General features: G+C 62.8%; 53 protein-coding genes, 2 pseudogenes and 1 riboswitch (2 of these 56 cut by a window edge). Of the genes and pseudogenes, 39 read left to right on the top strand and 16 right to left on the bottom strand.

Translation table 11 applies throughout. From position 1 onward, the window contains the following. Positions 1-1005 carry the 3' portion of a murein transglycosylase A gene (locus ABRP30_RS02365; protein WP_267820542.1) on the top strand. It extends 147 nt beyond the left edge of the window, so 1005 of the gene's 1152 nt are visible here — the last part of the coding sequence; the start codon falls outside the window, past its left edge; it ends in the stop codon at positions 1003-1005. Between the two features lie 48 nt (positions 1006-1053). Here ABRP30_RS02365 and ABRP30_RS02360 read toward each other — a convergent pair whose 3' ends face one another. Together ABRP30_RS02360 and ABRP30_RS02355 are read right to left on the bottom strand one after the other, a co-directional pair. Beyond that, positions 1054-1440: an MAPEG family protein gene (locus tag ABRP30_RS02360; protein WP_241804049.1), complete on the bottom strand. Its 387-nt coding sequence runs from the start codon at positions 1438-1440 to the stop codon at positions 1054-1056. 25 nt (positions 1441-1465) lie between these two features. After that, positions 1466-2299 (bottom strand): EamA family transporter, encoded by an 834-nt coding sequence (locus ABRP30_RS02355; protein ID WP_267820538.1) that lies wholly within the window; start codon positions 2297-2299, stop codon positions 1466-1468. Between the two features lie 202 nt (positions 2300-2501). Between ABRP30_RS02355 and ABRP30_RS02350 the strand changes: the two genes are divergently transcribed. Next, positions 2502-3737, top strand: coding sequence for a sodium:proton antiporter (locus tag ABRP30_RS02350; protein ID WP_267820536.1), 1236 nt, complete (start codon positions 2502-2504; stop codon positions 3735-3737). Between the two features lie 173 nt (positions 3738-3910). Here ABRP30_RS02350 and ABRP30_RS02345 read toward each other — a convergent pair whose 3' ends face one another. Next, positions 3911-4312 carry an acyl-CoA thioesterase gene (locus ABRP30_RS02345; protein ID WP_012312432.1) on the bottom strand — a complete coding sequence of 134 codons (402 nt, stop codon included), beginning with the start codon at positions 4310-4312 and terminating at the stop codon, positions 3911-3913. A gap of 180 nt (positions 4313-4492) precedes the next feature. After that, a riboswitch (S-adenosyl-L-homocysteine riboswitch) is annotated at positions 4493-4589 on the top strand. 20 nt (positions 4590-4609) lie between these two features. Here ABRP30_RS02345 and ahcY point away from each other — a divergent pair. The 9 genes and pseudogenes from ahcY to ABRP30_RS02300 form a co-directional block, all read left to right on the top strand. After that, positions 4610-6019 carry an adenosylhomocysteinase gene (ahcY, locus tag ABRP30_RS02340; protein WP_349975197.1) on the top strand — a complete coding sequence of 470 codons (1410 nt, stop codon included), beginning with the start codon at positions 4610-4612 and terminating at the stop codon, positions 6017-6019. A 165-nt stretch (positions 6020-6184) separates the two neighbouring features. After that, on the top strand, positions 6185-7030 hold the full coding sequence (gene metF, locus ABRP30_RS02335) for a methylenetetrahydrofolate reductase [NAD(P)H] (RefSeq protein ID WP_349975196.1): 846 nt from the start codon (positions 6185-6187) through the stop codon (positions 7028-7030). Between the two features lie 93 nt (positions 7031-7123). Continuing rightward, positions 7124-8200: a hypothetical protein gene (locus ABRP30_RS02330; protein WP_349975195.1), complete on the top strand. Its 1077-nt coding sequence runs from the start codon at positions 7124-7126 to the stop codon at positions 8198-8200. Between the two features lie 76 nt (positions 8201-8276). Then, positions 8277-9065: an ABC transporter substrate-binding protein gene (locus ABRP30_RS02325; RefSeq protein ID WP_267820528.1), complete on the top strand. Its 789-nt coding sequence runs from the start codon at positions 8277-8279 to the stop codon at positions 9063-9065. A gap of 216 nt (positions 9066-9281) precedes the next feature. Beyond that, positions 9282-11162, top strand: coding sequence for a DEAD/DEAH box helicase (locus tag ABRP30_RS02320; protein WP_349975194.1), 1881 nt, complete (start codon positions 9282-9284; stop codon positions 11160-11162). A gap of 122 nt (positions 11163-11284) precedes the next feature. Then, positions 11285-11447, top strand: a pseudogene (locus ABRP30_RS02315) (IS4 family transposase); the annotation flags it as partial. 199 nt (positions 11448-11646) lie between these two features. Next, complete coding sequence (locus ABRP30_RS02310) at positions 11647-12000, top strand: type II toxin-antitoxin system HigB family toxin (protein WP_267820524.1); 354 nt, start codon at positions 11647-11649, stop codon at positions 11998-12000. A 41-nt stretch (positions 12001-12041) separates the two neighbouring features. Beyond that, a complete protein-coding gene (locus tag ABRP30_RS02305) occupies positions 12042-12515 on the top strand; it encodes a type II toxin-antitoxin system HigA family antitoxin (RefSeq protein WP_267820522.1) in 474 nt (157 codons plus the stop codon). A 73-nt stretch (positions 12516-12588) separates the two neighbouring features. Continuing rightward, positions 12589-12877, top strand: a pseudogene (locus ABRP30_RS02300) (IS4 family transposase); the annotation flags it as partial. Between the two features lie 48 nt (positions 12878-12925). On the opposite strand, the gene ABRP30_RS02295 reads toward ABRP30_RS02300, so the two are convergent. From ABRP30_RS02295 to ABRP30_RS02285, 3 genes are all read right to left on the bottom strand, one after another. Continuing rightward, positions 12926-13504, bottom strand: coding sequence for a YceI family protein (locus tag ABRP30_RS02295; RefSeq protein WP_267820520.1), 579 nt, complete (start codon positions 13502-13504; stop codon positions 12926-12928). 31 nt (positions 13505-13535) lie between these two features. Next, on the bottom strand, positions 13536-14087 hold the full coding sequence (locus tag ABRP30_RS02290; RefSeq protein ID WP_267820518.1) for a cytochrome b: 552 nt from the start codon (positions 14085-14087) through the stop codon (positions 13536-13538). 208 nt (positions 14088-14295) lie between these two features. Continuing rightward, on the bottom strand, positions 14296-15948 hold the full coding sequence (locus ABRP30_RS02285) for a flavin monoamine oxidase family protein (protein WP_267820516.1): 1653 nt from the start codon (positions 15946-15948) through the stop codon (positions 14296-14298). 206 nt (positions 15949-16154) lie between these two features. Here ABRP30_RS02285 and ABRP30_RS02280 point away from each other — a divergent pair, with 206 nt between their 5' ends. The 3 genes from ABRP30_RS02280 to ABRP30_RS02270 all read left to right on the top strand — a co-directional run bounded on the left by ABRP30_RS02280 (position 16155) and on the right by ABRP30_RS02270 (position 18936). Beyond that, positions 16155-16646: a hypothetical protein gene (locus tag ABRP30_RS02280; RefSeq protein WP_267820514.1), complete on the top strand. Its 492-nt coding sequence runs from the start codon at positions 16155-16157 to the stop codon at positions 16644-16646. A 78-nt stretch (positions 16647-16724) separates the two neighbouring features. Next, entirely contained in the window at positions 16725-18131 is a 1407-nt protein-coding gene (locus tag ABRP30_RS02275; RefSeq protein WP_267820512.1) for an adenosylmethionine--8-amino-7-oxononanoate transaminase, read from the top strand. Positions 18132-18216: 85 nt separating this feature from the next. Next, positions 18217-18936, top strand: coding sequence for a 16S rRNA (uracil(1498)-N(3))-methyltransferase (locus ABRP30_RS02270; RefSeq protein WP_267820510.1), 720 nt, complete (start codon positions 18217-18219; stop codon positions 18934-18936). On the opposite strand, the gene ABRP30_RS02265 is transcribed toward ABRP30_RS02270, so the two are convergent. From ABRP30_RS02265 to ABRP30_RS02235, 7 genes are all read right to left on the bottom strand, one after another. Next, positions 18933-19550, bottom strand: a complete 618-nt coding sequence (locus ABRP30_RS02265) for a hemolysin III family protein (RefSeq protein WP_267820508.1) — start codon at positions 19548-19550, stop codon at positions 18933-18935. The genes ABRP30_RS02270 and ABRP30_RS02265 overlap by 4 nt on opposite strands. A gap of 238 nt (positions 19551-19788) precedes the next feature. Further along, positions 19789-20250, bottom strand: a complete 462-nt coding sequence (locus ABRP30_RS02260) for a chemotaxis protein CheW (protein WP_267820504.1) — start codon at positions 20248-20250, stop codon at positions 19789-19791. Continuing rightward, positions 20243-25132 carry an Hpt domain-containing protein gene (locus ABRP30_RS02255; RefSeq protein ID WP_349975193.1) on the bottom strand — a complete coding sequence of 1630 codons (4890 nt, stop codon included), beginning with the start codon at positions 25130-25132 and terminating at the stop codon, positions 20243-20245. Before ABRP30_RS02255 ends, ABRP30_RS02260 begins: the two co-directional genes overlap by 8 nt. A 9-nt stretch (positions 25133-25141) precedes the next feature. Further along, complete coding sequence (locus ABRP30_RS02250; protein WP_349975278.1) at positions 25142-27166, bottom strand: methyl-accepting chemotaxis protein; 2025 nt, start codon at positions 27164-27166, stop codon at positions 25142-25144. A gap of 46 nt (positions 27167-27212) precedes the next feature. After that, positions 27213-27767, bottom strand: coding sequence for a chemotaxis protein CheW (locus ABRP30_RS02245; RefSeq protein WP_241804069.1), 555 nt, complete (start codon positions 27765-27767; stop codon positions 27213-27215). Continuing rightward, positions 27764-28129 (bottom strand): twitching motility response regulator PilH, encoded by a 366-nt coding sequence (gene pilH, locus ABRP30_RS02240; protein WP_241804070.1) that lies wholly within the window; start codon positions 28127-28129, stop codon positions 27764-27766. The genes ABRP30_RS02245 and pilH overlap by 4 nt, the downstream gene beginning before the upstream one ends. 47 nt (positions 28130-28176) lie before the next feature. Beyond that, complete coding sequence (locus ABRP30_RS02235; RefSeq protein ID WP_241804071.1) at positions 28177-28578, bottom strand: PleD family two-component system response regulator; 402 nt, start codon at positions 28576-28578, stop codon at positions 28177-28179. A gap of 242 nt (positions 28579-28820) precedes the next feature. Between ABRP30_RS02235 and gshB the strand changes: the two genes are divergently transcribed. From gshB to ABRP30_RS02165, 14 genes are all read left to right on the top strand, one after another. Then, positions 28821-29774 (top strand): glutathione synthase, encoded by a 954-nt coding sequence (gshB, locus tag ABRP30_RS02230; protein ID WP_349975192.1) that lies wholly within the window; start codon positions 28821-28823, stop codon positions 29772-29774. Positions 29775-29921: 147 nt separating this feature from the next. After that, entirely contained in the window at positions 29922-30824 is a 903-nt protein-coding gene (locus ABRP30_RS02225) for an energy transducer TonB (protein WP_267820496.1), read from the top strand. A 162-nt stretch (positions 30825-30986) separates the two neighbouring features. Beyond that, positions 30987-31556: a YqgE/AlgH family protein gene (locus ABRP30_RS02220; protein WP_241804074.1), complete on the top strand. Its 570-nt coding sequence runs from the start codon at positions 30987-30989 to the stop codon at positions 31554-31556. Further along, positions 31556-31981, top strand: a complete 426-nt coding sequence (gene ruvX, locus ABRP30_RS02215) for a Holliday junction resolvase RuvX (protein WP_012312410.1) — start codon at positions 31556-31558, stop codon at positions 31979-31981. Before ABRP30_RS02220 ends, ruvX begins: the two co-directional genes overlap by 1 nt. A gap of 49 nt (positions 31982-32030) precedes the next feature. Next, the gene (gene pyrR / locus ABRP30_RS02210; RefSeq protein WP_349975191.1) at positions 32031-32549 is read left to right on the top strand and encodes a bifunctional pyr operon transcriptional regulator/uracil phosphoribosyltransferase PyrR; all 519 of its coding nucleotides are present in this window, start codon (positions 32031-32033) and stop codon (positions 32547-32549) included. 13 nt (positions 32550-32562) lie between these two features. After that, positions 32563-33567: an aspartate carbamoyltransferase catalytic subunit gene (locus ABRP30_RS02205; RefSeq protein ID WP_012312408.1), complete on the top strand. Its 1005-nt coding sequence runs from the start codon at positions 32563-32565 to the stop codon at positions 33565-33567. Further along, positions 33564-34835, top strand: a complete 1272-nt coding sequence (locus ABRP30_RS02200) for a dihydroorotase (RefSeq protein ID WP_241804077.1) — start codon at positions 33564-33566, stop codon at positions 34833-34835. The genes ABRP30_RS02205 and ABRP30_RS02200 overlap by 4 nt, the downstream gene beginning before the upstream one ends. A gap of 164 nt (positions 34836-34999) precedes the next feature. Further along, a complete protein-coding gene (gene hslV, locus ABRP30_RS02195; RefSeq protein WP_012312406.1) occupies positions 35000-35530 on the top strand; it encodes an ATP-dependent protease subunit HslV in 531 nt (176 codons plus the stop codon). Between the two features lie 76 nt (positions 35531-35606). Beyond that, positions 35607-36950, top strand: coding sequence for an ATP-dependent protease ATPase subunit HslU (gene hslU / locus ABRP30_RS02190; protein WP_241804078.1), 1344 nt, complete (start codon positions 35607-35609; stop codon positions 36948-36950). Between the two features lie 387 nt (positions 36951-37337). Continuing rightward, on the top strand, positions 37338-37715 hold the full coding sequence (locus ABRP30_RS02185; RefSeq protein ID WP_267820491.1) for a DUF971 domain-containing protein: 378 nt from the start codon (positions 37338-37340) through the stop codon (positions 37713-37715). A 352-nt stretch (positions 37716-38067) separates the two neighbouring features. Further along, positions 38068-39747, top strand: a complete 1680-nt coding sequence (gene phaC / locus ABRP30_RS02180; RefSeq protein WP_241804080.1) for a class II poly(R)-hydroxyalkanoic acid synthase — start codon at positions 38068-38070, stop codon at positions 39745-39747. A 63-nt stretch (positions 39748-39810) separates the two neighbouring features. After that, the gene (gene phaZ / locus ABRP30_RS02175) at positions 39811-40662 is read left to right on the top strand and encodes a poly(3-hydroxyalkanoate) depolymerase (RefSeq protein WP_267820488.1); all 852 of its coding nucleotides are present in this window, start codon (positions 39811-39813) and stop codon (positions 40660-40662) included. Positions 40663-40716: 54 nt separating this feature from the next. After that, on the top strand, positions 40717-42399 hold the full coding sequence (gene phaC, locus ABRP30_RS02170) for a class II poly(R)-hydroxyalkanoic acid synthase (protein WP_267820487.1): 1683 nt from the start codon (positions 40717-40719) through the stop codon (positions 42397-42399). Between the two features lie 13 nt (positions 42400-42412). Beyond that, positions 42413-43027, top strand: coding sequence for a TetR/AcrR family transcriptional regulator (locus ABRP30_RS02165; RefSeq protein ID WP_267820484.1), 615 nt, complete (start codon positions 42413-42415; stop codon positions 43025-43027). 127 nt (positions 43028-43154) lie between these two features. Here the strand turns inward: ABRP30_RS02165 and ABRP30_RS02160 are convergent, their stop codons facing one another. Further along, positions 43155-43934 carry a phasin family protein gene (locus ABRP30_RS02160; RefSeq protein WP_349975190.1) on the bottom strand — a complete coding sequence of 260 codons (780 nt, stop codon included), beginning with the start codon at positions 43932-43934 and terminating at the stop codon, positions 43155-43157. Between the two features lie 10 nt (positions 43935-43944). After that, positions 43945-44364, bottom strand: a complete 420-nt coding sequence (locus tag ABRP30_RS02155; protein WP_349975189.1) for a phasin family protein — start codon at positions 44362-44364, stop codon at positions 43945-43947. 243 nt (positions 44365-44607) lie between these two features. Between ABRP30_RS02155 and ABRP30_RS02150 the strand changes: the two genes are divergently transcribed. Then, complete coding sequence (locus ABRP30_RS02150; protein ID WP_349975188.1) at positions 44608-49341, top strand: hypothetical protein; 4734 nt, start codon at positions 44608-44610, stop codon at positions 49339-49341. Between the two features lie 36 nt (positions 49342-49377). On the opposite strand, the gene ABRP30_RS02145 is transcribed toward ABRP30_RS02150, so the two are convergent. Further along, a complete protein-coding gene (locus tag ABRP30_RS02145; RefSeq protein WP_241804087.1) occupies positions 49378-49653 on the bottom strand; it encodes a polyhydroxyalkanoic acid system family protein in 276 nt (91 codons plus the stop codon). Positions 49654-49777: 124 nt separating this feature from the next. Here ABRP30_RS02145 and ubiE point away from each other — a divergent pair, with 124 nt between their 5' ends. The 10 genes from ubiE to ABRP30_RS02095 form a co-directional block, all read left to right on the top strand. After that, positions 49778-50548 (top strand): bifunctional demethylmenaquinone methyltransferase/2-methoxy-6-polyprenyl-1,4-benzoquinol methylase UbiE, encoded by a 771-nt coding sequence (ubiE, locus tag ABRP30_RS02140; protein WP_012312396.1) that lies wholly within the window; start codon positions 49778-49780, stop codon positions 50546-50548. Next, positions 50548-51171: an SCP2 domain-containing protein gene (locus ABRP30_RS02135; protein ID WP_267820475.1), complete on the top strand. Its 624-nt coding sequence runs from the start codon at positions 50548-50550 to the stop codon at positions 51169-51171. Before ubiE ends, ABRP30_RS02135 begins: the two co-directional genes overlap by 1 nt. Further along, positions 51168-52787: a ubiquinone biosynthesis regulatory protein kinase UbiB gene (gene ubiB, locus ABRP30_RS02130; RefSeq protein WP_241804089.1), complete on the top strand. Its 1620-nt coding sequence runs from the start codon at positions 51168-51170 to the stop codon at positions 52785-52787. Before ABRP30_RS02135 ends, ubiB begins: the two co-directional genes overlap by 4 nt. Positions 52788-52860: 73 nt before the next feature. After that, on the top strand, positions 52861-53253 hold the full coding sequence (hisI, locus tag ABRP30_RS02125; protein ID WP_012312393.1) for a phosphoribosyl-AMP cyclohydrolase: 393 nt from the start codon (positions 52861-52863) through the stop codon (positions 53251-53253). Between the two features lies 1 nt (position 53254). Further along, complete coding sequence (locus tag ABRP30_RS02120; RefSeq protein ID WP_241804091.1) at positions 53255-53590, top strand: phosphoribosyl-ATP diphosphatase; 336 nt, start codon at positions 53255-53257, stop codon at positions 53588-53590. A 25-nt stretch (positions 53591-53615) separates the two neighbouring features. Then, positions 53616-53888 (top strand): twin-arginine translocase TatA/TatE family subunit, encoded by a 273-nt coding sequence (locus ABRP30_RS02115; protein WP_241804092.1) that lies wholly within the window; start codon positions 53616-53618, stop codon positions 53886-53888. A gap of 3 nt (positions 53889-53891) precedes the next feature. Continuing rightward, positions 53892-54266, top strand: coding sequence for a Sec-independent protein translocase protein TatB (tatB, locus tag ABRP30_RS02110; RefSeq protein WP_267820469.1), 375 nt, complete (start codon positions 53892-53894; stop codon positions 54264-54266). Further along, on the top strand, positions 54263-55054 hold the full coding sequence (tatC, locus tag ABRP30_RS02105) for a twin-arginine translocase subunit TatC (RefSeq protein WP_267820467.1): 792 nt from the start codon (positions 54263-54265) through the stop codon (positions 55052-55054). Before tatB ends, tatC begins: the two co-directional genes overlap by 4 nt. Further along, on the top strand, positions 55051-55758 hold the full coding sequence (locus ABRP30_RS02100; protein WP_267820465.1) for a 16S rRNA (uracil(1498)-N(3))-methyltransferase: 708 nt from the start codon (positions 55051-55053) through the stop codon (positions 55756-55758). The genes tatC and ABRP30_RS02100 overlap by 4 nt, the downstream gene beginning before the upstream one ends. A 100-nt stretch (positions 55759-55858) precedes the next feature. Next, positions 55859-56438 carry the 5' portion of a methyl-accepting chemotaxis protein gene (locus tag ABRP30_RS02095; RefSeq protein ID WP_267820463.1) on the top strand. It continues 1337 nt past the right edge of the window, so only the first 580 of its 1917 coding nucleotides appear in the window; its start codon is at positions 55859-55861; its stop codon lies beyond the right edge, outside the window.

Raw genomic sequence — 56438 nt, 5'->3', positions numbered from 1 at the left:
GACAGCGACCTGCTCGCAGGTTTCAACGCCTGGCGCACTGGTTGTGAAAAACTCAAGCGGGACCCGGTATGGGCCGCCACGTGCGAGGCAGCACAGCCCATTGCCCTGGAGGCGACCCCAGTGCGCGCGTTCCTGCAGGCGCAATTGCAGGTCTATGGCCTGCGCTCGGCCGAGAACAATGCCAATGGCTTGATCACCGGTTACTACGAACCGGTCTACCCCGGCAGCCTGACGCGCACCGACGCGGCTCAGGTACCGGTGTACGGCATCCCGGATGACATGATCGTGGTCGACCTGGCCAGCATTTACCCGGAGCTGAAGGGCAAGCGCCTGCGAGGTCGCCTCGATGGCCGCGTGCTCAAGCCCTACGACACCGCTGAAGTGATCTACCGGGACGGCGTCAAGGCACCGGTACTGGCATGGCTGACCGACCCGATGGACCTGCAGTTTCTGCAGATCCAGGGTTCAGGCCGGGTACAGCTGGAAGATGGCAGTCAATTGCGCCTGGGCTACGCCGACCAGAACGGGCACCCGTACCGGCCGATCGGTCGCTGGCTGATCGAGCAAGGTCAATTGAAGAAGGAAGACGTGAGCATGGGCGCCATCCATGCCTGGGCTGAGGCCAATCCGCAGCGGGTGCCTGAATTGCTGGCGAGCAACCCCAGTTATGTGTTCTTCAGCACCCGCCCCGCCAGCAACGAAGGCCCGCGCGGTTCATTGAACGTACCCCTCACCGCGGGCTACAGCGTGGCCATCGATCGCAAGGTCATTCCACTGGGCAGCCTGCTTTGGCTGTCCACCACGCGCCCGGACGGCACACCGGTGGTTCGGCCGGTGGGCGCTCAGGATACGGGTGGCGCGATTACAGGCGAAGTTCGTGCGGATCTATTCTGGGGCACCGGGCCTGAGGCCGGCGAACTGGCAGGGAACATGAAGCAGCAGGGGCAGATATGGATGCTCTGGCCAAAAGGCAAGCCGCTGCCTGACGTGCCTAAAGTCCTTTGACCGATGGCTGCACTGCTCGCGGTTTAGCCGCGAGCAGTGCCGCCGGCTTCAGGCTGAGACAACGAAGAACGACACGATCAGCGCCACCCCGGTGAACCACACCAGCGAGCGCAATGCCGCCCAGTCGGCCAGATAGCAGATGATGTAGAGCAGCCGGCTGGTGATGTACAAGACCCCAAGCACGTCCTGCGTCACCTGCTCGGCATTGCCGACGATATCGGCCACCAGCACCGCCGCGGCAAACGCCGGGAACGCTTCATAGCTGTTCTGCTGCGCGGCATGGGCACGCCGTGGCAGGCCCGACAATGTGTCGAGGAAGGCGCGCGGGTCGTGATTGTCCTTCAAGCCGAAGCGGCCACTGCTCACCTTGGCGATCAAGGCGCAGAGCGGTGGTAGGAACAATGCGATCAGGATGCACCACAGGGCAACGGTCATGGACAGGACTCCTTCAGTCGTCAGGTTAGAGCTTCATCACCAGCATGCCTGCCAGTACCAGCCCGCAAGCTAGGAGTCTCGGGCCGCCAAAAGGTTCTTTCAGGTAGCGCATGCCCAGCAGCACCACCAAGATGACGCTCAGCTCGCGCAAGGCCGCCGCCTCGGCCACCGACCCCAGATGCATGGCCCACAAGACCAGCGCATAGCTGAACAGCACGCAAAAGCCCACGGCCAACCCCAAGCGCCACTGGGTGCGCCAGAACAGCACAAACGGCCCCCGCCGTGCCACACCGGCCAGCAGCGGAAACGGCCAGGCGCTGAGCAGGGTCAGCCATACCAGGTAGTCCCAGGGCTTGCCCCACAACCGCACGGCCTGCCCGTCGAACCAGGTGTAGCAACCGATGCACAGGCCGATCAGCGCCACTACCGGCAGCATCGACCAGGGCAGACGGTCCCCGCCACCTCCCTGCCACAGCAGGCACGCCATGCCACAGGGGATCAGCAATATGCCGATGATCTGCCGTTCGCTGAGCGACTCGCCGGCGAACGCCAGGGTCAGCCCCAGTACCACCAGCGGTGACAAGCCACGCATCAGAGGATAGACCAGCCCCAGATCGCCCACTCGATAAGCCTGAATCAACAGGAATCGGTACAACTGCTCTGCCAATGCCGAAGCGATCAGCCAAGGCCAGACCTGGGCAGGCGGCAGGTCGACGAAGGCCACTGCGAGCACGGCAAAGGCCAGGGCTACCGAGTCCATGCTGGCGATCACCAGCAAGCGCTCGCCACTGAATTTGATCAGGGTGTTCCAGGTCGCGTGCAGTAAGGCCGCGATCAATACCAGGGAAGTTGCCAGCACGCCTTCAGGTCCTTGTGACGTTATCAGCCTGTGAATATATAGCGTTGATGGGACCGTGGGGTGCGAAGCGATTCTGTATCGAAAGTGGAACGAATCCAGCCAATCAGGTCGAAAACTGTGTCCCGAGTCCCTCGCCAGGTCATCAAAGAACTGCCCGAGCCATTCGGGTTACGACTTGGAAGCCACTGTTACAGGATTTGGGATGCTTGAATTAGTCGCTGCGTTTATCTGCCTCACCACACTCCTCACCTACGTCAATTACCGCTTTATCGGCCTGCCACCTGCCATCGGCGTGATGGTCACGGCATTGCTGTTCTCGCTGATACTGCAGGGCCTGAGCCTGATCGGCTTCCCTGGCCTTGAAGAACGCGTCGAAGGGCTGATGAACCAGATCGACTTCAATGACCTGTTGATGCACTGGATGCTGGCGTTTCTGCTGTTCGCCGGTGCACTGCACGTCAACCTCACCGATTTGCGCAGCTACCGCTGGCCGATCGGGCTGCTGGCAACGCTCGGCGTACTGATCGCCACCGTGATGATCGGCTTTCTGGCGCACTGGGTGTTTGCGATGTTCGGCTGGCAGGTGCCACTGATCTACTGCCTGCTGTTCGGTGCACTGATCTCGCCCACCGACCCGATCGCGGTGCTGGGGGCCCTGCGCACCGCCAACGCCTCCAAACCACTGAAGACCACCATCGTCGGCGAATCACTGTTCAACGACGGCACCGCCGTGGTGGTGTTCACCGTGCTGCTGGGCATCATCGAACTGGGTGAAACGCCAGGCATGACGGACACAGCGATCCTGTTCGCCCGCGAGGCCATTGGCGGCGCGGTGTTTGGCGGGCTGCTCGGTTACGCCACCTACCGCATGATCAAGAGCGTCGAGCAGTACCAGGTCGAGGTCATGCTGACCCTGGCGCTGGTCATCGGTGGCTCGGCCATGTGCTACGAGCTGCATGTTTCGGCACCGATCGCGATGGTGGTGGCCGGGCTGATCATCGGCAACCTGGGGCGCAACCTGGCGATGAACGACATGACCCGTCGCTACATGGACGGTTTCTGGGAGTTGATCGACGACATGCTCAACGCCCTGCTCTTCGCCCTGATCGGCCTGGAGCTGTTGCTGCTGCCGTTCAACTGGCTACACCTGGCGGCTGGCGGTGTGCTGGCGCTGGCGGTGCTGCTGTCGCGGCTGCTGACCGTGGCCCCTGCGATCCTGTTGCTGCGCCGCTGGCGTAGTGTGCCCAAGGGCACCATACGGGTCCTGACCTGGGGCGGCTTGCGTGGGGGGGTATCGGTGGCGCTGGCATTGTCGCTGCCGTTGGGCGAGGAGCGTGACCTGCTGCTTTCGATCACCTACATCGTGGTGCTGTCGTCGATCCTGGTACAAGGCTTGAGCATCGGGCGGGTGGTGCGCAAGGTCAGCGCACAACCCTGAAAACCCGGGCTCGCCGTACGGCCCTTTCGCCGGCAAGCCCCACATGGGTTGCGCCGGCTATTAGAGGTTGGGCAAGACAGTTGCGGCCACAGGTAAAGCGCAGATCTGAAGACCTGCGCGGTCGCGGTGGGAGCCGGCTTGCCGGCGATGGGCTGCGCAGCAGCCCTAGCACGTCACTCTACGGCGCTGTCCGGAAACTGGTCCTGAACATACTTGATCTCGGTCCGCCCATGGGCCGCCGGCTGGCCATCCTCGCCCAGGTTGACGAAGACCATCTTGTCGACGGTCAGGATGCTCTTGCGGGTGATCTTGTTGCGTACTTCACACTTGAGGGTGATCGAGGTGCGGCCGAACTCGGTGGCAGTGATGCCCAACTCGATGATGTCGCCCTGGCGCGAGGCACTGACGAAGTTGATCTCCGACATGTACTTGGTCACCACGCGCTGGTTGCCCAATTGGACAATGGCATAGATCGCCGCCTCTTCGTCGATCCAGCGCAACAGGCTGCCGCCGAACAGCGTGCCGTTGGGGTTGAGGTCTTCGGGTTTTACCCATTTGCGGGTGTGAAAGTTCATCTGTACTCCTGACCTGCTTGGCTAACGTGCGGTAATGATGGCAGAGCGGCCCGCGCCGCTCCATTGATCATCGACTATCGTCGCGATTAATCGACAGAAAACCTTGGGCGAAGACTCCCGCCAAGGCTATAATCTGCGCCGAATTCACATGGCCACCCGCCGCGGTGCCATGCCCGCCACCTGTCCGAGGGGCGCTGCAGCAGGGTCATCCTGTCAGGCTCGGATGGGGCGTTGTCCGCTCCCGCGGACGCTGAACGCACAACGGCGCCCATTCGCACACTACGAATGGAGGCTCTCATGAGCGCTGTAAACACGCCTGCAGGTTTTACCGATTTCAAAGTCGCAGACATCTCCCTGGCCGCCTGGGGTCGTCGCGAAACCATCATCGCCGAATCGGAAATGCCTGCCCTGATGGGCCTGCGTCGCAAATACCTCGCTGAGCAGCCGCTCAAAGGTGCGAAGATTCTGGGCTGCATCCACATGACCATTCAGACTGCCGTGCTGATCGAAACCCTGGTTGCCCTGGGTGCCGAAGTGCGCTGGTCGTCGTGCAACATCTTCTCCACCCAGGACCAGGCCGCTGCCTCCATCGCTGCCGCCGGCATCCCGGTGTTCGCCTGGAAAGGTGAAACCGAGGAAGAGTACGAGTGGTGCCTGGAGCAGACCATCCTCAAGGATGGCCAGCCATGGGACGCCAACATGATCCTCGACGACGGTGGCGACCTGACCGAGCTGCTGCACAAGAAGTACCCGGCCGTGCTGGACCGCGTCCACGGTGTCACCGAAGAAACCACCACCGGCGTGCACCGCCTGCTGGACATGCTGGCCAAAGGCGAGCTGAAGGTCCCGGCCATCAACGTCAACGACTCGGTCACCAAGAGCAAGAACGACAACAAGTATGGCTGCCGTCACAGCCTGAACGATGCCATCAAGCGCGGTACCGACCACCTGCTGTCGGGCAAGCAGGCCCTGGTCATCGGCTACGGTGACGTGGGCAAAGGTTCTGCGCAGTCGCTGCGCCAGGAAGGCATGATCGTCAAGGTCACCGAAGTTGACCCGATCTGTGCCATGCAGGCATGCATGGACGGCTTCGAGCTGGTCTCGCCGTTCATCGACGGTATCAACGACGGCACCGAAGCCAGCATCGACAAGGCCCTGCTGGGCAAGATCGACCTGATCGTCACCACCACCGGTAACGTCAACGTCTGCGACGCCAACATGCTCAAGGCCCTGAAGAAGCGCGCCGTAGTCTGCAACATCGGCCACTTCGACAACGAGATCGACACCGCCTTCATGCGCAAGAACTGGGCATGGGAAGAGGTCAAACCGCAGGTCCACAAGATCCACCGCACCGGTGCTGGCGACTTCGACCCGCAGAACGATGACTACCTGATCCTGCTGGCCGAAGGCCGCCTGGTGAACCTGGGCAATGCCACCGGCCACCCAAGCCGCATCATGGACGGTTCGTTCGCCAACCAGGTACTGGCCCAGATCTTCCTGTTCGAGCAGAAGTTCGCTGACCTGTCGGCCGAGAAGAAAGCTGAGCGCCTGACCGTTGAAGTGCTGCCCAAGAAGCTCGACGAAGAAGTGGCCCTGGAAATGGTCCGCGGCTTCGGCGGCGTGGTCACCAAGCTGACCCAGCAGCAGGCCGACTACATCGGCGTGACTGTCGAAGGCCCGTTCAAGCCGCACGCTTACCGCTACTAAGCGGCAAGCTTGAAGCGGCAAGCGGCAAGAAAAGGCAGACAGTGCCATTGCCGCTTGCAGCTCCAGCACCCACGATCTTGAACGATGCCAAGCCAGATCGGCCATCACCGATCTGGCTTTTACTTGCAGCTTGCCGCTAGCAGCTTGCTGCTTGAGGAACGAGTGATGTCACAAGAACGCCGCTACAGTTTCGAATTTTTCCCGACCAAGACCGATGCCGGTCATGAAAAGCTGATGGGCGTGGCCCGCCAACTGGCCACCTACAATCCGGACTTCTTCTCCTGCACCTACGGTGCCGGGGGCTCGACGCGCGACCGCACGCTGAACACCGTGCTGCAGCTGGAGAACGAAGTGAAGGTGCCTGCCGCACCGCATCTGTCGTGCGTCGGCGATACCAAAGACGAGCTGCGCGCCCTGCTGGCCGAATACAAGACGGCAGGCATCAAGCGTATCGTCGCCCTGCGTGGTGACCTGCCCTCTGGCATGGGCATGGCCAGCGGCGAGCTGCGCTACGCCAGCGACCTCGTCGAGTTCATCCGCCAGGAAACCGGTGATCACTTCCACCTGGAAGTGGCTGCCTATCCGGAAATGCACCCGCAGGCACGCAACTTCGAAGCCGACCTTGCCAACTTCGTTCACAAGGTCAAGGCCGGTGCCGACAGCGCCATCACCCAGTACTTCTTCAATGCCGACAGCTATTTCTACTTTGTCGAGCGCGCACAGAAGCTGGGCGTGGATATTCCGGTAGTGCCCGGCATCATGCCGATCACCAACTACAGCAAGCTGGCGCGCTTCTCTGACGCTTGCGGCGCTGAAATCCCGCGCTGGATCCGCAAACAGCTGGAAGCCTATGCCGACGATGCCGCCAGCATTCAGGCCTTCGGTGAAGAAGTCATCAGCCACATGTGCGAACAACTGCTGCAAGGCGGTGCACCGGGCCTGCATTTCTACACCCTGAACCAGGCAGAGCCGAGCCTGGCGATCTGGAACAACCTGAAGCTGCCTCGCTGAAATTTTTTGGCAAGATCTCGTTCAGAAATGCTTAAGGCTCTAGTCATAGACTAAAGCCTTAACTTTTTCTGGTTCAATCGAGTCTTGCCAGCCATGCAACCTCTCACGCCCTCGCGCCCTCAGCTGGTCTATCTGGCCTTCGGCCCTGCCACCTATCACCAGGAAGCCTGCTTCAGCATCGTCAGCGCACTGGCCCACCTGGGCACGTCCGCAGGCCAAGCCATGGACATCCAGGTCTATACCGATAATCCGCAGCCCTATGCCCAGCTGCCGGTCACGGTCCATCTGCTCGATGAGGCAACCCGCAAGGCCTGGAACGAACCTCACGGGTACCATTTCCGCAGCAAGCACGTCGTGTTGCGCCAGGTACTCCAGCAACATCCGCGGGCCGTCCTGATCGACACCGACACATTTTTCCGCAAGTCGCCGCTGACACTGTTCCAGCGGGTCAAACCCGGCAGCTTGCTGTGCAACGCGATCGGCGGGCGCTACGGCGAGAATCGCACGTGCCTGCTCTATCAGAACCTGCAGCCCCTCCTTCAAGCGCGTGGCTTGGCAGACGGCCAGATGCCTATGGTCAACTCCGGCGTGATTGGCCTGACCGCCGAAGATGCGGGGATCCTGGACCACTCGATTGCGATGATGGACGAATTCCACCCCCTGGTTCCCACGGCCTATACGCTGGAAGAGTTCTGCCTGGCGGTTGCTGCCTACCGCACGTTGGCGCTGGCTGAATGCACCGATGTAATCCACCACTACTGGAGCCGCAAAGCCCAGTTCCGGGCCAAGATCCAGGCCTGGCTGCGCAAGCACGGAGCCCAGCCACTGAGCGCTGCCGCCTTGGCCGACGTGCTGTTGGTGAACGACCAGCTGCCGCGCCCGCCAACCTTGCAACGCCTGGGTTACAAGGCCATGAGCTTGACCCTGCCCAGCCGCGAGCGCCAGTTTGCCCGCGAACTGTTGTATGGCAGCTACGCCTACCCCAACGAATTCGACCGCGCCTGTGCGCCTGCCTGGTGGGACAAGGCACTGCAGAATCTCAACGATCGCTATGGGCCGATGGAGCCAGAACAGTTACGCCAATGCCTGCGTCATCCATGCCTGCGCCTCTCGCTCGGAGCCCAGCGCAAGGAAATCGAAGCGTATCTGCTGCAGTCCACAAAGCTTTGAGCGTGCGATTTCCCCTGAGGTGCTGTCTCAGCGCCTGCAACTGGCCTTACCAGAGCCGAGCGCGTAATCTCGCGTTATGCCGTTCATCGTCCGTTTCTACTGCATCCTGCTGCTCGCCTGCCTGAGCCCCATGGCGCAGGCCGAACGCCTGCGCCTGGTTACCGACGACTGGGCACCTTATGTGTATCAGCACAACGGCCAGCCCCAAGGCATAGATTACGAAGTGACCACTGAAGTGTTCCGGCGCCTGGGTATCGAGCTGGAGTGGGAGTTCATGCCCTGGAAGCGATGCCTGAGCATGATCGAACATGGCCAGGCCGATGGGGTCATGGACATCTTCAAAGTGGACTCGCGCCAGGCATACATGGTCTACCCGCTGGAGCCCATGTCGGATGTCGAATTCGTGCTGTATCAATCCAGCCACCGTCGCCATACCGTCAACCAAATGAGCGACCTCACCGACCTGACGGTCGGCACCTCACCGGGCTATGCCTATGGCGCGCAGTTCAATGACGCATCAGGCTTTCGCCGTGAAGCGGCGCCAAGCCACGAAGCCAATTTTGGCAAGCTGGTGCTCGGGCGCATCGATCTGCTGATCACCGATCGCCTGGTCGGGCGCTACCTGCGCCGCCATCTCGGCCTCGAGCAGCAGGTAGAGGAACTGCCACTGGTCATCAGCCGTCAAGCGCAATACCTGGGGCTGGCGCGCAAGCCTGGCCGCGATGCCTTGGCACTGGCGTTTTCCGAAGAGCTGCGGCGTTTCAAGGAGGAGCCCGCCTACCTAGCGATAATCGAACGCTATATCGGCAGCACCGGCCACCTTCCTCACACCGTTGAGCAGCAGGAAAGCAGCACACAGCGATAGCTCTGTTATACTCGGGCCTTCCCGCCCGGCTCACGCCCGGACGCTCGGCCTCGCAACAGGCATCCCGATCGGCACCGACGCAGCTTGCGTCCTCACGCCGTTTTCCGGATGCGCAGTGAAAGCCCAGCTGGACCGGACGCGATCGCATCCCACCGATGCCCGTCGCGCCAGGCAGAATATCCCTACGGGCCCAGCCCCCACAGAACAGGATTGCCCATGTCCTTTGCTTCCCTCGGTCTCTCCGAGGCACTCGTCCGCGCTATCGAGGCTGCGGGCTATACCCAGCCGACTCCGGTGCAACAGCGGGCGATTCCCGCCGTGTTGCAAGGCCGCGACCTGATGGTCGCCGCACAGACAGGTACAGGTAAAACCGGCGGTTTCGCCCTACCGATCCTTGAGCGCCTGTTCCCGGCAGGTCACCCGGACAAATCACAGCGCCATGGCCCGCGCCAACCGCGCGTGCTGGTCCTGACCCCGACCCGCGAACTGGCGGCTCAGGTTCACGACAGCTTCAAGGTTTACGCTCGCGATCTGCCACTGGTCAGTGCCTGCATTTTCGGCGGCGTTGGCATGAACCCTCAGATCCAGGCCATTGCCAAGGGTGTCGATGTGCTGGTGGCCTGCCCGGGCCGCCTGCTGGACCTGGCAGGCCAAGGCCGCGTCGACCTGGCCCACGTGGAAATCCTGGTCCTCGACGAAGCCGACCGCATGCTCGACATGGGCTTCATCCACGACGTCAAGAAGGTCCTTGCCCGCCTGCCGAGCAAGCGGCAGAACCTGCTGTTCTCGGCGACGTTCTCCAAAGACATCACTGACCTGGCCGACAAGCTCCTGCACAACCCGGAGCGCATCGAGGTCACCCCGCCGAACACGACCGTCGAGCGTATCGAACAGCGGGTCTACCGCCTGCCCGCCAGCCACAAGCGCGCGCTGCTGGCCCACCTGATCACGCTCGGCGCCTGGGAGCAGGTGCTGGTGTTCACCCGTACCAAGCACGGCGCCAACCGCCTGGCCGAATACCTGGAAAAGCACGGCCTGAGCGCCGCCGCCATCCACGGCAACAAGAGCCAGAACGCTCGAACCAAGGCCCTGGCCGACTTCAAGGCCAACACCGTACGCGTACTGGTCGCCACCGACATTGCCGCCCGTGGCCTGGACATCGACCAGCTGCCACATGTGGTCAACTTCGAGCTGCCCAATGTCGAGGAAGACTACGTTCACCGTATCGGCCGCACTGGCCGTGCCGGCCGCTCGGGCGAGGCTATCTCCTTGGTCGCGCCGGATGAAGAAAAGCTGCTCAAGAGCATTGAGCGGGTCACCCGGCAAAAAATCGCTGATGGCGACCTGATGGGCTTTGACTCAAGCCAGGTAGAAGCCGAGAAACCTGAGGTGCGTGAACGGCCGCAGAATAACGGTCGCGGCGGCCGTAACCAGCAGGCCCGTGGTGACGGTAGCAAAGACGGCAGCAGCGGTCGCAAGGACAAGGGCAAGGATAAAGGCAAGGCCAAGCAGCCGGCTGCCGACAAGGAGAAGTCCGCCGACAAGCAACAGCCGCGCAAGCCGCGCGACAAGAAGCCGCGCCAACAGCAGGCCAGCCAGAACAGTGTGCCGAAAGTACCGGCCGACCGTGCTCCGGATGAATTCCTGGACGACGAAATCGACAATTTCGGCAACCGTGCCGACTACGTCAGCCCCTACCAGAATGCCAAGAATCAGGGCCGCAACCGTCGCCCTGGTGCTGGTGCCGGAGCGGGTCAGGCCCAGGCCAACCCTGGGCGCAGCAACAGTGGTGGTGGCCAAGGGCGTAACGGCAGCCAGCCGCGCAGCGCCAGTGGTGAGAAACGCCCGCCGCGCAATAACAAGGGTGGCGAGGCGCGCCGCGACAGCAAAGGTGCTGGCCGCAACCGTTCGAGCGGCCGTGACGACGCATCCCGTCAGGAACCTGCCGTACGTAGCTCGCGAGAGCCGCAGAACCAGCCTGTGATCATCCGTAAAGAATCCAAGCTCGACCGTTTCCCAACGCCTGAGCAACTGGACGACCTGCCAAGCCGCCCACGTGGTGAGCGGCCTGCGTTGTTGACCCGCAAAGGCGGCTAACGCTGCTGGCAAATAACAACGCCGCGCCATGGAGCTAATGCTGTTCACTTGAGCATTTGGGTCCAAGCCGGGGTTTCTAGAGAATCCGATACCAGCCCCCTGGTATCGGATTTTTTATGCCCATTGAGCAGCAGTCGCTCGACCTCGGCGATCTCTTCAACTTCTCCGACCTCAGCACTTTCACCCAGAATATCCTGTGAATGGGTTGCCATTGCGCTCAAGCTCTCGGCGCAAGCCACCATCCGGCGGCGGCGCCTGCCAAGCGAGCAGTGGGAGGTGCGGGGGCCACGGAGTGTTTCATGGGGCTATCGCAGCGTCAGACTCAACACCAACAACCTGTTCGACAAGCACTACTACACCCCAATACGGGCATCAATCCATTGGCGATCGCCAGGTCACCGTGCATCGCGACCCGGATATCTGGTTGACAGATATATGGATCCGAGGTATTTTCCACCCAATGTTGGTGCGCCGGGACAACACAATGCGGGTCATAACGAAAGCGGCGGTTACCAAGGCGATTGAAGCCCACGGGCAGTGGAAAGCGCCCCTTAGCCTGTGGCTGACGACCTTTGACAGGGCGACGTTGCGGTTTGAATCTTTTGAACAGTTGAGGCAGACGTGGACCACTGTGTCTGGCTGGAATGTTGATCGCATCCCCTACTCAAGACTCAGGCCCCCCAGCCGCAAAGGGCCGCTTGATATCTACGTGTTCGATATCAAGAAAAACGAATGCCGCCTGATCGCTTGGCTCAATGCGCGAACGGGCACTCTCTACATCAAGGCCATTCTGTCGCACGCCGAGTACGACAAATGGTGCAGGAGCGATATCAGGTAGCAACCTGGGCCGCGCCCTATTTCAATTCGACAGGTGACAACATGAAGCGGGATAAAGTCGAAGCCAATGGACTAGATGCCTTCATCGCTAATATTTCACCCATGCTCGATGGCCTGAACACTCAGATGGCAACCATGGCCCAGCTTCTGGCCGCCTGCCATGACCCCATCAAGGACGATGCCGAGCTTGAGGCACGCATGGCATTGATCGACGAGCTCTACTCCCATGCGGACAGCGAAGGCCACGCTGCGGCACGTTTTGCGGAGATGGTAGCGGACCGCGTCTACGCGTATGAAAGTGACTCTGTATTGGTGCCGTTCGCGAGCCAGGCCGAAGCGTTGGCCTTTCTGCTAGCGGACAGGGGCGTGAAGCAGAAGGACCTGTCGGCGATAGCGACCCAGAGCGCAGTATCCGAGATTCTGAACAACAAGCGAAAGATGACGGTCGCGCAGATAAAGGGCTTTGCTGAGTTTTTCAATGTACCGGTCGAGTTCTTCATGCATGGGGTGGTGTGACAGAGAAGAAAGGGTGGTGCCGCTCAGTAAAAGCCAAACCAAAAAGGCCCACCTTTCGGTGTAATGCTGTTCACTGCTGGCTTACAACATCATCCGCCGGGAGGCCAGCCAGGCCGCAATCGCCTTTGGTCGAACACCGTCGGACCTACGCTTCAAACCTGCCCTCCAGTACATCGCCGTGCAGTTGATTGTCATGGCTGCGGCCAATCCAGCATCGGCCACGGGCAGGAGGTGGGCTGAGTTACGGGGAGGTGTTGCGGGGATGTTTCTGGATCACCGCCCAAGGCCCGGAAGGCCTGGGACGGTGAAGATTTTTCAAAACCCGGTATCCGGTGGAGCGCAAGGCTGCTCCGCTTAAGTGAACAGCATTACGCCCCATGGGGCGGCGTTTTTCATTGCTCAGGCAATGATCACTTCTGCTTCACGCCTTCGACGCTGATGTCCAGGTCGAGGGTCTGCGAGGTTGGGCCTGGGCCCTTGATGCCGAAGTCGTTCAGGTTCAGCGTGGTGGTGGCGTTGAAGCCAGCACGCTCACCGCCCCACGGGTCCTTGCCTTCACCGTTGAAGGTGGCCTTGAAGGTCACCGGCTTGGTCACACCGTGCAGTGTCAGGTCACCGGTCACGTCTGCGGTTTTTTCGCCGGTGGACTTGACGGCGGTGGAAACGAATTTGGCTTCTGGATACTTCTTCACATCCAGGAAGTCAGCGCTGGCGATATGCTTGTCACGCTCGGCGTGATTCGACCACAGGCTGGCGGTTTGCAGGTCGACGCTGATCTTGCTGGCTTCAGGCTTGTCGCTATCCCACGTGAAGTTACCGTCGAAGTCCTTGAAGGTACCGTGAATGAAGCTGTAGCCCAGGTGGCTGATTTTCCAGTCGACGAACGCGTGCTGGCCTTCCTTGTCGATCTTGTACTCGGCGGCCATGGCCTGACCAGCACTGAGCAGAGCGGTACCGAGCGCCAAAGCGGCAAAAGTCTTTTTCAACATCCTTTAAGTTCCTTGCAATTGAGGTTGAGAGTCAAGCTTTGCGGCCCAGCATGCGAACCAGGGTCGCGTCACGGTCAATGTAATGGTGCTTCAGGGCAGCCACGGCATGCAGCGCGGCGAAAATCACCAGGCCCCACGCCAGCCACAGATGAACCACGCCAGCCAGGTCTGCCTGGTCAGGCAGGTCACTGACAAGGGCAGGTACTTCAAACAAGCCAAACACTGGAATACCGACACCATCGGCGGTCGAGATCAGGTAGCCGGCGATCATCACCGCGAACAGGCCCACGTACAGCGCCAAATGCCCCAACTTGGCAGCCAGCCGGGTGAATGCACCGTGGCTGGCAGGCGCCGGCGGCGGTGGGCTGATGAAGCGCCACAGCACACGCACGAGCATGACGGCCATGAGCACCAGGCCGATGCTCTTGTGCAAGTCCGGGCCAGCCTTGCGCCAAGGGCTGTAATAATCGAGACCGACCATCCACAGACCAAGACCGAACAGGCCAAAGACCGCCAGCGCAACCCCCCAGTGCAAGAGGATGCTGACAACGCCGTAGCGAGAAGGTGAATTGCGCAGTTGCATGATGCCGTGTTTCCCCGTGGAAGCTGTGCACAGACTAACGCGTAACGTATCGAATAAAAGCACAAAAAATTGCTTTGGATTATCGATAAATCCGATGGTAATTGTCCGAGTCGGCTATTAAGGAAACATTAACGATAGTGGGTAATGTCAAGTTGTCAGCCCTGGCCCTGACATCCGCTTGGCGGTGACAGGGCCAGGCGATCACCCCTCAGCCGGCCTTGGCCTGGGCCGGTTCTGGAGCTGGAGCTGTAGCTGGAGAAGCCTTGGCTTCAGGCTTGTCGGCGCTGCCGAACAACCGCGAGAAGAAACCAGGCTTGTCCACCTTCGCCTCCTCGGCCTTCACCGGTTCTGCTTTGGCGGGTGCCTTCTCGGCGTCGTCCGCCTTGTCGGATGAACCACCGAACAGGTTGGAGAAGAACCCACCGTTGTCCTTCCTTGCCGCCCCTGTCGCCGCCACAGGGGCAGCCTTGGCGGGGTCGAACGACTTGCCGGCCAGCAGGTCCTGCACTTGGCTGGCGGCACGCTGGCCACTGCGCAGGGCACCTTCAAGGGTGCCTGGGTACAGCGCGTCGGTATGCTCACCGGCAAACGCAATGCGTTGCACCGGGCGCTCCCACAGGCGCCAGTACTTGCTGATCTGCCCTGGGCCATAGGCCAGGTAAGCACCGCCGGTGCCGGCATCGGCGCTGTAGCGCTTGACCTCATAACCGGTGAACGCACCACGGGCCTTTGGATAGAAGGCATGCAGCCGGATCAATACCTGGTCGACCATCTGTTTGTCGCCGAACGCCTGCAGCAGACGGGCGTTGTCACCCGACAGGTTGATCACCACGTTGGCGCCGCCTTTGAGTGCTGGCTCGATCCACAGCATGCCAAGGCCTGCGTTGCTGAAGATTTCGCCAGACATGCGAGCGCGGCTTTCCCAGACTGGCTGCTTGAATTTGAGCAGCAACTGATCGCGCCAACCATAGTTGGTGCCCCTCAGCGCCGCGATGTGCTGGGTGTCCAGAGCTGGAGTGATCTGGATCTTGGCCAGGGCACGCAGCGGCACCGCCATGACCACATAATCGGCCTGATAGCTGGCGCTGCCGACCTTGACGGTGACCCCGCCGCTGTCCTGAACGATGGAGGTGACCGGCGAGCTGGTCTTGATGGTTTTCAGCTGCTTGACGAAAGCCTGGGCCAGCACCGGGCTGCCGCCAGGCAAGCGTGCGGCACGCAGGTCACGGTCGCTGACGCCGCGGTAGACACGGCTCTGCTGGGCGAAGTACAGCAGTGAGAGACGCGATGGTTCGTCATAGCGGGTACGGATCTGCTGGTTGATCAGCTGCCGTGCAGTGCTGGGCAACTGCAGCTTGTCGAGCCAGGTGGAAACGTTCATCTGGTCGAGGGCGAACAGCGTACTGGTGGCCTGCGGTTTGAGCGGGTCATCGATCGAACGGGCCAGGTCATCGAGGGTCTTCTCGTAGCGCTTGAGCGCTTCGGCGGTAGCTGGCTGGCGGGTAGTCAGGTCGCTGGCGCTGAAGTACTCCCCGTCGATCAGATACCCCGGAGTACGGACGAACTCGGGCGCGGGCAGTGTCTCGAGCTTGAAACGCTCAAGGTACTGGTTGAGCACCGGCTGAGCCTTGCTGTTGCCGACCCACTCACTGGTGGCCAGGCCAGAGCGGCCGCCCATGCCGGCCTTGGCTTCCAGCAAGGTCACCTGCCAACCCTTGTCCTGCAGCTCGTAGGCCGCAGTCAGGCCTGCCAGGCCGCCACCCACCACGATTGCCGAAGGTGTCTTGTCCTTGGCCAGCGCGGCGCCGCTGGACACACCGATCAATACCAACGCGCACAGGCGCACCCAAGCAGCAGCCATGATGGCGAACTCCGAGTTGACGTTACAGAAATGGGAAGAGGCAAATGCCCCGAGATGATGCGTTAAGAATACGTCAGGTATGGCGACCCTGCCACCACAGCGCCATCAAGTGCCTTTGGCAACTGGCATTTTTGTCAGTAGACAGGCCTGCTGCCGTTACGCAACGCTGGTCTGGGTAGCCGGAAAACCGACAAAAGGAACTGCGCATGATCTACGAGGAGCACTTTGCCCAGGTCAAAAGGCAGCTCCTGTGGCACAAACAAACCTTACAGACGCCATCGGGCTTGCGTATCCGCAGCAATGGCACTTCCTGGGCCGGTGTTCACGAAGCGTGCAAAGGTGAGGACGGCACCGAACTGGTGATAGGCGAGCAGTGTGAGGTGGAAATCAGCTTCAGCCAGGAGGTCGAGAGCCTTCGCCTGGAATGCTACGTCGTCAGCGACCAGCACTTCGAAGATGTAACGATGCTCCTGGATACAGAGAGCTTGGATTGGGGCGTGTTTGCCCCGCCCCCGCACAACTTCTACTGGCTGACGCTTTCAGGCAGCGGCTATACCGAGTTCATGCCTGGGCATTTCTCCACTCAACCTTGCTATCAGCACCTCCCCGGGCCCTTTCGCTGCCTGACCATCTCCACCTCCAGAGCCGGCACCGTGCATATCCGCAAGTTCGAATGGACCCACACCAGTCGCCATTGACCCGCAGCGGTTGTCCTGCCTCCTGGCATTGCTTAGGCTTACGCGGTCAAACATGCCGTAACGCCAGGAGAAGTGCCAATGGGCCTCAACGATCAATGGATGCAGCGTGACCTGAAGGTCTTGTGGCACCCCTGCACCCAGATGAAAGACCACGAGCAGTTGCCGCTGATCCCGATCAAGCGCGGGGAAGGCGTGTGGCTCGAGGACTTCGAAGGCAAACGCTACCTGGATGCGGTCAGCAGTTGGTGGGTGAATGTGTTTGGCCACGCCAACCCGCGCATCAATCAGCGCATCAAGGACCAGGTCGATCAACTCGAGCATGTGATCCTGGCAGGTTTCAGCCACCAGCCGGTGATCGAGCTGTCCGAGCGTCTGGTGGCGATGACGCCTGCCGGCCTGGACCGGGTGTTCTATGCCGACAATGGCTCGTCGTGCATCGAAGTGGCGCTGAAAATGAGCTTCCATTACTGGCAGAACATCGGCAAACCGGCGAAAAAGCGCTTCGTCACCCTGACCAACAGCTACCACGGCGAGACCATCGCTGCGATGTCGGTGGGCGATGTGCCGCTGTTCACCGAAACCTACAAAGCGCTGCTGCTCGACACCATCAAGGTACCCAGCCCGGATTGCTACCTGCGCCCCGAGGGCATGGGATGGGAAGAGCACTCGCGCAACATGTTCAGCGCCATGGAACAGACGCTGGCCGAACACCACGAAACGATCTCGGCGGTCATCATCGAGCCGTTGATCCAGGGTGCAGGCGGCATGCGCATGTACCACCCGGTCTATCTCAAGCTGCTGCGCGAGGCGTGCGACCGCTATGGCGTGCACTTGATCCACGACGAGATTGCCGTGGGCTTTGGGCGCACCGGCACGATGTTCGCTTGTGAGCAGGCTGGCATCCGCCCGGATTTCCTGTGCCTGTCCAAGGCGCTGACCGGTGGCTACCTGCCGCTGGCCGCGTGCCTGACCACCGACACGGTGTACCAGGCGTTCTACGACGACTACCCGACCCTGCGCGCATTCCTGCATTCGCACAGCTACACCGGCAACCCGCTGGCCTGCGCCGCGGCCCTGGCGACCCTGGACATTTTCGAACAGGACAACGTCATCGAGGCCAACAAGGCGTTGGCCTCACGCATGGCCAGTGCCACTGCGCACCTGGCCGATCATGCCCATGTTGCCGAAATCCGCCAGACCGGCATGGCCCTGGCGATCGAAATGGTCCAGGAGAAGGCGGGCAAGGTCGCCTACCCGTGGCAGGAGCGCCGTGGCCTGAAAGTGTTCGAGCATGCCCTGTCCCGCGGCGCCCTGCTGCGCCCACTGGGCAGCGTGGTGTACTTCCTGCCGCCGTACGTGATCACGCCCGAGCAGATCGACTTCCTTGCCGAGGTGGCCAGTGAAGGCATCGATATCGCCACGCGAGAAAGCGTCAGCGTGGCGGTGCCAGCGAACTTCCACCCCGATTTCCGCGATCCGGGCTAACCGACCAGCAATCGCACTGCCATGCAGGTGGGGCCTTGTGCCGCGCCTGCAAGGTCGATGTCCAACCTTCTTCCTGAGCAAAACCATGAGACTGTCCCGTTTCTTCATCGACGCCCCCCTGAGCCTCGGCGAGCATGACCTGCCCGAAGCCCAGGCCCACTATATCGGCCGCGTACTGCGTATGGCCCCCGGCGACGCCGTGCAATTGTTCGATGGCAGCGGCCAGGAATACCTGGGCCAATTGCTCGAAGTGGGCAAGAAGAGCGTGCGCGTGAGCCTCGACCAGGCCGTCGCCGGCCAGGCCGAGTCGCCCTTGCACATTCACCTGGGCCAGGGGCTTTCCCGCGGCGAGCGCATGGACTGGGCGATCCAGAAGGCCACTGAACTGGGCGCCAATGAAATCACCCCGATCATCAGCGAACGCTGTGAAGTGCGCCTCAAAGACGAGCGCGCCGACAAGCGCCTCGCCCACTGGCGCCAGGTCGCGATCAGCGCCTGCGAACAATGCGGCCGCTCGACCTTGCCGATCATCCATGCGCCCGTGACCTTGGCAGACTGGATCAAGGGCAGCGATGCTGACCTGAAACTGGTCTTGCACCCTGTCGCTGAGCCGTTGACCAGTCATGACAAACCGGCACGCCTGGCGTTTCTGATCGGCCCCGAGGGTGGTTTGAGCGAAGCGGAAGTCGACCAGGCAAAGGGCGCGGGCTTCCACGCTGCCCGCCTCGGCCCCCGGGTGCTGCGCACCGAAACAGCACCGGTGGTGGCCCTGTCGGTGGCGCAACAGCTGTGGGGCGACTTCTAACGCACGTAGAAGGACACTGCCACGAAGTGCATCAGGCTGCCAGCGATCACGAACAGGTGCCAGATGCCATGCCAGTGTCGGAATCGGCTGTCGAAGGCGAAGAAGATGATGCCCACGGTATAAAACACACCGCCCGCCGCCAGCCAGGCAAAGCCGGCGGTGCCCAGGCTTTGCAGCAGCGGGTTGACCGCCACCAGCACGATCCAGCCCATCACTGCATAGATGATGATGGACAGGACCCGAGCCTCTGAGCGTGGCTTGATTTCCTGCAGCATGCCGATCACCGCCAGCCCCCAGACCACCCCGAACAGGCTCCAGCCCCAGGGCCCGCGCAGGCTCACCAGGCAGAACGGTGTGTAGCTGCCGGCGATGAGCAGGTAGATGGACAGGTGATCGAGCTTGCGCATGATCACCTTGGCCCGCCCGCGGGTGCTGTGGTAGAGGGTGGAGATGCTGTAGAGCAGCAGCAGTGTGCCGCCGTAGATCGAGAAGCTGACGATCTTCCAGGGATCGCCCTGCAGCCCTGCACTGACGATCAGCCAAATAGCCCCAATACAAGCCAGGAAGGCACCGACCAAATGGGTCCAAGCGTTGAAGCGTTCACCGTAATACATGCAAAAACAGACCTCCCAAACGTCTGCAAGTTGCGTCGAGCGGCAAGCTACAAGCTACAAGCTACAAGCTACAAGCAAGAGCAAGAGCAAGAGCAAGAGCAAGAGCAAGAGCAAGAGCAAGAGCAAGAGCAAGAGCAAGAGCAAGAGCAAGAGCAAGAGCAAGAGCAAGAGCAAGAGCGATACTCTCCCACTCAACGCGATCAGCTTGAAGCTTGCAGCTTGCAGCTTGAAGCTGCCGTCATGACAGATGCGCGTCACGCACGAGCCTTTCCAGCCCAACCAGGTCGGGCACCCGTGCCACCTGCTCGCCCACCTGCACCGCCGCCAACTCCAGGCTGGCCAACGCCACATCCACATAATTCAGCTGGCTGTCGAGCTTGCACGAGCGTGGGATGTCCTGCAGCAACACCGCCAGATATCGCAGGCCGGTGTCGCCCAAAGCGTTCAGCACCACGATACGCGCCCGCTCGCCACACGGGGTTTCACCACCGCACGCTGCCTCGAAGCCGATCAGCGGCAGGTGCTGCTGGCGCCAGTCGATCCACCCCAGGTGCCAGGACGGTTGGGCACGCTGGCACACCAGGTTGCGCTGGCCGATAAGCTCGGCCACAGCCACATTGGGCAACACCAGGGTTCGGTCGCCCAACGGCAACAACAGGCCGGTCAGGCTGCTGCGCTGGCCTGCGATCAACTCAAGCATGGGTTTGGCTCCAATGGGCGATACTCTGCAGCAGCACCGACTCCTGATACGGCTTGCCCAGGTAGTCGTTGACACCGATGGCCATGGCCCGGTCCCGGTGCTTCTGCCCGGTGCGTGAGGTGATCATGATGATCGGCAGGTCCTTGAGGCGCTCATCGCGACGAATGCGGGTGGCCACTTCAAAGCCATCCATGCGCGGCATCTCGATGTCCAGCAGCAACACATCCGGGCGGTGCTCTTCCAGCAGTGCCATGGCATCCACACCGTCCTTGGCCGTCAGCACGCTCATGCCATGGCGCTCCAGCAGGCGGCTGGTCACCTTGCGCACGGTCACCGAATCGTCCACCACCATCACCAGCAATGCCCGCCGCGGCGCCGGGCCGAACAGCGTGCGCTGCACCCCGCTACCACCCGGCAGCCGCGCCAGGCGGCGCTGCTGGCCGCGCAACTGGCCAAGCAGATCAAGAATCAGCACCACCCGACCATCACCGAGCAAGGTCGCGCCGGACAACCCTGGCACGGCAGCGAACTGCGGGCCCAAGCTCTTCACCACGATCTCGCGGCTCGGCGACAGGCTATCGACCTGGATCGCGAACGACTGTTGCTGGGAGTGCACCAGCAACACCGGCAATGGCACGCTCTGGCCCAGAAGGCTCGGCCGCGGCAGGCCTTGCAGCAGCTCGCCCAGGTAACGCAAATCGTATTCATGGCCAGCATAGGCGTAGCGCGGCACATCCCGCTGGTAACAGATAGCCAGCTCGGCCGGCGGCACGCGCACGATGCCTTCGATGGTATTGAGCGGGATGGCGTACTGCTCCTCACCCAGGTGAACCATCACGGCACGGTTGATCGACACCGTGAACGGCAGGCGAATCAGAAAGCGTGCGCCCTTGCCCTGCGCCGACTCGATACTCATCGAGCCGCCCAGTTGCTTGACCTCTTCGTGCACCACGTCCATGCCCAGGCCACGCCCGGAGATCTGGGTGATCTTCTCTGCGGTGGAAAACCCCGGGCGCAAGATGAACTGCAGGATTTCGTGGTCATTCAGGTGGGCCTGGGGGTCCAGCAGGCCACGCTTGATCGCCTTGCGCCGCACCGCCTCCAGCGGCACGCCGGCACCGTCGTCGGTCATCTCGATGACAATATCGGCCCCCTCATGGAGCAAATTGAGATGGATGGTGCCCTGCTCAGGTTTACCGGCAGCCAGGCGCGCTTCCCGGGTCTCGAGGCCATGATCCACAGCATTGCGCAGCATGTGCTCCAAGGGCGCGACCATACGTTCCAGAACGCTGCGATCAAGCTCGCCTTCGGCGTTGCCGACCACCAGTTCCACCTGCTTGCCCAACTCGCTGGCCACTTGGCGTACCACCCGTTGCAAGCGCGGCACCAGGCGTTCGAACGGCACCATCAACGTGGCGGTGAGGCCTTCCTGCAACTGGCTGTTCACCCTCGCCTGCTGCTGCAACAGGGCCTGCGCCTCCTGCGCGCGCTGGGCCAGCGTCTCTTTCAGGTCAAGCAGGTCAGAGGCCGATTCGAACAATGCCCGTGATAATTGTTGCAGTTGGGAATGGCGGTCCATTTCCAGCGGGTCGAAATCCTCGTAGGCGTCACCTTCGAACGGCTGACGGCTGCTGATCCGACCTTGGGTTTCCATGTCCAGGCGCAGCAACTGGTCGCGCATGCGCTCCAGCGTGGTTTCCATCTCGCTCAAGGCGAATTGGGCGTCATTGACCTGTTGCTCGATACGCCCACGGATCACCGAGTGCTCACCTGCCAGATTGCCCAGGTCATCGAGCAGTTCGGCATCCACCTTGACCAGGTCACCGGGGGGCCGCTCGGGCGAAGCGGCAGGTGCGTCGGCAGGTGCTGCCCCGGCCGGGGCCTGCCCGGCAACGCTGTCGGTCAGGGCGGCGCTGCTGAAGTTGCGGATGTAGTCGATCAACGCAGTCGCCGCATGCAGCGGCTGCCCCAGGCGCACCGCGTCGAGCATGTGCGCCAGGCGGTCATGGCAGTTCTGCAACAGGGCGAACAACGGTGCACCCGGTGGCAGGCGCCCGGCAGCCAGCAGTTCGTACAGGAATTCCAGTTCGTGGGCCAGGTCACCGATAGCGGCGATTTCCACCATGCGCGCCCCGCCCTTGAGCGTGTGCAAATCACGCAGCAGGTTGTCCACCTCGGCGCTGTTGCGCGGGTCGGCCTGCCAACGCGCAAGCGCGGCGGCGGCGCTTTCAACAATGTCGGAGCTTTCTTCGAGGAAGACTTCAAGCAGCTCCTTGTCGCCCGGGTTTTCCGCCTCCTCAGCCGGCGCCGGAGGGCCATCGAGGCGTGTGACCGAGCCTGGTGCCACCAGGCCAGTGGCATCGGGCGCCAGGGCGTCGTCCAGCAAGCTCCGCAAGCCCTCGACGCAGGCTGGGCGGGCGGTCGGCTCCTGACCGGCAGCGACTTCGTCGAGCATGTCGAGCAGCGCCTCGTGCGCCTGCCGTGCCAGGACAAAAAAGCGCCCATCGGCGGCCAGGCTCCCCTCTTCCACCGCGCCGTACAGGTCCAGCAGCGCTTCACAGACATCGTCCATCTGCCACAGATCGGCCAGGTGTGCACCGTGGCAGAGGGTGGTCAGCCCGTCGAGCAAGCTGTCCAGCGACTGGCGTTGGCCGGGCTGCTCCTGCCAGCGCGACAACAGAGCCTCGGCATCCAGCAGGATGTCCATCGACTGGGCGAGGAAGCTGGCGATCAACTGCGGGTCACGCTTGCCCCGGCGTCCATGCGGCGGCTCTTCATGCAAGCTGGCCAAGCGCAGGTCCACAGCTTCACCGACCTGTTCGATCAGTTGCGCCGCGCCGCAAATGGGTGCCAGCGGAGTGCTGGTCAATTGCGCCAGGCCCAGCTGGAACAAGCCGCATGCCTCTTCAAGCCATTGGCGTTCTGCCGCTTGCAAAGGCAAGTGGTGCCCCCGGTACTCGCGCACCAGCCGGTCGAGCGCAGTGGCAAGCTCGGCGATTGGCAATACGCCGGCCATCGCGGCGCTGCCCTTCAAGGTGTGCAAGGCGCGTTGCAAGGTGTCGCTGACCTCGGTGCCCTGACCGTCTGTGCCCTGCAGAAATGCCTCCAGGCTGGCCAGATGGCCCTGGGCTTCATTGCGGAAGATGTCCAGCAGCAGCGGATCGAGGCCATCGATTTCGGCACCCGCGGGCGAATCCCTCTCCGCCAGCGCATGCAGGTGGCTCGCCAACTGCTCGATCTCGGTCACCTGTGGCATCTGACCGGCAGCAAAGTCGGCCAGCAGGTCGGGCAAATGAACCACGACCTGCTGCAGCGCCACCACACCCTCGGGGGCCAGTGTCGTGCGCCCTTCGAGTACTCGGTTGAGCAGGTGCTCACCGCCCCAGGCCAATTCGGCGACCGCCTGAGCATGGACCATGCGGCCACTGCCTTTGAGCGTATGCAAGTCGCGGCGCACCTCCAGCAAGGCATCCCGCAGGCTGTTATCGGCGCGCCAGCGCAACCAATGCCGCTCGATCTGCGGCAGCAGCTCGCCGGCCTCTTCCAGGAAGACCTCGCGCAACTCGTCATCCACCCCGTCGGTACTGCCGTCCTGGGCCATGGCGCCTTCGCCGAGCGTGCACTGCACACCGAGCGCCGCCAGGCTGGCGCGCGCCCTGGCGAGGAAAGGCTGGGCATCGGCCAGAGGGTCGGCTACCCGCCATTGCAGGTAACACTCACTGGCGCTGAGGGCATCGGCCAGGTGGTCAAGCTCAACCGCCGGCGGCTCGACATCCAGGTGCTGCAACCAACCGTGCACATAACCCGCGCAACCAGCCAAGACTTCCGCCGCGTCCGGCAGCATCAGCATCGCCAACGCCCCTCGTACCTGCTGCAGCAACCCCGGCAATGGTTGCAGGCGCTGGCGCGGCCAACCGGATTCCAGACAATCGCCGATCAGGTCCTTGGCCTGCTGCAACACGTTCAGCGATTCGTTCAACACCAGCTGGCGAATCTCGGCCAGGTCGGAACCGGGCAAGCCGCCCTGCCCGCCCTCTTCCAGCGGGCCGACCATGCCATTGAGGCTCGCCTCCACATACAACAAGGCGCCCGCCACATCCATGAGTACCGCGTCATCCGCCGCGCGTTGGCCTTGAGCCAACGCCTGCAGGGCCATTACCTGATCGATGATGACCCGCCGAGGCTGCTGAAAGCCCAGCACCGCCAGGGTATCGGCCACATGACGCAAGGGCGCCAACAGGCTGTCCAGCTGTTCGCTGTGCTGACGGTCCCCGCGGACGAACTGGTCCAGACGTTCCTTGATGCGCATCAGGTCGTCGCACAACGCGCTGATCACCGAACGCAGCGCGTCACGCCCAGGCCCTGCCTGAACCTGCTCCCGCCAATTGCCCAGCGACAGGTCGAGGTTGGCCAGGTCGTCCGAGCCGGCGAAGCGCTGCGCCGCTGCGCTGATCAGGCTGCCCTGGGCCAGCGGTTCGACACCCCGGCAAGCCCGCAACTGGTTGAGCAGCGGCAGCATGACCAGAGGCAGGTCATGGCGCGCGCCGCGCAGCCGCTCCAGGTACGAGGGCAGTTGCTCAAGGCCGCGGAACAGCGGGCCCAGGCAGTCGCCGCGGGGGCTCACCTGGCCCTCGGCAAAGGCCCGAGCCAGCAGCTCCAGCTCTTCGGCCAGGCGCGTGGCACCGCGCAGTTCGAGCATGCGCAGGCAGCCGTGAACCTGGTGCAGGTTATCCACCACGAACGCCAGGATGGACAGATCGCCGGTATCCCCGGCAAAGCGCTCAAGGGCCTGGCGCGCCTGCCCCAGACAATCGAGGATGGACGCCTTGGTCCAGGCCAGAGCGACGGTATCGTGGCGCTCGGGGCTTGTTGCTGCAGCCATCATGACTCCTCAGCGCCGCTCGGCGGGTGCCGGCAGGGTGAAACCGGACACGGAGCGGCGCATCTCGCTGGCCATCCGCGCCAGGTGGCGGATACTGTCGGCGGTGGCGCCGGAGCCCGCAGAGGTCTGCGCGGTAATCTGCTGGATGACCGACATGGTGTGGGAAATTTGCCCGGCCGAAGAGGTCTGCAACTGGGCGGCGTCGGAGATGCTGTGGATAAGTTCGGCCAGGGTCTGCGACACCCCTTCGATTTCGGCCAGCGCCACCCCGGCGTCCTGCGCCAGGCGTGCGCCGCGCACGACCTCGGCGGTGGTCTGCTCCATGGAGATCACGGCCTCGTTGGTGTCGGCCTGAATGGTGCGTACCAGTGCCTCGATCTGCCGCGTTGCCGAGGATGAACGCTCAGCCAGACGCTGGACTTCATCGGCCACCACGGCAAAGCCACGACCGGCCTCTCCCGCCAACGAGGCCTGGATGGCGGCATTGAGCGCGAGAATGTTGGTCTGGTCGGCAATGTCGTCGATCAGGCTGACGATGTCGCCGATTTCCTGGGAAGACTCACCCAGGCGCTTGATCCGCTTGGCGGTGTCCTGGATCTGCTCGCGGATGTTGTCCATGCCATTGATGGTGTTGTGCACCACTTCGTTGCCTTTGTTGGCGATCGCCACCGAACGCTCGGCTACCTTGGCCGACTCGTAGGCATGCGCGGAAACCCGGTCGATCGATTCGACCATGTCGCCCACCGCCTCGGACGCCTCACTGATTTGCTCGGCCTGATGCTCGGAGGCCTTGGCCAACTGGCGGGCGGTGTTCTGCGTGTCTTGTACCGCCGCTGCCACCTGCTCGGCGCTGTGGTTGATGGTGGCTACCAAGTCGCGCAGCTGGTCAACGGAATAGTTGATCGAGTCGGCGATCGCGCCGGTGAAATCTTCGGTCACCGAGACCGTCACCGTCAGGTCGCCGTCGGCGAGTTCTTCTATTTCGTCGAGCAGGCGCATGATCGCCTGCTGGTTGCGCTCGTTCTTCTCGGCGGTTTCTTGCAACTGGCGGTGGGTAGTGCGGACCATCACCAGGCCGATCAGGATGATCGAGGCCAGCGCCAGCAGGCCCAGTACATACCCACCGACAGTATCGAGGGTGCGTCCGGCGGCCAGGTTTTCGAAGCCGTTGGCGAGGTGCGAGGCCTCGTCGAGCAGCGTTTGCGAGAGGCTGAAGATGTTGCCGGCCGCTTCACGCACGCGGAACAGCTCTGGCGACGTTTCGAGGATTTCGTCGACGGATCCGGCGACGAACTGGAACAGCTCGGCGATTTCCGTCAGGCGCGCCCGTGCGTCGGCATCTTCGACGCGGGTCACCTGAATCGCCGGATTGCCCGCCAGCATGCCTTCGAGTACCTGACCAAAGCGGCTGGCATCGCGGCCGAAGGTATCGGCAGCCTGCGCCGCCGTATCGTCGCCTGCCAGCACGGTGTTGACCGAACCCAGAATGCGCTCGGCGAGCAGCAGCTGGCGCTGGGCAACCACCACCTGGCTGGCCGGGGCGCCGCTCTGCAACAGAATTTCCACCACCTTCTCGTATTCGACCTGCAGTTGCGGCACGGTTTCGGCCAGGGTCGCCGCCACCTGGTGCAGCGAGAGCACGGTCTGCTCACTGGCAAGGATGGTATCGGTGTTCTTGCGCAGGTTTTCCCAGTCCTGAAGCACCGCCTCCATTTCATCCTTCACCGTGACCGGCGCGGCTGGCAGGCCGGTGGACGGGTCGCCCTCTCGCAGGTAGCTCCAGCGCCGCTCGAAGTCGTTGCGCGCATCCGACAGCAGCTTGAAGGCCAAAGCCTTGCCCGCTGCTGCCTCGGTGGCATTCTTGGCGATGCGCTGCGACAGCACGCGCAGCTCACCCGCATGGCCGATGTACTGCTTGTCGTGGTTGGACTGGGTGTTGAGGTAGGCGAAATTGGCGAACAGCAGAATGATCGACAGAATCAGCACCACGAACAGCACGGTGATCTGAACGATGCTGCGCGTGCGCGGTGTCATGCTGCTGGGGGCGACATTGGTGGCCGGCTTGTTCACGTTCGAAGTCCTATAGCGCCACGTCGAGAAAGCCCGGCGCCTGGGCCAGGGCGAAGGGGCTGAAGATGGCCCAGTTGCGCTCACGCGGGAAATGCCCCTGAACGAACCGTGCAGCGGCGCGGATCAGCGGCTGGGGGGGCGAAAGCTCCAAGGTATCCAGGGCAAAATGCTGCAGGCCGAGCACTTCGTCCACCAGCAGGCCGACGAACAGGTCTTCATGGTCCAGCACCAGCACCCGACGCTGCTTGCCCGGTGCTGCAGGGCCAAGGCCGAAAAAGCTGCTCAGGTCCATCACCGGCAACAACCTGCCGCGCAGGTTGGCTACCCCGCAAACCCAAGGCTGTACGCCCGGCACCCGACTGCTGCGCGGCTCGCGCGTCACTTCGGCCACCTCGCCCATCGGCGCGACGAACCACTGCCCGGCAATGCGAAAGCCGATACCGCTCCATTGCTGCAGGCGCATGTCCTGGGGCGGCTGGTCGGCCACCAGCAGGCGGCAGCGCCGGTCTATGTCCAGCAACAGCTCGAAGGCGGTCAGCGACGCGCCTTGGGGGCGGGTGGTCAAGCGCCCAGCACTTCGTTGAGCTTGGCGATCAGGGCATGTTCTTCCACCGGCTTGGTGACGAAGCCGCGCGCGCCCTGGCGCTGCGCCCAGATACGGTCGGTTTCCTGGTCCTTGGTGGTAACGATGAGCACGGGAATGGCGCTGGTTTCCGGGTCCTTGGTCAATTGCCGGGTGGCCTGGAAGCCGTTCATGCCAGGCATGACGATGTCCATCAGCACCGCGTCGGGCTTTTCCTGGCGGGCCAGGGCCACAGCGTCAGCGCCGTTGTTGGCCTTGAGCACTTGGTGGCCATGCTTTTCCAGCCACTCGGTCAACCTGTACATCTCTGTCGGCGAATCGTCGACAATCAGAACTCGGGCCATGCTGTTTCCCCATCAGGAAAATAAAGGCCACGCCGCCTCGGGCGTGGTCAGGGTGCGTGTTGTTCGTGCGCGGCGAACCCGGGCACGTGGGCCCTGATCGCGTCGAGCAGTTCTTCCTTGCTGAATGGCTTGGTCAGGAACTGGTCGGAGCCGACCACCCGCCCGCGCGCCTTGTCGAACAGGCCATCGCGCGACGACAGCAGGATCACCGGGATGTCCTTGAAAGCGCTGTTGTGCTTGATCACGGCGCAGGTCTGGTAGCCATCCAGGCGCGGCATGAGCACGTCGACGAAGATGATCTGCGGCTGGTGGTCGATGATCTTGGCCAGGGCATCGAAACCGTCGCTGGCGGTGATCACCTCGCAGCCTGCTTCACCGAGCAACATCTGCGCGGTGCGGCGGATCGTGCGTGAATCGTCGATCACCATCACCTTCAGGGGTTGTTCCATAGATGCCTACCAGAAGAAATTGAGCTGCAAGGTGCAAGCGTCAAGCGGCAAGAAAAGCTGCACCGGCACAAGGCCAGGTTTTTCTTGAGGCTTGTAGCTTAAGGCTTGCAGCTCATTTTTAGCACACTCCGGGTGGCCATTCCATCCACCACACCCCTTGACCCGCGGCGTTGGCGGCGCCACCCTGAGCCACTTTTCTTTCGATTCGTTGCGGCTACCGGCCGCCAAGAGGAACCACCCCCATGAGCGTTCGCCTCGGCATTGTCATGGACCCAATCGCGTCCATCTCCTACAAGAAGGACAGCTCGCTGGCCATGCTGCTGGCCGCCCAGGCCCGTGGCTGGAGCCTGTTCTACATGGAACAGCGCGACCTGTACCAGGCCGATGGCAAGGCCCGCGCGCGGATGCGCCCACTCACCGTGTTCGCCGACCCTGAGCGCTGGTTCGAGCTGGACGAGGAGCAGGACAGCCCGCTGGCCGAACTGGACGTGATCCTGATGCGCAAGGACCCGCCGTTCGACATGGAGTTCGTCTACAGCACCTACCTGCTGGAGCAGGCCGAAGCCGAAGGCGTGCTGGTGGTCAACCGCCCGCAGAGCCTGCGCGACTGTAACGAAAAACTGTTCGCCACCCTGTTCCCGCAGTGCACGCCGCCGACCCTGGTCAGCCGCCGCCCGGACATCATTCGGGCCTTCGCCGCCCAGCATGGCGATGTGATTCTCAAGCCCCTGGACGGCATGGGTGGCACCTCGATCTTCCGCCACCGGGCGGGTGACCCCAACCTGTCGGTCATTCTCGAAACCCTGACCGCGCTCGGCGCCCAGCAAATCATGGCCCAGGCCTACCTGCCGGCTATCAAGGACGGCGACAAGCGGATCCTGATGATCGACGGCGAACCGGTCGACTACTGCCTGGCGCGCATCCCGGCCAGCGGTGAGACGCGCGGTAACCTGGCCGCTGGCGGGCGTGGCGAAGCACGCCCGCTGAGCGAGCGTGACCGCTGGATTGCCGCCCAGGTCGGCCCGACGCTGCGTGCGAAAGGCCTGCTGTTCGTCGGCCTTGACGTGATCGGCGACTACCTCACCGAGATCAACGTCACCAGCCCGACCTGCATCCGCGAGATCGACGCGGCCTACAACACCGACATCGGTGGCAAGCTGATGGATGCCATTGATCGCCAGTTGAAGGCGCGCTGACCGCCGACGCGGAGCAAAAGCGCAGAGTGGGGTATGATGCGCAGCCGCAAGCTTCAAGCTGCAAGCCGCAATGAGACGTTGGCCTGCACCAGTCTGCTGTTACTTGCAGCTTGCGGCTTGTAGCTTGAAGCTGACTGTGGATACCTGATGACGCTGCCCGCCGACATCCCCTCCGACCTGCTTCCACCGCGCGTTCGCCCGGTGGACCGGCTTGGTTTTACCCTGTTCCTGGCTGCCTTGGTGCACCTGGCGCTGATCCTCGGCGTGGGCTTTACCGTGGTCAAGCCCGCTGAAATCCGCCAGACCATGGACATCACCCTGGCCACCTTCAAAAGCGAGAAGCCACCCGAGAAGGCCGATTTCCAGGCCCAGGCCAACCAGCAAGGCAGCGGCACCCTGGAGAAGAAGGCGGTGCCCACCACCACCGAGATCGCGCCGTTCCAGGACAGCAAGATCAACAAGGTCACCCCGCCGCCGGCGGCTAAGCCTGAGGTGAAACCGCCGCCTGCACCGCAAAAGTCCGCGGTGGCCACCCAAGCGCCCAAGGCGCAGAAGGTCGAGCCCAAGCCGAAGGAAAGCAAGCCGCAGCCCAAACCGGCAGCTACGCCGGATTTTGACAGTTCGCAGTTGTCGAGCCAGATCGCCAGCCTTGAGGCGGAGCTGTCCAACGAGCAGCAGATGTACGCCAAGCGCCCGCGCATCCACCGCCTGAACGCTGCCTCGACCATGCGCGACAAGGGTGCCTGGTACAAGGAGGAGTGGCGCAAGAAGGTCGAGCGGGTGGGCAACCTCAATTACCCCGACGAAGCACGCCGCCAGCAGATCTACGGCAACCTGCGGATGATGGTGTCGATCAACCGCGATGGGTCGTTGTATGAAGTGCTGGTATTGGAGTCGTCCGGCCAGCCAGTACTGGACCAGGCCGCGCAGCGCATCGTGCGGCTGGCAGCGCCATTTGCGCCCTTTACCGGAGACCTGGCGGAATACGACAGGCTGGAAATCATCCGCACCTGGCGGTTCGCCCGTGGCGACAGGCTTTCCAGCAATTGAGCGGCAAGCTACAAGCTGCAAGCTGCAAGAAAAGGCCGATCGGTGAGCACCCGGCTTTTTCTTGCAGCTCGTAGCTTGTAGCTTGTAGCTTGTAGCTCGTAGCTCGCAGCTCGTAGCTCGAATGCCTTGTCAGCCTCGCCACCTGGCGCCACACTATCCCTCATGAAAACCCTCGCCCCGAGCTACCTCAAGCATCAGTTCCTGATCGCCATGCCGCACATGGCCGATCCGAACTTCGCCCAGACCCTCACGTACATCGTCGAGCACAACGCCAATGGCGCCATGGGCCTGGTGGTCAATCGACCTCAGGAGCTGAACCTGGCGGACATTCTCGAGCAGTTGCGCCCGGACGAGGAACCGCCGGCCAGCACCCTGCAGGTGCCGATCTACCAAGGTGGCCCGGTGCAGACCGACCGCGGTTTCGTACTGCACAGCAGCGAATGCAGCTACCAGGCCACTGTCGAACTGCAGGGGCTGTCGCTGTCCACCTCGCAGGATGTGCTGTTCGCCATCGCCGAAGGTGTTGGGCCAGAAAAGAGCCTGATCACCCTGGGCTATGCCGGCTGGGAAGCGGGGCAACTGGAGGCGGAGCTCGCCGACAACGCCTGGCTCAACTGCCCGTTCGACCCGGACATCATCTTTGGCCTGGGCAGTGAACAGCGCCTGGCTGCCGCAGCCGCCAGCCTGGGCATCAACCTCAGCTTGCTGACCAGCCAGGCGGGGCACGCCTGATGGCCGAGCTGCGCCTGCTGCTGGGCTTCGACTACGGCAGCAAACAGATTGGCGTGGCCGTCGGCCAGGTAGTGACCGGCCAGGCACGTGAGCTGTGCACGCTCAAGGCGCAAAACGGCGTACCGGACTGGGCCCAGGTGGAAAAACTGATCAATGAGTGGAAGCCCGATGCCATCGTCGTCGGCCTGCCATTGAACATGGACGGCACGCCAAGTGAAATGAGCGCCCGCGCCGAAAAGTTCGCCCGACGCCTCAACGGCCGCTTCAACCTGCCAGTGCACACCCACGATGAACGCCTCACCACCTTCGAGGCCAAGGGTGAGCGCATGGCCCGCGGCGGCCAGCGCGGCAGCTACCGTGACAACCCGGTCGATGCCATCGCCGCGGCCCTGCTGCTGCAAGGCTGGCTGGAGGCCAACACCTAATTTTCCGCTTTGCCGTCGGGCCAACCCGGCGCCCTCCTGGAGACACGCAATGAGCCTACCCAATCCCGCCGACCTGATCCGGCAGATGGCTGTCGACCTTCGCGCCCATCTCGCCCGCCGCAGCATCACCGAGCCGCGCTACATCGGTATCCGCACCGGCGGCGTCTGGGTAGCCCAGGCCCTGCAGCAGGAGCTGGCCGATACCAGCCCACTGGGCACCCTGGACGTGTCCTTCTACCGCGACGACTTCAGCCAGAACGGCCTGCACCCGCAAGTGCGCCCGTCCGAGCTGCCGTTCGAGGTCGAAGGCCAGCACCTGGTGCTGATCGACGACGTGCTGATGAGCGGCCGCACCATCCGCGCCGCGCTCAACGAACTGTTCGATTACGGCCGCCCGGCCAGCGTGACCCTGGTCTGCCTGCTTGACCTGGATGCTGGCGAACTGCCAATCCGCCCCAACGTGCTGGGCGCCACCCTGTCGCTGGCGGCCCATGAACGGGTAAAATTGATCGGCCCCACACCGCTCGCACTCGAGCGCCAGGACCTCGCCACCGCTTCCGCCCTTTAAGAGTCCACCCGCGATGACGCCAATCGACGCCAAGCGCCCGCTGCAGCTCAATGATCAGGGCCAGCTGCGCCACTTCCTCTCGCTCGACGGTTTGCCCCGCGAACTGCTCACCGAGATCCTCGACACCGCTGACTCGTTCCTCGAAGTCGGCGCACGGGCCGTCAAGAAAGTCCCGTTGCTGCGCGGCAAGACCGTGTGCAACGTGTTCTTCGAAAACTCGACCCGCACCCGCACCACCTTCGAACTGGCCGCCCAGCGCCTGTCGGCCGACGTGATCAGCCTGAATGTGTCGACCTCCTCGACCAGCAAGGGCGAAACCCTGTTCGACACCCTGCGCAACCTCGAAGCCATGGCCGCCGACATGTTCGTCGTGCGCCACTCCGACTCCGGCGCCGCGCACTTCATCGCCGAGCATGTATGCCCGGATGTCGCGGTCATCAACGGCGGTGACGGTCGCCATGCGCACCCGACCCAAGGCATGCTCGACATGCTGACCATCCGCCGCCACAAAGGCAGCTTCGAGAACCTGTCCGTGGCGATCGTCGGCGATATCCTGCACTCGCGTGTAGCCCGCTCCGACATGCTCGCGCTCAAGGCCCTGGGTTGCCCGGATATCCGCGTGATCGGCCCGAAAACCCTGATCCCGATCGGTATCGAGCAGTACGGCGTGAAGGTCTACACCGACCTCACCGAAGGCCTGAAGGACGTCGACGTGGTGATCATGCTGCGCCTGCAGCGTGAGCGCATGGCTGGCGGCCTGCTGCCCAGCGAGGGTGAGTTCTACCGCCTGTTCGGCCTGACCACCGCGCGCCTCGCCGGCGCCAAGCCGGATGCCATCGTCATGCACCCGGGGCCGATCAACCGCGGCGTGGAGATCGAGTCGGCAGTGGCTGATGGTAAACACTCGGTGATCCTCAACCAGGTCACCTACGGCATCGCCGTGCGCATGGCGGTGCTGTCCATGGCCATGAGCGGGCAGAACACGCAACGTCAACTCGACCAGGAGAACGCCCAGTGACCCTCAGCATTCTTGGCGCCCGGGTCATCGACCCCAAGAGTGGCCTGGACCACGTCACCGACCTGCACCTGGACGGTGGCCGAATTGCCGCCATCGGCGCGGCCCCGGCCGGCTTCAGTGCCAGCCGTACGATCCAGGCCGACGGCCTGATCGCCGCACCCGGCCTGGTCGACCTCGGCGTATCGCTGCGCGAACCGGGCTACAGCCGCAAGGGCACCATCGCCAGTGAAACCCGCGCCGCCGTAGCCGGTGGCGTCACCAGCCTGTGCTGCCCGCCGCAGACCAAGCCGGTGCTCGATACCTCGGCAGTGGCCGAGCTGATCCTCGACCGCGCCCGTGAAGCCGGCAACAGCAAGGTCTACCCCATCGGCGCCCTGACCAAGGGCCTGGAAGGCGAGCAACTGGCCGAACTGGTCGCCCTGCGTGACACCGGCTGCGTCGCCTTCGGCAACGGCCTGAAAGAAATCCCCAACAACCGTACCCTGGCCCGCGCCCTGGAATACGCCGCCACCTTCGACCTGACCGTGGTCTTCCACTCCCAGGACCGCGACCTGGCGCAAGGCGGCCTGGCCCATGAAGGCGCGATGGCCAGTTTCCTCGGCCTGCCCGGCATCCCGGAAACCGCCGAGACCGTGGCCCTGGCGCGCAATCTGCTGCTGGTGGAACAGGCCGGCGTACGTGCGCACTTCACACAGATCACCAGCGCCCGTGGCGCGCAGCTGATCGCCCAGGCCCAACAACTTGGCCTGCCGGTGACCGCCGATGTGGCGCTGTACCAGCTGATCCTCACCGACGAGTCGCTGCGCGAGTTCTCAAGCCTTTACCACGTGCAACCGCCACTGCGTAGCGCCGCCGACCGCGATGGCCTGCGCGAAGCGGTCAGATCGGGCGTGATCCAAGCCATCGCCAGCCATCATCAGCCCCACGAGCGCGATGCCAAGCTGGCCCCGTTCGGTGCCACAGAGCCAGGTATCAGCAGTGTCGAACTGCTGCTGCCACTGGCCATGACGCTGGTCGACGATGGCCTGCTCGACTTGCCGACCCTGCTCGCCCGTCTGAGCAGCGGCCCCGCGGCCGCCATGCGCCTCCCGGCGGGCGAACTGAAGGTGGGTGGTGCGGCAGACCTGGTGCTGTTCGATGCCAAGGCCTCGACGGTTGCCGGCGAGCAGTGGTACTCGCGCGGCGACAACTGCCCGTTCATCGGCCACTGCCTGCCCGGCGCGGTGCGATACACCGTAGTCGACGGGCATGTCTGCCACGAGGGCTGAGCCCGCGTAGCACGCCGCAAGCTGCAAGCTGCAAGAAAAGCAGGCCCGCTGGTTTTTCTTGCCGCTTGCAGCTTGCAGCTCGTCGCCAATGGTTGAAATCCTTCCCCCCACCCCCATATGAGTCTGCATCAGGCAATTTTGCCCCGCTGCGTGGAGACTCTCCCTTGACCACCATCGTTTCTGTCCGCCGTCACGGCAAAGTCGTCATGGGCGGCGACGGCCAAGTATCCCTCGGCAACACCGTCATGAAAGGCAACGCCAAAAAGGTACGTCGCCTGTACAACGGTGAGGTCATCGCCGGTTTCGCCGGCGCCACCGCCGACGCGTTCACCCTCTTCGAGCGCTTCGAAGCCCAACTGCAGAAACACTCTGGCCATTTGGTACGTGCCGCCGTCGAGCTGGCCAAGGAATGGCGTACCGACCGTTCCCTGAGCCGCCTGGAGGCCATGCTGGCCGTGGCCAACAAGGACGCATCGCTGATCATCACTGGCAACGGTGACGTGGTCGAGCCAGAAGACGGCCTGATCGCCATGGGCTCCGGCGGCGCCTACGCCCAGGCCGCAGCCCGTGCCCTGCTGAACAAGACTGACCTCTCGGCCCGCGAAATCGCCGAGACCGCACTGAACATCGCCGGTGACATTTGCGTGTTCACCAACCACAACCTGACCATCGAGGAGCAGGACCTGGCCGAGTGATCAGCTGTTCTGGCGCCCCGTCCCGGTGACGGGGCTTTTCCACGCTGACTCATTCTGCTCGAGGACCATTTTCATCATGTCCATGACCCCCCGCGAGATCGTCCACGAACTCAACCGCCACATCATCGGCCAGGACGACGCAAAGCGCGCCGTGGCCATCGCCCTGCGCAACCGCTGGCGCCGTATGCAGCTGCCTGCCGAGCTGCGCGCCGAGGTGACGCCCAAGAACATCCTGATGATCGGTCCCACCGGCGTTGGCAAGACCGAAATTGCCCGTCGCCTGGCCAAGCTGGCCAACGCACCGTTCCTCAAGGTCGAAGCGACCAAGTTCACCGAGGTGGGCTATGTTGGCCGCGATGTCGAATCGATCATCCGCGACCTGGCTGACGCGGCCATGAAGATGCTGCGTGAGCAGGAGATCATCCGCGTGCGCCACCGCGCCGAAGATGCCGCTGAAGACCGTATCCTCGACGCCCTGCTGCCGCAGGCCCGGGTCACCAGCTTCAGCGAGGAAGCCGCGCAGACCAGCAGCGACTCCAATACCCGCCAGCTGTTCCGCAAGCGCCTGCGTGAAGGCCAGCTGGACGACAAGGAAATCGAAATCGAGGTGGCCGACGCTGTAGGCGTCGAAATCGCCGCGCCGCCCGGCATGGAAGAGATGACCAACCAGCTGCAGAGCCTGTTCGCCAACATGGGCAAGGGCAAGCGCAAGGCGCGCAAGCTCAAGGTCAAGGAAGCGTTGAAGATGGTTCGCGACGAAGAAGCGAGCCGCCTGGTCAACGATGATGACTTGAAGGCCAAGGCCCTGGAAGCGGTGGAGCAGCACGGCATCGTGTTCATCGACGAAATCGACAAGGTGGCCAAGCGTGGCAACGTCGGTGGCGCTGATGTGTCCCGTGAAGGTGTGCAGCGCGACCTGCTGCCGCTGATCGAAGGCTGCACGGTCAACACCAAGCTGGGCATGGTCAAGACCGACCACATTCTGTTCATCGCCTCTGGCGCGTTCCACCTGAGCAAGCCGAGCGACCTGGTCCCTGAACTGCAAGGCCGCCTGCCGATCCGTGTCGAGCTCAAGGCACTGACCCCAGAGGACTTCGAGCGCATCCTGCAAGAGCCGCACGCTTCGCTGACTGAACAGTACCGCGAGTTGCTCAAGACCGAGGGGCTGAACATCGAGTTCAAGGCCGACGGTATCAAGCGCCTGGCCGAGATCGCCTACCAGGTCAACGAGAAGACCGAAAACATCGGTGCCCGCCGCCTGCACACACTGCTCGAGCGCCTGCTCGAAGAGCTGTCGTTCAGTGCTGGCGACCTGGCCAGCGCCCATGATGAAGCGCCGATCCAGATCGACGCAGCCTATGTGAACGGCCATCTGGGTGAGCTGGCGCAGAACGAAGACCTGTCGCGCTACATTCTCTAAGCGGCAAGCTGTAAGCTGCAAGCGACAAGCTGTTTGGCGTCGCTTGCAGCACTGCGTTCAGATGGTCTTTGTGGGGTGGCTCTACTGTCACTTCTTGCAGCTTCGAGCTGTAAGCTGCAAGCGACAAGCTGTTTGGCGTCGCTTGCAGCACTGCGTATAGATGGTCTTTGTGGGGTGGCTCTACTGTCACTTCTTGCAGCTTCGAGCTGTAAGCTGCAAGCGACAAGCTGTTTGGCGTCGCTTGCAGCACTGCGTTCAGATGGTCCTTGTGGGGTGGCTCTACTATCACTTCTTGCAGCTTGAAGCTTGAAGCTTGAAGCTTGAAGCTTGAAGCTTGAAGCTTGAAGCTTGAAGCTTGCAACTTGTCGCTCAGAAGAGATTCAGACCATGGCCCGCATGCCCACCGCCATCAACCTGCACAAAGCCTCCAGGACACTCAGCCTCACCTACGGTCCCGACGAGGTCTACCACCTGCCCGCCGAATTCCTTCGCGTGCACTCACCCTCCGCCGAGGTCCAGGGCCACGGCAACCCCATCCTGCAATTCGGCAAACTCAATGTCGGCCTCAGCGGCCTCGAGCCCGCTGGCCAATATGCACTGAAATTGACCTTCGACGACGGCCATGACAGCGGGCTGTTCACCTGGGAGTATCTGGAGCAACTGTGCCTGCGCCAGGAACAACTCTGGGCCGAGTACCTCGATGAACTGCACAAGGCCGGCAAATCCCGCGATCCTGCCGAAACAGTGGTCAAATTGATGCTCTAGCTCAAGCCTTCCACGGTTTAGAGCGCATTTTCTAATCTCATCTGCTTGAATGCCCTACAGACAGCTCATTCATGGGCTGTCTTGCGCATTACATGAAAGTCGGGTAACCAATGGAGCTGGCAAGTTCCCTGCATTGCTTTGAAGGCAGTCAGGGCATGGCTGGTATGTAGAGGTCGCGAGCGAAAGCAGGCTGTCTTCACACGCAGACTCCCCCGCAGCTCATCGCCGATAGCATCCGGCCCGCAGCACCGCTGTTCCTTATCACTGGTCACCCGAGTAGCAGTACCGGGCTGTCGACTGTGCATGCGCCACAGCAAACCGGTACTCGTCTCAGGACAACGGAGCGTCGTAGATGAGTAACAAGAACAACGATGAGTTGCAGCGGCAAGCCTCGGACAACACCCTGGGCCTGAACCCGGTTATCGGCATTCGCCGCAAAGACCTGCTCAGCTCTGCGCGTACCGTGCTGCGCCAGGCCGTGCGCCAGCCGCTGCACAGCGCCAAACACGTGGCACATTTCGGCCTGGAGCTGAAAAACGTGCTGCTGGGCAAGTCCAGCCTGGCCCCCGAAGGCGACGACCGCCGCTTCCAGGACCCGGCCTGGAGCAAGAACCCGCTGTACCGCCGCTACCTGCAAACCTATCTGGCCTGGCGCAAGGAGCTGCAGGACTGGATCGGCAGCAGCGACCTGTCGCCCCAGGACATCAGCCGCGGGCAATTCGTCATCAACCTGATGACCGAAGCCATGGCACCGACCAATACTCTGTCCAACCCGGCGGCGGTCAAACGGTTCTTCGAAACCGGCGGCAAGAGCCTGCTCGACGGCCTGTCCAACCTGGCCAAGGACGTGGTCAACAACGGCGGCATGCCCAGCCAGGTCAACATGGACGCCTTTGAAGTGGGCAAGAACCTCGGCACCAGCGAAGGCGCCGTGGTGTACCGCAATGACGTGCTGGAACTGATCCAGTACAGCCCCATCACCGAACAGGTGCACAGCCGCCCTTTGCTAGTGGTGCCGCCCCAGATCAACAAGTTCTACGTCTTCGACCTGAGCCCGGAAAAAAGCCTGGCGCGCTTCTGCCTGCGCTCGCATCAGCAGACCTTCATCATCAGCTGGCGCAACCCGACCAAAGCCCAGCGTGAGTGGGGCCTGTCGACCTACATCGACGCGCTCAAGGAAGCGGTCGACGCGGTCCTGGCGATTACCGGCAGCAAGGACCTGAACATGCTCGGCGCCTGCTCCGGCGGCATCACCTGCACCGCGCTGGTCGGCCACTACGCCGCGCTGGGCGAGAAGAAGGTGAATGCGCTCACCCTGCTGGTCAGCGTGCTGGACACCACCCTGGATACCCAGGTCGCATTGTTCGTCGACGAGCAGACCCTCGAGTCGGCCAAGCGCCACTCCTACCAGGCCGGCGTGCTCGAAGGCAGCGACATGGCCAAGGTGTTCGCCTGGATGCGCCCCAACGACCTGATCTGGAACTACTGGGTCAACAATTACCTGCTCGGCAACGAGCCGCCGGTGTTCGACATCCTGTTCTGGAACAACGACACCACCCGCCTGCCCGCGGCCTTCCACGGCGACCTGATCGAGATGTTCAAGAACAACCCGCTGACCCGCGCCGATGCACTGGAAGTGTGCGGGACCGCCATCGACCTGAAAAAGGTCAAGTGCGACATCTTCAGCGTGGCCGGCACCGCCGACCACATTACCCCGTGGCAGTCGTGCTACCGCTCGGCGCACCTGTTTGGCGGCAAGATCGAATTTGTCCTGTCCAACAGCGGCCACATCCAGAGCATCCTCAACCCGCCAGGCAACCCCAAGGCACGCTTCCTGACCGGTGTGGACCGCCCCGGGGACCCTTTGGCCTGGCAAGAGAACGCAGACAAACATGCCGACTCCTGGTGGCTGTATTGGCAGACATGGCTGAGCGAGCGCGCCGGCGAGTTGAAAAAGGCGCCGACCCGCCTGGGCAACCGTGCCTACGTCGCAGGTGAAGCCGCACCGGGAACTTACGTTCACGAACGTTGAGTTGTAACGCCGTGGCAGCCCACGGGCAGGCCACGGCGCTTCATTCACCACAGAGTCATGCGCATGTCGTCACACTACATATTCCGGACCGTCGAGCTGGACGACCAGTCCATCCGCACTGCCGTGCGCCCAGGCAAGCCGCACCTGACGCCGCTATTGATCTTCAATGGTATCGGCGCCAACCTGGAGCTGGTTTTCCCGTTCATCGAAGCGCTGGACCCGGACCTCGAAGTCATTGCCTTCGACGTGCCGGGCGTGGGTGGCTCTTCCACCCCTCGCCGCCCCTATCGCTTCCCCGGCCTGGCCAAGCTGACCGCGCGCATGCTCGACTACCTGGACTACGGCCAGGTCAACGCGATCGGGGTGTCCTGGGGCGGCGCCCTGGCCCAGCAGTTCGCCCATGACTACCCAGAGCGTTGCAAGAAGCTGGTGCTGGCCGCCACCGCCGCCGGTGCATTCATGGTACCGGGTAAGCCCCGGGTGCTGTGGAACATGGCCAGCCCCCGGCGCTACATCCAGCCCTCGCATGTGATCCGTATCGCGCCGCTGATCTATGGCGGCGCCTTTCGCCGCGACCCTGACCTTGCCATGCACCATGCATCCAAGGTGCGCTCCGGCGGCAAGATGGGCTACTACTGGCAGTTGTTCGCCGGGCTGGGCTGGACCAGCATCCACTGGCTGCACAAGATCCAGCAGCCCACGTTGGTGCTGGCCGGCGACGACGATCCGCTGATCCCACTGATCAACATGCGCTTGCTGGCCTGGCGAATTCCCAATGCCCAGCTACATATTATCGACGACGGTCATTTGTTCCTGATCACCCGGGCCGAAGCCGTCGCCCCGATCATCATGAAGTTCCTCGAGCAAGAACGTCAGCGCGCGGTCATGCACCCCCGCCCGGCCTCCGGCGGCTAGGGTGCTGTTTGCTGTTGTTCTGTCCCGACCGTGGCCTGACGAAGGAGTGCTGCCATGAAAGACAAACCGGCCAAAGGAACGACAACGCTCCCAGCCATCAGCATGAACGCACAGAACGCGATCGTCGGCCTGCGCGGCCGCGACCTGATTTCCACGCTGCGCAATGTTGGCCGGCATGGTTTGCTCAACCCCTTGCACACCGCACGCCACCTGCTTGCCCTGAGCGGCCAGCTGGGTCGCGTCATGCTCGGCGACACACCCTACTCGCCAAGCCCGCGGGATGCGCGCTTCAGCGATCCGACATGGAGCCAGAACCCGTTTTACCGCCGTGGCCTGCAGGCCTACCTGGCCTGGCAGAAGCAGACCCGCCTGTGGATAGATGAAAGCCACCTGGACGACGATGACCGGGCCCGGGCGCATTTCCTGTTCAACCAGATCAACGACGCCCTGGCACCGAGCAACTCGTTGCTCAATCCGTTGGCGGTCAAGGAACTGCTCAATACCGGCGGGCAGAGCCTGGTGCGCGGCGTGGCCCACCTGCTCGACGACCTGCGGCACAACGACGGCCTGCCGCGCCAGGTGGACGAGCGGGCCTTCGAAGTCGGCGGCAACCTGGCGGCAACCCCGGGCGCGGTGGTGTTTCGCAACGAGATGCTGGAACTGATCCAGTACAAGCCGATGAGTGAAAAACAGCACGCTCGGCCTTTGCTGGTGGTGCCACCGCAGATCAACAAGTTCTATATCTTCGACATGCAGGCGAACAACAGTTTCGTCCAGTTCATGCTCAAGAACGGTTTGCAGGTGTTCATGGTCAGCTGGCGCAACCCCGACCCGCGCCACCGCGAATGGGGCCTGTCCAGCTATGTAGAGGCGCTTGAAGAAGCACTCAACGCCTGCCGCAGCATCAGCGGCAACCGCGACCCCAACCTGATGGGCGCCTGCGCCGGCGGCCTGACCATGGCCGCGCTGCAGGGCCACCTGCAAGCCAAGCACCAACTGCGCCGGGTGCGCAGCGCCACCTACCTGGTCAGCTTGCTCGACAGCAAGTTCGACAGCCCCGCCAGCCTGTTCGCCGACGAGCAGACCATCGAAGCGGCCAAGCGCCGCTCCTACCAGCGCGGGGTACTGGATGGCAGCGAAGTGGCGCGGATCTTCGCCTGGATGCGGCCCAACGACCTGATCTGGAACTACTGGGTCAACAATTACCTGCTGGGCAAGACGCCGCCTGCTTTCGACATTCTCTACTGGAATGCCGACAGCACGCGGCTGCCCGCTGCACTGCATGGCGAACTGTTGGACTTCTTTAAGCTCAACCCGCTCACCCACCCCGCCGGGCTGGAGGTCTGCGGCACGCCTATCGACCTCAAGCAGGTCAACCTCGACAGCTTCACCGTGGCCGGCAGCAACGACCACATCACGCCATGGGATGCCGTGTACCGTTCGGCCTTGCTGCTGGGCGGCGAGCGGCGCTTCGTGCTGGCCAACAGCGGGCACATCCAGAGCATCATCAACCCGCCCGGCAACCCCAAGGCCTATTACCTGGACAACCCCAGGCTATCGAGTGACCCGCGTGCCTGGTTCCACGATGCCAAGCGCAACGACGGCAGCTGGTGGCCCCTGTGGCTGGAGTGGATAACCCCCCGTTCCGGCCCGCTCAAGGCGCCGCGGGTAGAGCTGGGCAACGCGACCTATCCACCGCTGGGCCCCGCGCCAGGCACCTATGTCCTGACCCGATGAGTACAACGACTGGATGAAGACCCGCGACCGTATTCTCGAATGCGCCCTGCAGCTGTTCAACCAGCAGGGCGAGCCCAACGTTTCGACGCTTGAGATTGCCAACGAGCTGGGCATCAGCCCAGGCAACCTGTATTACCACTTCCACGGTAAGGAGCCTTTGATAATCGGCCTGTTCGAGCGCTTCGAAGAAGCGCTGATGCCGCTGCTGGACCCGCCCCTGGAAGTGCGCCTGGATGCCGAGGACTACTGGCTTTTTCTTCACTTGATCGTCGAACGCATGGCCCAGTACCGCTTCCTGTTCCAGGACCTGTCGAACCTGACCGGGCGCCTGCCCAAGCTGGCACGGGGCATGCGCAGCCTGATCAATGCACTCAAACGCACACTGGCGGCACTGCTGGCCAGCCTCAAAGGCCAGGGCCAGGTGGTCAGTGAAACGCAGGCGCTGGGCCAACTGGTGGAGCAGATCACCCTGACGCTCATGTTCTCGCTGGATTACCAGCGGGTACTGGGGCGCGAGGGGGATGTAGGGATCGTGGTGTATCAGGTGATGATGCTGGTGGCGCCGCATCTGCAGGCGCCAGCGCGTGAAGCGGCGGAGCAGTTGGCGGTGCGCTACCTGGAGGAGTAGGGGTACAGATTTCCGGGGGCGCGACTGGCCCCATCGCCGGCAAGCCGCCCCCCAAGTACTGCGCGGGTTTCAAAGCTTGCGCAGTACGTGTGGGGGCTGGCTTGCCGGCGATGACGGCGACGCGGTATCAGGCCTCGGTAGCGCTCACCGGTGCCGACGCAGCGCTGCTGGCGGGAGCTGCGCTGGGTGCTGGCGCTGCAGTAGCGGCCGGTGCGGCGCTGGCTGCGGGTGCTGCCGGCTTGGCAGCGGCCGGCTTGGCCTGTGCCTTTTTCACCGCAGGTTTTTTCGCAGCAGCAGGCTTTGCTGCAGGCTTGGCAGCAACGGGTTTGGCTGCAGGTTTCGCCGCGGGTTTGGCCGCCGCAGTCTTGGCCGCTGGTTTGCTCGCAGGCTTGGCCGCCGACGTTTTTGCTGCAGGCTTGGCAGCTGCCTTGGCCAGCGGTTTGGCTGCAGTCTTGCTGGCTGCAGGCTTGGCTGCAGCGGCGCGCGACGAGATCGGCGTGACCGAAGCCCCGGTCAGTTTCTCGATCTGCTTGGTCAGGCTATCGACCTGCTGGTGCAGGGCCTTGATCTCGTTCCTGCTTGGCACGCCAAGGCGCGAGATAGCGCTGTTCAGGCGCTTGTCGAAGGCTTCTTCGAGCTCGCTCCACTTGCCCAGTGCACGGTCCTTCACGCCAGAAACACGCGAAGTGGTCGAGGCCTTGGCGTTATCGGCCACATCCTCAGCGGTTTTCTTCGCCTGCTTCTCGGCCTTCTCGCCATCTTTGACCAACGAGTCGAACAGCTTCGGGCCGTCCTGGTCGATCTTCGAATAGATACCCAGCCCTGCCAGCCAGATCTTGCGGGAGTACTTCTCGATCCCGCCGACCCAGGAGCTGCCGTCTTTGTCGGAATTCTTCTTGCCAGCCATCCTGCTCTCCTTATGGTTTGTGCGCGACGCGCTCGAGCAGCTCATGCAGCTGTTCAAGCTTGATGGACAACGCCTCAACGTCATGTTTAGACGGAATGCCGAGGCGATTCAAGGCGCGACCGACCCGCGCGTCGAAAGCCTTCTCGATCTTGTCGAGTTGTACTTCGACCTTGCCACGTACGCGGCTGACTTCTTCGGCCGCTTCGTCGATCTGGTTGTTGGCGGCATCGAGTTCTTTGTCGATGCGCTTCTTGCCACGCTTCTCGACCCCTTCACCGGCCTTTACCAGCTCCTGAAAGTAGTCCGAACCCTCCTGGCCAACCCGGGCATAAGCGCCGATGCCTGCCAGCCAGATCTTGCGCGCATAGCCGCGCACTTCGCCCAGCGTGCTTTGGACGTCTTCCTTTTTCTTCACGGTTACTTTAGCCATGTTCTGTACCTCATGCTCACGAGTGGAGAGGAACCGCCCATGGAGGTGGGCTTGAGCATAAGGTAGAGACAGAAATTAGAATCTTCACCCTAAGCAGAGGCAGTACATGACTGCCCGTTGCAACCGCTCTCTGTGTTCTGCGCGCTTCGTCCAATGTACCCGGGCGTGCGACGTATTTACCTCACCCGGCAACCTCGCCGCCTCTAGTGTTCGCGCTCATTTGCAAACTGGAGCTCGACTTGCATGGCGGTATCGCCCTTGAACATCACCTATCGGCAGCTGGTGGCCAGCCGCTTCGCCGAACGCCCCACACTACGCCGCGTGCTGGCTGACGAAGGCTTCAGCGTGCTTGCCGACCGCTACCCGTGGATCGTTCGCAACTATCCGCACCTTGAAAGCCTGGAGCGATTCACCGTACTCAGAGCAGAACCATCCTTGCCGCCAGAGCAGCCGCTGGTGCCACTGCTGCTGGAGCACTACCTGAGCGGCCGCCCCATGGACCTGGGCGCAGCGGATCAACTCAGCATCGCCCCACCGCAGCCCTTCTACCCCCAGGAGCAAGGCGCCAACCCTGCCGACCAGCCCAGAATCACGCTTGATATGGCGATGCTCAACCGCGATTTCGACACAGTGCTCGGCGCCCTGGGCGATGCCTTCGAGCAGGCCCAGATCAGCTTCTGGGCTGGCACCGCCGGCGCTTACGAGCGCTCCAACCTGCGCTGGCTGGCGCATGTGCTGAAAGCTTCACTGCTGAACAACGTGGAACGCCAGGGGCTCAATGCCACCGCCAGAGCCAGGCTCTATCGCCTGCTGTCGAACGGCACCAACACACCGGTCGTCAGCGCCCTGCAGATATCGCTGGGCCTGCCGGGCAACATCCTGTCGTTCACGCTGGCGGACTTTGTACTGGTCTGGCCCGACCTGGTGCTGTGGTGCAGCCCTTCGGGCAGAGTACGCAGCTATAGGGATGCAACCACTTTCGCCAATGCCCTGCGCGATCAATTGGCCCAAACGTATCGCTTCGACACCTTGCGCTGGGCGCAGCGTCCCTTGCCCGGCGACCCGTTCGAACACCAGGCTACGGCCATGCTCAATGGCATCGTCGAGCGCCTCGGCCACCTGAGGGTGGCGCCCATCAGCTCTGTAGAGGCGCTGGAACAGACGCTCGACACCGTTACCAACCCCGCCTTTGGCATTTCCGGCCAGCCAGTGGTGGATCAAGAGCAACCGGCAATCGCCTTACCAGGCTGGCTGGCTTCGGCAGACGCCAGCGACCGCCTGCTGTACAGCGCCGCCTTGCTGCAGTTGGGCGCCCGCCAGGCGCAGGCAGGCAGCAAAGGGTCACTGGACGATGTCGAAACGCTTCACGCTTATGCCAGGCGGCGCCTGCGCGAACAAATGCAACTCGACCACCCCGACCAGCCACTGCCCGACCCCAACGCGCTGATGATAGCGATCTCCGTTGTCGTGCCTGTGTCATCGACAGGGCCAGCCCAGCTGCCTTACCTCAAAAGCATGTCCCTCACCGAACTGGCCATAGAACGCCTGCACACCGCGTCGAACGAAGTGGCATCGGGCCTGACCTACCAGGGGCGCCTACCGGAGCAAGCCTGGATCACCCTCGATTACGTTCAGGCCCTGATCGTTGCGGTCGACATCGGCGGCCAGTATCCGCTGCACGTGGCCGCTCAGCTTCAGGCATTCGAGCATGACCCCGGGCAAGTCCAACGCTTTGCCCAGGAATGGCGCAGTAATCTGGCGTTTTCGGCCCTCAAGGCGAAAATTGCCGGCCAGCTTGGCGAGACGGCCTACCGGGCGATTGCCGAATTTTGCCTGGGCAAAGCACTGCCCTCGACGCCATTGACGGTCTCGGCACTGCTGCTGCGACCGTTCGCAGGCGCCCGCAAGGGCGACACCGTGCATGGCATGTTCCTGCTGCATGTCCAGGCCAGCGCCAGCTATGTACTCTACCGCCCGTTTTTTGCCCAACGCCCTTTGATGGAACATGCCAGCCTGGATGCGCTGATGGCGCTTATCCGCACGGATGCGCAGTTGCAGCAGGACGTGCTCGACTGGATAGACGATGAAAACCGGCCCGTGTATCAGCACGGTGGCTTCATCCGCCCTCACCTGCACCCGGGCCTGTCCAGCCTGGCGCACTGGCTGGGCGGTGGCACCGCGTGGACCGATGACGCGCTGGAGTCGCTGCGTACCCCGGTAACGCTGATGCATGAGCCTTGGCGGGGCGATCTGGACATCAAGGTGCACAACGCCAGGGTGCAGGCACTGTTACTGCTTGCCTCGCGTCAGGCGGTCTCGAACTCGCAACAGCGCTGGGCGCTGGCCAGGCAGCTTGGCTGGATGCTGTTCAACGCCACCACGCCATTACTGCGCGGCCCGGCAGCGGTCGTGGCCTGGGTGGTGGCTGCAGTGGCTGCATTGAAAGACGATCTGTCGGCACTCACTCAAGGCACACCCGAGGAAAAGGCCCTGGCAGTCACCGACCTGCTGGCCAATGTCGCCATGTTGCTGATCCATGATGTCGGCAGTGTCACCCCAGAACCTCCTTCGGCCCGGCTGCAAGGCCCGCTGCCACGGCTTGAAGGCCTGGAAGCCCGGCCGGCTGCCGCTGCGCCCTGGCGGGAGGCGCCAGACGAAGGCGCCTGGCAATCGCCGGTTCAGCCCCAAAGCCACGTCGCGCTGCTGAACTGGGGCGACAACCAACGCCTGGGCAACCTCCCAGCGCCCACCCGACACGCGCTGGGGCAACTGCAGGCCAACATTTCCCTGGACGGGCTCAAGGTGCAGCGCCAAGGCCGGCTTCGCGGGTTGTATACCCTCGATGACCGCTACTTCGTCAACTTGCACGGGGCTGCCTACGAGGTGCAGGAAAGCGAAACAGGCCTGCGAATCATCGGCCCGCCGCAAAACATGGATGAATGGCAAAGCCGGTGGGGTGGCAACCCGGACGGCTACCATATCGTTGGCCGCCAACGCCGTTACGGTCCCTGGCTGACACGCTGGAACGATACCTGGGTACTGGACCTCGCCCTGGCTGGCGGCATGCCCAGAACCCGGCAGCAAGTCGTCGCGCAGAATCAGCAGCAGTTCGACAGCCTGAACCAGGCGGTGGCTACCCACCACGCCGCGCTGAAGAAGATCAAACCGCTGCTGGAGTCGAACCAGCGATTGATGGCCGACTACGATGCCGATGCCAATGCCTTCGGGCACGCCTTGGCCAGGGCAGGGGGCCCGGCAGCCATGGACGAACAGCTGCAGCAACGAAACCAGGCCCTGACTGCCCAGCGCCAGGCGCTTATGCCGCAGATCCGCACGATATCGCTGTGCCTGGAAAAACAGGCGTCATTGCTGCAAACCAGTGCCTCCCTCCTGCGCCAACTGATCGAGCCGCGGTTCGCCAGGCTGGACCGGCACGGCAGCGCCAGGCGCAGCCTGGGTGTACTTTGCGAAACATTCGTCGAGAACGACATACTGTTGCTTCGCCGTCTGCTGGAACAAACGGACCACAACAGCATCGAGCAACGCTCCGTCGGCCTGAGCAAACTGCCCGTGACCGACGAACAAATACAACGCCATGTTTCACTTCGCCAGGCCATGCAGGACACGCTGGGCATCGTCAACCGCCTGCTCACGGTCAGTGAGCGGCTAGACAACCTCTTGCCGCAGATACTGGATGACCCGCTGATCACCTTCCAGAACAAGGACAAGAAAGCCAGGATCGAAGAGGCCGTGGCGCTGCGCTCCTATTCAACCTTGATCATTCGCGCGCAGAAGCTGAGCGACATGGCGAACCTGTTGCTGGACAAGACGCGCCTGACCGAGCAAGCGGCCGTCGATCTTCTGCCCTTGCAGCAAGCGCTGGACAGCAAGCAGTTCTCACAGACCATCTGGACACATGATGGCATCGCCACGGCAAACCTGCCCCAGGAAGAGCAGGCAGGCTTGCTCGGCGATGCACTACGCGAGTATCAGACCACGCTCGGCAAGGCCCAGTACCTGCAGTCGTTCGATCACCCGGCCATCGACCAGGCCATGCTGCAAGGGTACATCGAGGAATTGTCGACACTGGTGCACATCACTGAAGCGCAGCTTGCCAGTGCCCTGGTGAACGTGGACAGCGGCGCAAGCCCCGCCCCCGCTCCAGTGATGCACCGTGTACACCCTCGCAAGAACACGGTCATCAGGACGGCGCAAGGTCGCCGGCTGCTGGTCGACCGTGCACAAGGCAGCAACCGAGCGGTGCAACACGACCCCGTCACTCAGCAACCTGCCAGCACGTTCGAACAGCGCGACGGCGAGTGGTATGAGCTGCCGCCGGAGCAGCCTTCGGTGGCCCTCAACACCTCCGAACTGCGCCAACGCGCCACCAGCCTGCTCGCCAGCCGTGACGAGCGCATCGCCAAGGCCGCGCGTCACATCAACGAGCCGAATGCCCTGTCCAACCTCATGGACTGGCATATCGAAGACATGCTTGAGATCGCCGTCAAACTCAAGGCCATCAAAGGCGATCCCCGGCTGGCCGCATTGAGCAGCGAACTGCAGGAAGCGATAACCTACGTGCGGGCAGAGAAACAACGGCTGCTGACCCAGTCCTACCTCACCACGCAACACCCCGATGCCGCTGCATTGCGCTACCTGCATGAACGGCAGCGCCTGCAGATCACGCCAACGGTGGCGAGAAAACCGACGCGCCGTGCAAGTGACTTTCTGGACGTGTATGAAATCCGAGACACCCATGCCCCCGCCAAAGTGCTGTGGGAGGCGCACTTTCATTACCGCAGCCAGCAGGCCAGCGCCCGCGACTTCGCCAAGGGCCACTTGAAATTCTGGGAGCCCCGGAGCCTGGAGCGAGAGGAACAACTCAAGCACGCCACCACCGCCGAACGGATCAAGATCTACCGGGGCGATCTGAAGCTCGAAGATGTCGACGGCATCGTACCGTTTCCGGCCGATTGAGCGTGTCACGGGCCGACCTCGGTCGGCCCGTCATCCTCAGGCCAGCGCCTTGTCCAGCGCCCGCTCGATTTCACCCTTGATGGTGCCGCTCATCATCGACAGCATCATGCCCAGTTTCAGGTCCACACGGATGCTGTCTTCGCCAATGTGCACACTGCCGTTGGCGCCGCTGCGGGCGACGTCCACCCGGTCACCGTTCCAGGTGGCCTTGAGGTCGTATTCACGGCTCAGTTTTTCCACCAGCGTTTGAGCCTTGGCACGGGCCGCCTCGCGACCGAGGGTGTGTTTGCGTTCGACGCTGATCTGAGTCATACGGGTGTTCCTGGATATGAAGACATAATTGGCATTATGCCCGCCCCCGCCGCACGGTACACCCTGCCAAGACAAATGCGCCCATTCGCCCTAGAATGGCGATAATTTTTTCCGGTGAAGCGATATGAACGACCAGCGCAAAGGCGAACACGCCGAACCCACCACCCATTTCGGTTACCAGGATGTGCCCGAGAGCCAGAAGGCGAAGAAAGTCGCCGAAGTGTTCCACTCGGTGGCTGCCAAGTACGACCTGATGAACGATGTGCTTTCCGGCGGCATGCACCGCCTGTGGAAGCGCTTCACCATCGAGCTGTCAGGTGTGCGTAGCGGCAATCGGGTGCTGGACATCGCCGGCGGCACGGGTGATCTGGCTGCCAAGTTTTCGCGCCTGGTCGGCCCTACCGGCCAGGTGGTACTCGCCGACATCAACGACTCGATGCTCAAGGTCGGCCGCGACCGCCTGCTCGACCGCGGTGTTGCCGGCAACATCGAGTTCGTCCAGGCCGACGCCGAGAAGCTGCCATTCCCGGACAACCACTTCGACTGTGTGACCATCGCCTTCGGCCTGCGCAACGTCACCCACAAGGACGAGGCCATCCGCTCGATGCTGCGTGTGCTCAAGCCGGGCGGGCGCCTGTTGATCCTGGAGTTCTCCAAGCCGACCAACAAACTGATGTCCAAGGCCTACGACGCCTACTCGTTCGCCTTCATGCCCCTGGCCGGCAAGCTGATCACCAATGACTCCGAGAGCTATCGTTACCTCGCCGAGTCGATCCGCATGCACCCCGACCAGGAAACCCTCAAGGCCATGATGGTCGATGCCGGTTTCGACCGGGTCACCTACCACAACATGACCAGCGGCATCGTCGCCGTGCACCGGGGAATCAAGCCCTGATGTTGCTGGCAGGGCTGCTCGCCAGCGTCGAACATGGCCTGAACCGCGTCCTGCGCCTGGACAGCACGGCATTGCCGCGGCTGGGTGCGCTGGAAGGCAAGGTCATCGAAATCGATTGTCGCCAGCCGGCCCTGCAAGTGTTCATCCTGCCCGATGAACAGGGCCTGATGCTCGCCGCACACTGGCAAGGCGAGGTCGACTGCAGCCTGCGCGCGCCGGCCGGTAGCCTGCTGCAACTGGCCGTGGCCAAGGACAAGACCGCTGTGCTGCATAGCCCTCAGGTCGAACTGCATGGCGACACTGCCGTGCTGCTCGACCTGTTCGGCATACTGCAGGACCTGGAACTGGACTGGGAGCACGAACTGCAGCGCTGGCTCGGCCCGGTCGCCACTGCGCTGCTCGCCGGCCACGTGCGCCTGCGTGCACGCTGGACCCGCCAAGGCCTGGCACGCTTCAGCCAGAACCTGTCCGAGTACCTGGCCGAAGAGTCGCGCACCCTGGTAGGCAAGCGCGAAGCTGAAGCTGCCTTCATCGAGCTAGACACCCTGAAGGTCGATACAGAACGCCTCGAGGCGCGCCTGCAGCGCCTCTCCCGATCCCTTGATACCAGCGATAACGCATGAAGCTGCTCGCCGTCCGTCGTCTCTTTCGCATCCAGCGCGTGGTGATCCGCTACCGCCTCGATGACCTGCTCTTCGACCTACCGCTGCCGTGGTGGCTGCGCAGCCTGCGCCTGCTGATGCCGTGGCGCTGGTTGCCTCGCGGGCACTCCGAACTCAGCCGGGGGGCCCGTCTGCGCCTGGCGCTCCAGGACCTGGGGCCGATATTCATCAAATTCGGCCAGTTGCTGTCCACCCGCCGCGACCTGCTGCCCACCGACATCGCCGATGAGCTGATGCTGCTGCAGGACCGTGTACCCCCGTTCGACCCAAAACAAGCCGTGGCGCTTATCGAAAGCCAGCTTGGCGCCAAGGTGGGTGAAGTGTTCAGCCGCTTCGACGTCGAACCGCTGGCCTCCGCCTCGGTGGCCCAGGTGCATGCCGCGCGCCTGAAGACCGGCGAGGAAGTGGTGGTCAAGGTCGTGCGCCCGGGCCTCAAGCCGGTGATCGCCCAGGACCTTGCCTGGCTGTTCCTGATCGCCAAGGGCGCCGAGCGGGCTTCGGCCGATGCCCGTCGCCTGCACCCGGTGGAGATCGTCGGCGACTACGAAAAAACCATCTACGACGAGCTCGACCTGCTCCGCGAGGCGGCCAACGCCAGCCAGCTGCGGCGCAACTTCGAAGGCTCGGAGCTGATGTACGTGCCCCAGGTCTACTGGGACCTGTGCCGCCCCAAGGTGCTGGTGATGGAGCGCATCTACGGCGTGCCAGTGACCGACATGGCCACCCTGGCAGACCAGCGCACCGACATGAAACTGCTGGCCGAGCGCGGTGTGGAGGTGTTTTTCACCCAGGTGTTCCGCCACAGTTTCTTCCATGCCGACATGCACCCCGGCAATATCTTCGTCAGCACCGTCAAACCGTGGAGCCCTCAGTACATCGCCATCGACTGCGGGATCGTCGGCAGCCTCACCGCCGAAGACCAGGACTACCTGGCGCGCAACCTGATCGCCTTCTTCAAGCGCGACTACCGCCGCGTCGCCGAGCTGCACATCGACTCGGGCTGGGTACCGGCGCATACCAAGGCCAATGAATTCGAAGCGGCCATCCGTACCGTGTGCGAGCCGATCTTCGAAAAACCGCTCAAGGACATTTCCTTCGGCCAAGTGCTGATGCGCCTGTTCCAGACAGCCCGGCGCTTCAACATGGAAGTCCAGCCGCAGTTGGTGCTGCTGCAGAAGACGCTGCTCAACATCGAGGGCCTGGGCCGCCAGCTGTACCCTGACCTTGACCTGTGGAGCACCGCCAAACCGTTCCTGGAACGCTGGATGCGCGAGCGCTACAGCCCCAAGGCCATGTTCGGCAACCTGTACAGCCAGGCCGAACAGCTGCCGCACCTGGCCGGCATGACCCGCGACCTGCTCGAACGTCTTTCCCAGCCGCATCTGCACGACCCGCAGCTGCCCGAGCGGCGTCGCCAGGGCGACCGCTGGGCGCTGCGCCTGCTCGGTGCCGGCCTGCTGGGCGGCGGTGCGGTGCTGGCCGCAGGCGCCGCCGAGGCCGCCAGCCTGGCCGCCCCGGCCGCCTGGCCGGCGTGGCTGATGCTGGCAGCCGGCCTTTACCTGATCGTGCGCCAATAGCCAGCCGCGCTGCTGGCTGGCACACTAGCGCAAAGGGCCCGGCACAGAAGCGGGCCCGGTTTTGGAGTCGACGATGAAAGAGTGGCTGGACGAGATCAAGTGGAACAGCGATGGCCTGGTACCGGCGATCGCTCAGGACCACAAGACCGGACGCGTACTGATGATGGCCTGGATGAACCGCGAATCGCTGGCACTCACTGCCGCCGAGCAACGCGCCATCTACTGGTCGCGCTCGCGTGGCAAGCTGTGGCGCAAGGGCGAGGAATCGGGGCATGTGCAGAAGCTGCACGAAATGCGCCTGGACTGTGATGCCGACGTGATCATCCTGATGGTCGAGCAACTGGGCCATATCGCCTGCCATACCGGCCGTGAAAGCTGCTTCTACCGCGTCTTCGAAGACGGCCAGTGGAAAACCGTCGATCCGGTGCTGAAAGACCCGGATGCCATCTACAACGCAGGACACTGACATGAGCGACACCCTCAACCGCCTGGCCGAAGTGCTCGAAGAACGCAAGCAAGCGGCCCCCGACAGCTCCTACGTCGCCAGCCTGTACCACAAGGGCCTGAACAAGATTCTCGAAAAGCTCGGCGAAGAGTCCGTCGAGACCATCATTGCTGCCAAGGACGCTGCGGTCAGCAAGGATTACAGTGATGTCATCTATGAAACCGCCGACCTGTGGTTTCATAGCCTGGTCATGCTCAGTGCATTGGGCCAGCATCCACAAGCCGTGCTCGATGAGCTGGAGCGCCGCTTCGGCCTGTCCGGGCACGATGAAAAGGCCGCTCGCGGGCCTTCGGCCTGACTCAATAGCATTCTAGGAGAGCACCATGGGTATTTTTGACTGGAAACACTGGATCGTCCTGCTGGTCGTCGTCGTCCTGGTGTTCGGCACCAAGAAGCTGAAGAACTTCGGCAGTGACCTCGGCGAATCGATCAAGGGCTTCCGCAAAGCCATGAACGAAGAAGAAAGCAAACCCGCCGAGCAGACCCCACCGCCTGCCCAGCCGGTACCGCCCGTGCAGAACACCGCACAACAACCACAGGGCCAGACCATCGAGGGCCAGGCCCAGCCGGTCCAAGAGCCGCAGCGGAAAGACTGAGCCATGTTCGGCATGAGTTTCAGCGAGTTACTGCTCGTCGGCCTGGTAGCGCTGCTGGTGCTCGGCCCCGAGCGCCTGCCCGGTGCCGCGCGTACTGCAGGGCTGTGGATCGGCCGGCTCAAACGAAGCTTCAATTCGATCAAGATGGAAGTCGAGCGCGAAATTGGCGCCGATGACATCCGCCGCCAGTTGCACAACGAGCACATCATGCAGATGGAACAGGAAGCCAAGCGCATCCTCAACCCGCTGACGCCGCCTGCCCCGCCACCCGCTGCAGGGGCCACCGAGCAGCCCGTTGCCACGCCAACGTCGGCACCGGTAGCGCCTGCCCCTGCACCTGGGCAGCCCGAACAGTCTCAACCGCCGCGAGCCCCATGAGCGAAAAACCGCAAGACGACCAGCCCATGCCGCTGGTCTCGCACCTGACCGAACTGCGCACCCGCCTGCTGCGCTGCGTGGCTGCCATCTTCCTGATCTTTGCCGGGTTGTTCTCCTTTGCCCAGCAGATCTACACCTTGGTCTCGGCACCACTGCGCGAACACCTGCCGGCCCACGCCACGATGATCGCCACCGACGTGGCCTCGCCGTTCTTGACGCCGTTCAAGCTGACCATGATCGTTTCGCTGTTCCTGGCGATCCCGTTCATCCTGCAGCAGATCTGGGGTTTCATCGCCCCGGGCCTGTATCGCCACGAGAAGCGCATCGCCATCCCCCTGCTGGTGTCGAGCATCTTCCTGTTCTACGCCGGCATGGCCTTCGCCTACTTCCTGGTGTTCCCGTTGATCTTCGGCTTCTTCGCCAGCGCCACGCCGGAAGGCGTGTCGATGATGACCGACATTTCCAGTTACCTGGACTTCGTCATGACGTTGTTCTTCGCCTTCGGCGTTGCCTTCGAGATCCCGGTCGCGGTGGTGCTGCTGGTGTGGATCGGCGTGGTCGACGTGCAATACCTGAAGAAAATCCGCCCCTACGTGATCATCGGCTGTTTCGTGGTCGGCATGATCCTGACCCCGCCCGACATCTTCTCGCAGACCTTGCTCGCCGTGCCGATGTGGCTGCTGTTCGAGATCGGCGTGTTGTGCGGCAGCCTGATCCGCAAGCGCAGCCATGCCGAAGACGAAGCGGCAAACGACCATAACGACCAGCCGCCAGCGACCCAGCCGTGAATCTTTTGCTTCTTGAAGAGGCCGACTTCGTGTCGGCCGACCGCGTCGTCCTTGCCGATCGGCGCTTCACCCATATGCAGGAAATTCACCGCGTAGTGGTCGGCGACAGCCTGCGCGTAGGCCGCATCAATGGCCTGATGGGCACCGCTACCGTGGTACGCCTGGCACAGCACGAAGCCGAGCTTGAAGTCGGCTTCGACCAGCCGCCGCCGGCCAAGCTGCCGCTGACGCTGGTGCTTGCCGTGCCACGGCCGAAAATGCTGCGCCGGCTGTTCCAGACCGTCGCCACGCTGGGGGTACAGCGGTTGATCCTGGTCAACAGTTACAAGGTCGAGAAAAGCTTCTGGCAGACGCCGTTCCTCAGCCCCGAGAGCATCCGCGACAACCTGATACTGGGCCTGGAACAGGCCCGCGACACGGTGCTGCCCGAGGTGCTCATCGAAAAACGCTTCAAACCGTTCGTCGAAGACCGCCTGCCCGCGATCGCCGAAGGCACCTTAGGCCTGGTCGGCCACCCCGGCCCCTACCCCGCCTGCCCGCGCGCCGTCGAAGGCCCGGTAACACTGGCCATTGGCCCCGAAGGTGGCTGGATTCCGTACGAAGTCGAACTGCTGGGCAAGGCAGGGCTCGCGCCAGTACAGCTCGGTGACCGCATCCTGCGTGTGGAAACCGCCGTAACAGCCTTGCTCTCAAGGATTTTCTGACAAACGGGTCAGGTTTTTCCCATCAAGTTTCCACGGCGCAGGCCGATGCCTAGGCAACACAACAATAATCCGTGCTGCCAAGTTTACCGGGGAGTCGAACATGTTCCGATGGGTTACCGAAACGCTGGGAAATGTGAGCGTCAATCGCAAATTGGGGCTGGGCTTTGGCCTGGTACTGTTACTGACCCTGGCCATCACCTTCACGGGCTGGCAAGGCATGGACAGCATCATCGACCGTGGTGACAAGCTGGGCAATATCTCGGTCATCAGCCAAGGCACCCAGGAACTGCGCATCGCGCGGCAGCACTACCAGCGCGAACGCAGCGAAGCGGCGATCGGCGAACTGGAGAAGGCCCTCGCTAGCCTCGACCGCCAGATCAGCCTGATGCTTGGCCAGATCGAACAGCCCGTCGATCATCAGCGCCTGCAGCAACAGCAGGAGGCGGTGCGCAAATACCAGCAAGCTTTCGCCGACCTCAAGCAGGCCGGGCAACGCCGCGAAGCCAGCCGAAGCGTATTGGGTGACAGCGCCGACAAGGCAGCCGCACTTATCAGCAAGGTGCAGGAACGCCTGCTGCAAGCCGGCGACATCACGCCCTATCACAGCACGGTAGAGGTCAGTGCCCTGCTCCAGCAAGCACGCTTCCAGGTGCGCGGCTACACCTACAGTGGCGATGCGA

Origin of the sequence: Pseudomonas sp. WHRI 8519 (assembly GCF_040224055.2) — a bacterium.
Taxonomy (GTDB): domain Bacteria; phylum Pseudomonadota; class Gammaproteobacteria; order Pseudomonadales; family Pseudomonadaceae; genus Aquipseudomonas; species Aquipseudomonas putida_X.
Note: the sequence above shows the minus strand (reverse complement) of the source record. Positions and strands in the feature narration are given on the sequence as shown.

Coding starts and splice junctions, on each gene's coding strand:
- ABRP30_RS02120 (WP_241804091.1), top strand. CDS start 53,255: ATGAGCGACACCCTCAACCGCCTGGCCGAAGTGCTCGAAGAACGCAAG.
- gshB (WP_349975192.1), top strand. CDS start 28,821: ATGAGCGTTCGCCTCGGCATTGTCATGGACCCAATCGCGTCCATCTCC.
- ahcY (WP_349975197.1), top strand. CDS start 4,610: ATGAGCGCTGTAAACACGCCTGCAGGTTTTACCGATTTCAAAGTCGCA.
- ubiB (WP_241804089.1), top strand. CDS start 51,168: ATGAAGCTGCTCGCCGTCCGTCGTCTCTTTCGCATCCAGCGCGTGGTG.
- hslU (WP_241804078.1), top strand. CDS start 35,607: ATGTCCATGACCCCCCGCGAGATCGTCCACGAACTCAACCGCCACATC.
- phaC (WP_241804080.1), top strand. CDS start 38,068: ATGAGTAACAAGAACAACGATGAGTTGCAGCGGCAAGCCTCGGACAAC.
- pyrR (WP_349975191.1), top strand. CDS start 32,031: ATGAGCCTACCCAATCCCGCCGACCTGATCCGGCAGATGGCTGTCGAC.
- ABRP30_RS02325 (WP_267820528.1), top strand. CDS start 8,277: ATGCCGTTCATCGTCCGTTTCTACTGCATCCTGCTGCTCGCCTGCCTG.
- ABRP30_RS02225 (WP_267820496.1), top strand. CDS start 29,922: ATGACGCTGCCCGCCGACATCCCCTCCGACCTGCTTCCACCGCGCGTT.
- ubiE (WP_012312396.1), top strand. CDS start 49,778: ATGAACGACCAGCGCAAAGGCGAACACGCCGAACCCACCACCCATTTC.
- ABRP30_RS02320 (WP_349975194.1), top strand. CDS start 9,282: ATGTCCTTTGCTTCCCTCGGTCTCTCCGAGGCACTCGTCCGCGCTATC.
- ABRP30_RS02285 (WP_267820516.1), bottom strand. CDS start 15,948: ATGGCTGCTGCTTGGGTGCGCCTGTGCGCGTTGGTATTGATCGGTGTG.
- ABRP30_RS02345 (WP_012312432.1), bottom strand. CDS start 4,312: ATGAACTTTCACACCCGCAAATGGGTAAAACCCGAAGACCTCAACCCC.
- hisI (WP_012312393.1), top strand. CDS start 52,861: ATGAAAGAGTGGCTGGACGAGATCAAGTGGAACAGCGATGGCCTGGTA.
- phaZ (WP_267820488.1), top strand. CDS start 39,811: ATGTCGTCACACTACATATTCCGGACCGTCGAGCTGGACGACCAGTCC.
- tatB (WP_267820469.1), top strand. CDS start 53,892: ATGTTCGGCATGAGTTTCAGCGAGTTACTGCTCGTCGGCCTGGTAGCG.
- ABRP30_RS02360 (WP_241804049.1), bottom strand. CDS start 1,440: ATGACCGTTGCCCTGTGGTGCATCCTGATCGCATTGTTCCTACCACCG.
- ABRP30_RS02275 (WP_267820512.1), top strand. CDS start 16,725: ATGGGCCTCAACGATCAATGGATGCAGCGTGACCTGAAGGTCTTGTGG.
- ABRP30_RS02310 (WP_267820524.1), top strand. CDS start 11,647: ATGCGGGTCATAACGAAAGCGGCGGTTACCAAGGCGATTGAAGCCCAC.
- ABRP30_RS02270 (WP_267820510.1), top strand. CDS start 18,217: ATGAGACTGTCCCGTTTCTTCATCGACGCCCCCCTGAGCCTCGGCGAG.
- ABRP30_RS02255 (WP_349975193.1), bottom strand. CDS start 25,132: ATGGCTGCAGCAACAAGCCCCGAGCGCCACGATACCGTCGCTCTGGCC.
- ABRP30_RS02350 (WP_267820536.1), top strand. CDS start 2,502: ATGCTTGAATTAGTCGCTGCGTTTATCTGCCTCACCACACTCCTCACC.
- ABRP30_RS02115 (WP_241804092.1), top strand. CDS start 53,616: ATGGGTATTTTTGACTGGAAACACTGGATCGTCCTGCTGGTCGTCGTC.
- ABRP30_RS02160 (WP_349975190.1), bottom strand. CDS start 43,934: ATGGCTGGCAAGAAGAATTCCGACAAAGACGGCAGCTCCTGGGTCGGC.
- ABRP30_RS02330 (WP_349975195.1), top strand. CDS start 7,124: ATGCAACCTCTCACGCCCTCGCGCCCTCAGCTGGTCTATCTGGCCTTC.
- ABRP30_RS02165 (WP_267820484.1), top strand. CDS start 42,413: ATGAAGACCCGCGACCGTATTCTCGAATGCGCCCTGCAGCTGTTCAAC.
- ABRP30_RS02250 (WP_349975278.1), bottom strand. CDS start 27,166: ATGACACCGCGCACGCGCAGCATCGTTCAGATCACCGTGCTGTTCGTG.
- phaC (WP_267820487.1), top strand. CDS start 40,717: ATGAAAGACAAACCGGCCAAAGGAACGACAACGCTCCCAGCCATCAGC.
- ruvX (WP_012312410.1), top strand. CDS start 31,556: ATGGCCGAGCTGCGCCTGCTGCTGGGCTTCGACTACGGCAGCAAACAG.
- ABRP30_RS02205 (WP_012312408.1), top strand. CDS start 32,563: ATGACGCCAATCGACGCCAAGCGCCCGCTGCAGCTCAATGATCAGGGC.
- ABRP30_RS02260 (WP_267820504.1), bottom strand. CDS start 20,250: ATGCTTGAGTTGATCGCAGGCCAGCGCAGCAGCCTGACCGGCCTGTTG.
- ABRP30_RS02235 (WP_241804071.1), bottom strand. CDS start 28,578: ATGGAACAACCCCTGAAGGTGATGGTGATCGACGATTCACGCACGATC.
- ABRP30_RS02220 (WP_241804074.1), top strand. CDS start 30,987: ATGAAAACCCTCGCCCCGAGCTACCTCAAGCATCAGTTCCTGATCGCC.
- ABRP30_RS02295 (WP_267820520.1), bottom strand. CDS start 13,504: ATGTTGAAAAAGACTTTTGCCGCTTTGGCGCTCGGTACCGCTCTGCTC.
- ABRP30_RS02155 (WP_349975189.1), bottom strand. CDS start 44,364: ATGGCTAAAGTAACCGTGAAGAAAAAGGAAGACGTCCAAAGCACGCTG.
- ABRP30_RS02305 (WP_267820522.1), top strand. CDS start 12,042: ATGAAGCGGGATAAAGTCGAAGCCAATGGACTAGATGCCTTCATCGCT.
- metF (WP_349975196.1), top strand. CDS start 6,185: ATGTCACAAGAACGCCGCTACAGTTTCGAATTTTTCCCGACCAAGACC.
- ABRP30_RS02135 (WP_267820475.1), top strand. CDS start 50,548: ATGTTGCTGGCAGGGCTGCTCGCCAGCGTCGAACATGGCCTGAACCGC.
- ABRP30_RS02150 (WP_349975188.1), top strand. CDS start 44,608: ATGGCGGTATCGCCCTTGAACATCACCTATCGGCAGCTGGTGGCCAGC.
- ABRP30_RS02185 (WP_267820491.1), top strand. CDS start 37,338: ATGGCCCGCATGCCCACCGCCATCAACCTGCACAAAGCCTCCAGGACA.
- ABRP30_RS02280 (WP_267820514.1), top strand. CDS start 16,155: ATGATCTACGAGGAGCACTTTGCCCAGGTCAAAAGGCAGCTCCTGTGG.
- ABRP30_RS02290 (WP_267820518.1), bottom strand. CDS start 14,087: ATGCAACTGCGCAATTCACCTTCTCGCTACGGCGTTGTCAGCATCCTC.
- pilH (WP_241804070.1), bottom strand. CDS start 28,129: ATGGCCCGAGTTCTGATTGTCGACGATTCGCCGACAGAGATGTACAGG.
- ABRP30_RS02145 (WP_241804087.1), bottom strand. CDS start 49,653: ATGACTCAGATCAGCGTCGAACGCAAACACACCCTCGGTCGCGAGGCG.
- ABRP30_RS02265 (WP_267820508.1), bottom strand. CDS start 19,550: ATGTATTACGGTGAACGCTTCAACGCTTGGACCCATTTGGTCGGTGCC.
- tatC (WP_267820467.1), top strand. CDS start 54,263: ATGAGCGAAAAACCGCAAGACGACCAGCCCATGCCGCTGGTCTCGCAC.